Raw genomic sequence first — 57525 nt, forward strand, 5'->3', positions numbered from 1 at the left:
CCTTCGACAGTTTCCTGCGGTGTGTTGGAACGGCTCTTGGGGTCAGATTGATTTCGATATCTGACAGAAGTGTCGACCAAGGTCGACACCTACCAACCGCCATCGGAATCTGTCAGAGGTGGGGCGGTGTCGGAGTGCGGGGTGTCAGCCGCACGGATGCGGCTGCCAAGCTTACAGGGACGTACTTGCCGCGTCCCCGCACTCCGGCACCGGTCCGCCATCCCACGGAAAGCCCGCTTTTGCTGTTGAGGTTGCCGGCCAGCGGCCGGCACTGCCGCGGGTGCAGGGCTGCAAGCCCTGCCGAACAACCCCCTAATCGTGACCGCTGTCGTCCAGGCTGATGATGCCGCGCCTCAGCGCCTGGGTCACCGCATGCGTGCGATCACCCACGCCCAGCTTGTCCATCAGGCTCTTCATGTGGGCCTTCACCGTCTGCTCGGAAATCTGCATGCGCTCGCCGATGCGCTTGTTCGACAGGCCACCGGCCACGTGCCGCAGTACCTCGGTCTCGCGCGGTGACAGGCGGTCTTCGATCACATGCGCGGCGATGCTGGCGGCCACCGCTGGAGGAATCGGCGCACGGCGGCCACCGGCCACCATGCGGATGGTGTCGACCAGTTCGTGGCGCAGCATGTCCTTCAGCAGATAAGCGCTGGCACCCGCCTGCAGGGCCCGCACCGCGCGTACATCGCCGCGGTAGGTGGTCAGCACGATGATGCGCGCACGCGGGTCCATCGCGCGGATCCGTACGATCGCTTCGACGCCATCCAGGCGTGGCATCTGCAGGTCCATCAGCACCACGTCGGGCCGCAGCTGCTGGTAGCGTGCGATGGCTTCCTCGCCATCGGCGGCTTCGCCGAGCAGGCGCAGGTCGGAATGGGCGCCCAGCAGCGCCGCCAGGCCGTCACGCAGCAACGGGTGGTCGTCGACCACCAGCACGCCGATCGGGGCAGGGGACTCAGTCATGGTTTGCTTTACTCCAGGGCCAGCGCCAACGCGATGGGCGGCGGTGATACAGGCGCCGGGCGGGAACCGCCAGCGCGACTTCGGTCCCCAGCCCGGCGCGGGTCCACAGCTGCAGTTCCGCACCGAGGCGCTGTGCACGTTCGCGCATGCCCTGCAGGCCCCAATGACCATGGCCGGCGTTCTCGTCGGCGATGCCGACGCCATCGTCGCGCACGTGCAGCAGGAAGCAACGCGTGCCGTACGACAGCTCCACTTCGATGGCGCTGGCGTTGGCGTGGCGCAACGCGTTGCGGATGGCCTCGCGACCAATCAGGAACACTTCCTCCGCGGCATCGGCCTGTAGTGGTGGCGTCGCGCCCTCAACGGTCAGGCGCAGAGGATTGGTGCCATGCCCCGCGTACTCGGCATGCACATCGGCCAATGCCGAAGCCAGGTCGCGGCCGGCGAAAGGGCCGTCGCGCAATGCGTTGACGCGTTCGCGGCCCTCGGCCAGATTGCGCTCGGCCAGCTGCATCGCCGACTCCAGCTGGCCGCGCACTGCTTCTGGCGTCTGCGCGGACTGGCTGATTGCATGCAGGCGCAGGATCAGGCCCTGGCTACCCTGCAGCAAGGTGTCGTGCAGGTCGCGCGCGATGCGCTCGCGCTCGCCGTTGCGTTCCTGCAGGCGCGCGCGGAACAGCGCGGCGAGCTGGCCACTTCGGATGCGCACGGCCAGTACGAGCAGCGCCAGCACGGCGGCCACGCACAGCAGCTTGAACCACACGGTCTGGATGAAGGTGGGCGCGATGCGGAAGCTGCGGCTGGCCGGGACCGTGCTCCAGATGCCGTCCTCATTGGCGGCTTCCACGTCGAAGCGATAGCTTCCCGGCGCCAGGTTGGTGTAATAGGCGCGGGTGCTGCTGCCTGCGTCCTGCCAGCCGTCATCGACGCCGGAGAGTCGATAGCGATAGCGGTTGCGCTCCGGGCGGGCCAGTGAAAGCGCCACGTAGTCGATCTGCAGCTGGCTGGTGCCGGCCGGCAGGCGCAGGCCGTCCCGCAGTGGTTGCTGTTCGCTGCCATACAGCACGTCGCCGATGCGAACGCTGGGTGCCAGTGTGTTGACGTGCGAACGTTTAGTGTCCAGCCAGGCCAGGCCCTGGTTGGTCGCCAGCCACAGAAGACCGTCGTCGGCCAGGGTGGCGGTGGCGATCGGCCCGCTCTGCAGGGCAATGCCGGGCATGCCATCCACCGCATCGAACAGGCGGGGCGTCACCTGCTGCCCTGCCTGCATTGCTCGGCGCAACAGGCTGCTCTCAAGACGCACCAGGCCTCGGCTGCCATTGAGCCACAGATGCCCGCCCGCATCGGCGACCATGCCGGTGATGCCTTCGAGGACGCCGGCCATGTCGGTGCGCACTGCAACGAAGGGCCCCTCGCCGATGCGTGCGGCGAGTCCGGCTTCGCCGGCTACCAGCAGCAGGTCCTGATGCTGCAGCAGGGCGGTCACCGGCCCTACCGAAAGGCCCTGCGCTGCGCCGAAGGCATCGATGGTCGTGGTGCCCATCCGGCGCACGCGACCATCGGCGTAACCGAGCAGCAGCTGGCCATGGGCGTCCAGCGCCAGGGAGGAGCAGGCCTGCTCGGGCAGGCGACTCGCCCGCTGCCATTGCTCGTCCCGGTAATGCAGCACACCGCGTTCGCCCGTGCATACCCAGGCCTGCGTCTCGTCGGGAAACAGCAGGGCGTGCAGCGGCTGCCCGGTGAACGGCGCGGGCAGCGGAATCAGCGTGGTACGGCCTTCGACAGTGCGCGCCAGATTGACCCAATCGAACTGCCAGATCGGCGCAGGTGCCTGCCGCGCTGCGGCCTGCAGCTGTGCGGCGCTGCCTTCCAGCAGGGACCGCCGCAGGTCGTAGGGCTTGAGGTCTTCACCGTAGCCGTAGACCCGTCCGTCAGTGGTGCGCACCAGCGAGCGGTAGGGATCACTGGGGCCGACCGCCAGGGTGTGCACGCTGCGCGCGCGGAAGCGGTTGAGGCCAAGATTGGTACCTACCCAGAGGTTGCCTTCGCGGTCGGCGATGATCGGCACCGCCGAGGTGGCCGTCAGGCCATGCGGTGAATCGAAGCGCTCCATGCGCACGGCTCGGGTGCCGTCGAACGTGACCCGGGCGACGCCTCCATGCGGGCTCATCGTCGCCCACAGCGCGCCGTCGGTGGTGAACTGCATGCGGGCAGCGACCAGGTCGGGCAGGCGCCTCGCCTCACGTTCGGGCCCGGTCAGCAGACCATGTGCGTTTGCCAGTGGCGAGGCGCCACGGACGCGGTCGGCCAGCCACACCTCACCCTGCGGGTTCTCCACCAGTGTTGCCATCTGCGAGACGGCGATGCCGGTATCAATGAAGGCCGCCTGGTGGGGTCCGCGCATCCATATCTTCAGATCCGCCAGTACCCAGAACGTGCCACGGCTGTCATGCAACACCCATTGCACGCGGTGTTCCGGCAGCCCGGCGGAGGCCGGCGGGGGTTGCCAGCGCCGGCCATCGAACCAGCGCAGCCCACCATTGATCGCTGCCCAGAGGCGGCCCTCGCGGTCCTGGCTGAAGTGCGGCACCACGCCGACCGGTACGCCCTGTTGCCGACCGTAGTTGTGCAGTTGGCCGCGTGCGAGTTGGCTGATGCCGGCCTGGAAGTAGCCGATCCACATTGCGTCATCGCGCCCGACTGCCAGGGTGACCATGTTGGTGGACGGGAAGCTGCTGCCCGGTGGTGGCGCCTGGCGTTCAAAACGGCGGCCGTCGAAGCGGTACAGGCCAGAACCGGTCGCCAGCCACAGCAGTCCATCACGGTCCTGCGCAATGTCCCATATATCGCCAGGCGCACCCTGGCCGACCCGCCATGCGGTGTGCTCGTAGCCGGGCAGTCCGCTGCTCAGGGCGGGGCGCTGCACGGCGAGCGCGGGCAGGGCGGTCATCAACAGCAGGCACGTCAGCAGCGCCGGTAAGCGACGCAGGAACGGGAAGGGGCGGCCACGCATGGTGCGCATTCTGGCAGGTGCGGGGCAGGCCAGGGTGACCCGAACGGGGTAGGCGGCACGCGGTCCGTTCCGATATCACGCCGGCATGCCCCGTGGAGCCCGGTCATGCAGCGCCTGTTCGTGATGTTTCCCGACCGTGGCCCGCGCCTCGGCCTGCTGTGGCTGCGGCTGTGCGTTGCGGCCGCTCTTTGCGGGCCCGATATGCCAGGCGGCTGGTGGTCGGCCTTGTACCTGCTGGCCGTAGCGATGCTCGCACTTGGTGTGCTGACACCACTGGCGGCAGTGATGGCGGCCTTGGGTCTGTCCACGCTGCCCGGGCCTTGGCCACTGGCGCTGCTGCCTCTGGCCCTGCTGGTGCTGGGGCCGGGCGCCTATTCGCTGGACGCACGGCTGTTCGGTCGCCGCGTGATCGGCCGCCGGCCTCCCCCATTCGGGTAGGTGCTGGCCTCGACCGACGGGGGTAGGGCATCGTGCAGGCGCCCCGCACCATGGGCCACCCCCTCGCGGCGACCTCGATGGCCACCGTTACTCCACAGGAATTCCCCGCTGCGTCGCTGGCACCACAGCAGGTCGCAGCATTGCAGCGTGCATTGCGCTATGTCGATGAACACCTGTCGCAGCCGCTGCGGGTGACCGAGCTGGCGGCGGCCGCCTGCGTCAGCCGCTTCCATCTGGTACGCCTGTTCCGCGCCGGTACCGGCGCCAGCCCGCTGCGCTATGTCCGCCGCCGTCGCATCGAGCGCGCGCGCCAGCTGCTGCCGTGCGCGCAGCTGCCGATGGCCTGCCTCGCCCAGCAGCTGGGCTTCTTCGACCAGAGCCATTTCGTCCGCAGCTTCCGCGCGGAGACCGGCTGCAGCCCCGGCCAGTACGTTGCCGGCGATGCCGCCCTGTTGCATCCCCTTGATCGTGTTTCCAACGGAGTCCACCCATGAGCCTTGCCACCGCCACTCCCGCCCCGGCGCTGCTGTCGCCGACCGACCACGCCCTGGTGCTGATCGACTTCCAGTCGCAGATGGCGTTCGCCACCCACACCATCGACATCTCCGCGCTGCGCAACAACGTGTCGCTGATCGGCAAGGGCGCCAAGGGCTTCAATGTACCGGTCGTGCTGACCACAGTCGCCGAAGCATCGTTCTCCGGGCCGATGTTCCCGGAACTGCCGCAGATCTTTCCGGGCCAGACGGTGTTCGATCGCACCTCGATGAACACCTGGGAAGACCAGCCTGTGATCGATGAGATCAACCGCATCGGCAAGCGCCGTCTGGCCATCGCCGGCCTGTGGACCAGCGTCTGCATCGTCGGCCCGGCGCTGTCGGCACTGGCGCAGGGCTTCGAGGTATATGTGATCACCGATGCCTGTGGTGATGTCAGCGAAGAAGCGCACGAGCGTGCGATCACCCGCATGGTGCAGGCCGGCGCGGTGCCGATGACCAGCGTGCAGTACCTGCTTGAGCTGCAGCGCGACTGGGCACGGGGTGAAACCTACGACCTGACCACCGGCATTGCCCGCGACCACGCCGGCGGCTACGGCATCGGCATCCAGTACGCCAAGCGCATGTTCGGCGCGCAGGAAGGCGGGCACTGAGCATGGTGGCTGGCCATGGCCTCGACCTGGCCCTGCTGATGCTGCGCGTGGCGGCAGGAGGCTTCCTGCTGCCGCACGCACTGGGCAAGCTGTTCGGCTGGTTCGGTGGACCGGGGCTGTCCGGCTTTGCTGCCGAGCTGCGCGGTTTCGGGCTGCCGGCAGCGGCACCGTTGCCGTTGCTGCTGGCCCTGCTGCAGGTGCTGTCCGGGCTGGCCGTGCTGCTGGGATGGCAGACCCGCATCGCTGCGCTTGCGGCGGCCGCCTTCATCGGTTTCACCGTCCTGTTGGCCCTGCCCAAGGGCTGGTTCTGGATGCGCGGCGGCAGTGAGTACCCGGTGATGTGGACCACGGTACTGCTGGCCATCGCGCTGGCCGGGCCCGGCACCTGGGCGCTGGACGTCCACCGACTTCCGGGAGACCTCGCATGAGTCACGATCCACTCGATCACGGCCGCCGCAACGTGGTGCTGGCCAGCGGTGCCGCTGTTGCGCTCAGCCTGGCCGGTCGCGCCGGTGCTGCACTCGATTCCACTTCCAAGGAGCGTCGCATGAGCACGCTGGTCATCCGCAATGCCCGCATTACCACGCTCGATCCGCAGCAGCCGCATGCGCAGGCGCTGGCCGTTCAGGACGGGCGTATCGTCGCCGTTGGCAGCGACGAGGACATCATGCGTGGCTGGGGCAATGAAGCGACCCTGATCGACGCGCAGGGCCGGCGCCTGCTACCCGGCCTCAACGACAGCCACACCCACCTGATCCGTGGTGGCCTGAACTACAACCTGGAGCTGCGCTGGGACGGCCTGCGTTCGCTGGGCGACGCCCTGGACATGCTGAAGGCCCAGGTCGACCGCACGCCCGCTCCGCAGTGGGTACGCGTGGTCGGTGGCTTCACTGCCGCGCAGTTCAACGAGAAGCGCCTGCCGACGCTGCAGGAGCTCAATGACATCGCGCCGGATACCCCGGTGTTCCTGCTGCACCTGTACGACCGCGCACTACTCAACCGTGCCGCGCTGCGCGCCTGCGGCTACACCAGGGACACGCCGGATCCGCCGGGCGGGCAGATCGTGCGTGATTCGCTGGGCAACCCGACCGGGCTGCTGCTGGCCAAACCCAATGCGTTGATCCTGTACGCCACGCTGGCCAAGGGCCCGCGCCTGCCGATCGAATACCAGGCGAACTCGACGCGCCACTTCATGCGCGAACTGAACCGGCTCGGCATCACCTCGGTGATCGACGCCGGCGGCGGCTTCCAGAACTACCCCGAGGACTACCAGGTCATCGAGCAGCTGCACCGCGATGACCAGTTGACGGTGCGCATCGCCTACAACCTGTTCACCCAGAACAAGGGCAGGGAAGTGGATGACTTCCGTGGCTGGAGCGAGATCCTGCAGCCGCGCCAGGGCGATGACCTGCTGCGCCACAACGGTGCCGGCGAGATGCTGGTGTTCTCCGCGGCTGATTTCGAGCTGTTCAACGAACCGCGACCGGAGCTGCCACCAGAACTGGAGCCGGAACTGCACGACGTGGTGAAGCTGCTGGTCGAGAAGCGTTGGCCGTTCCGCATCCACGCCACCTACGACGAGAGCATCAGCCGCATTCTCGATGTCTACGAACAGGTGAACCGTGAGGTGCCGTTCGATGGCCTGCACTGGTTCATCGACCACGCCGAGACCATCACCCCGCGCAACATCGAGCGCATCCGCGCGCTGGGTGGCGGCATCGCCGTGCAGCACCGCATGGCCTACCAGGGCGAAGCCTTCGTCGAGCGCTATGGCGTGCAGGCCGCGCGGCATACGCCGCCGGTCAGGCGCATGCTGGCCGAAGGCGTGCCGGTCGGTGCCGGTACCGACGCCACCCGCGTGGCCAGCTACAACCCATGGGTGGCGCTGTCGTGGCTGGTGACCGGGCGTACCGTCGGTGGCCTGGCCCTGTATGGCGACGAGAATCTGCTGGAGCGCGAACAGGCGCTGCGCCTGTGGACCCAGGGCAGCGCCTGGTTCTCCGGCGACGAGGCGGTGAAGGGCACCCTGAAAGCCGGCCAGCTGGCCGACTTCATCCTGCTCTCGGCCGATTTTTTCCGCGTTGACGATGCGCAGATCGCCGACATCACCAGCGTGCTGACCGTGGTCGGTGGGCGCATCGTGCATGCCGACGGCGACTATGCGGGGCTTGCGCCGCAGCTGCCGCCGGCGATGCCGGACTGGTCGCCGGTCAACCGTTTCGGTGGCTACCATGTCGGGGGCGCCGCCACCGGATTGGCCACTGCCCATCGCCACCATCACGGCGCGGCCTGCAGTACCCACGGCGTGCACGGGCATGCCGCGCAGCATGCGGCGCCCACCGATGACCTGACCGCGTTCTGGGGCGCGATGGGATGTTCGTGCTTCGCGTTCTGAGCCTGGCGCTGCTGGCAGTGCCATCGCTGGCGCTGGCCTGCGAGGGTGGCCATTGCACTGGCGCCGGCGACGGCCAATTGCGGTGGGACGCCTCGCTGCGCCTGCGTGGCCTGTACTACGACCCGACCCGGTTCGGCATCGGTGGCAGTGAAGATGGCTACGGCCTGCTGCGCGCGCTGGCCTCGGCCACCTATGCGGAGGACAGCTGGCAGGCGAAGCTGCAGCTGGGCGTGCATGCCGAGAATGGCAAGGCAGGCGGCCCAGGCCGCACCGACCGCAGCGCGCTGGACGTGCAGCAGGCGTACTGGCGCTGGCAGCGTGGCAGCTTCCACCTGCAACTGGGCCGGCAGGAAGCCGGCTATGGCAGCTCGCGGCTGCTGTCGGTGCGCGATGGGCCGAATATCCGCCTGGCCTTCGATGGTGCGCGCCTGGGTTGGAAGGGCCGCCTCGGCACGCTTGACCTGATGGCGCTGCGGCCGGTGCAGAACCGGCCGGGAGCCTTCGATGATCATGGCGAACACGGTGCCCACCTGTGGGGTGCCTATGCCACCACGGCACGCGGGCAGGGCGCAGGACAGTGGGATCTGTACCTGCTGGACTACCGCCGGGAAGGAGCACGCTTCTCGGCGGGTTTCGGCATCGAACGGCGGCAGACCGTGGGTGCGCGCTGGTTCGGCCAGTCCGGTTCACTGGACTGGAACAGTGAACTGGTGGCGCAGGGCGGTGAACTGCGCACCTCGGCAGCTACGCTCGACATCCGCGCCTGGACGCTGGCCACCGACACCGGCTGGCGCTGGACGGCCCTGCCGCTGCAACCGCGGTTGGGACTGAAGGCGGACATCGCCAGTGGCGATGGCAATCTGCATGACGGCCGCCTGGGAACCTTCAATGCACTGTTCCCGAAATCGGCCTACTTCAGCGAGGCCAGCCTGCTGGCCCCGGCCAACCTGATGGACGTCCAGCCGACCCTGACCCTCCGCCTGCACGACGCGGTGACGACGGAGCTGGGCGTACAGATGGCCTGGAAGCATCGTCGTGCCGATGCGGTGTACACCACGCCGGCACCCCTGGTGGCCTTGCCCGGCACGGCCGGAGGTGCACGCCGGATAGGCACCCAATACAAATCCGAAACCCGCTGGCAGGCCAGCGAACACTGGCAATGGCAGCTGCAGCTGGCCTGGGTCGATGCGGGTCCTGCGCTGAAGCAGGCCGGTGGCCAGGACACGCTGTTTGCCTCGATCGTTGGAGCATGGCAATGGTGAACGCAACCGCGTCGCATCCCCCCGCACCGGCCGCAGGTGCCTGGTCCCCGCTGAAGATCAGGATGTTCCGCTCGATCTGGCTGGCGATCCTGGCCAGCAACATCGGCACCTGGGTCAACGACGTGGCCGCCGCCTGGGTGATGGCCGAACGTACCGGCTCACCGTTGATGGTGGCCCTGGTGCAGTCGGCCACCACCGTGCCGATCGTGCTGCTGGCACTGGCCGCCGGAACGCTGGCCGACATCGTCGATCGCCGCAGGTACCTGCTGGCGACCCAGGGCTGGATGCTGCTGGTCGCGGCAGCGATGGCGGCGCTGACTGCGATGGACATGCTGACCCCGCAGCTGCTGGTGCTGCTGACCTTCTGCATGGGGTGCGGTGCAGCGATGGCGATGCCGGCGCAGGCCGCGATCGTGTCCGAACTGGTGCCGCAGCCGATGCTGGCCTCAGCGGTGGCGCTGAACTCGATCGGCATCAACATCGCGCGATCGATCGGCCCCGCCATCGGCGGCGTGATCGTCGCCCAGCTCGGTGCGGTCTGGGCGTTCGGCTTCAACGCCATCACGTTCGCCGCGATGCTGTTCGTGGTGTGGGGTTGGAAGCGCGACCCGAAGCAGTCGAGCCTGCCGCCGGAGGGTTTTGGCGCAGGGTTGAAGGCGGGCCTGCGTTATGCCAGCCGTGCCGGACGCCTGCAGGCCGTGCTGATCAAGTCGGTCGGCTTCTTCTTCTTTGCCGCGGCGATGAACGCGTTGCTGCCGGTGGTGGTGCGTGGGCAGATGCACGGTGGGGCCGGGCAGTACGGCATGCTGCTGGGCTGCATCGGTATCGGTGCAGTGGGCGGTGCCTTGCTGCTGCCGAAGCTGCGCGCGCAGATGGATCGCGACCTGCTGGTGCTGCTGGCCACGCTCTCACTTGCGCTGAGCCTGGTCGGGCTGGCGCTGACCCGCAGCTGGTACGTGCTGCCATTGGTGATGCTGATCAACGGTTTTGCCTGGATCACCGTGCTGTCGTCACTGCAGATTGCCGCCCAGACCGCGGTACCAGCGTGGGTACGCGCGCGTGCACTGGCGCTGTACATCATGGTGTTCTCCGCCGGCATGGCGGCCGGTGGCCTGAGCTGGGGTGCGCTGGCTCAGCGTACCTCGCCGGAGCTGGCGTTGCTGGTGGCTGCCGCAGGTGCGGTGATCGGCGGATTGCTGGTGTGGCGCGTGCGCATCGCCGGTACCGAAGACCTGAACCTGCGTCCGGCCGGGCACTGGCCGGCACCAGAGCTGTCGGTGCCGGTGTCGAACGATCGCGGCCCGGTGCTGGTCACCATCGAGTACCGCATCGACGATGCTGATCGTGCCGCGTTCCAGGCGCAGATGCGCGCGCTGGGCACGATCCGCCGCCGCGATGGGGCCGTGGTCTGGGGCGTGGTCGAGGATGTGGCCAGCCCGGGCATCCACCTGGAGTATTTTGTGACCCCGTCGTGGCTGGAGCACCTGCGCCAGCACGAGCGCATCACCGCCGACGACAAGGCGATCCAGGAAGTGCTGCGGGAACTGCATCGCGGTGAGCGCGCACCGGTGGTACGCCACTTCGTGGGTGGGCATGACCCGCTGCCTGCCGCCGTGCCGCATCACCACACCGACATCTGACCCGCAGGTGGTAGAGCCGGCCGCTGGCCGGCTGCGCGTGATCACGATGGATGATCGGGTTGCCGGCCAGCGGCCGGCACTACCGAAGGAGCGGCGGCGCCCTGGGGCGCCACCGCGGGACATCATTTGCGTGCGAACGCCAGCAGGTCGGCGTTGAACTGGTCGGCGTGGGTAACGGTCAGGCCGTGCGGCGCACCGGGGTACACCTTCAACTCGGCGTCCTTGATGATCTGCGAGGATAGCTTGGCCGAGGCATCGAACGGCACGATCTGGTCGTCATCACCGTGCACGACCAGCGCCGGCACATCGATCTTCTTCAGGTCCTCGGTGTAGTCCACTTCCGAGAACTCGTGCACGCAGTCGTACTGACCCTTGACGCCACCGAGCATGCCCTGCAGCCAGAACGCATCACGCATGCCCTGGGTAACGGTGTTGCCGTCGCGGTTGGCGCCGAAGAACGGCGTGGTCAGGTCCTTGAAGAACTGCGAGCGGTCACCGCCGGTGCCTTTGCGGATGCCGTCGAAGACGTCCAACGGGGTGCCGGCCGGGTTGGCTTCGGTCTTCAGCATCAGCGGCGGCACCGCGCCGACCAGCACCACCTTGGCCACGCGCTTGCTGCCGTGGCGGCCGATGTAGTGGGCCACTTCGCCGCCACCGGTGGAATGGCCGACCAGGATCGCATCCTTCAGGTCCAGTGCTTCGATCACTGCGGCCAGGTCATCGGCGTAGGTGTCCATGTTGTTGCCGTCCCAGGTCTGGCTGGAGCGGCCGTGGCTGCGACGGTCGTGAGCGATCACGCGGAAGCCGTTCTGGCCCATGAACAGCATCTGCGGGTCCCAGGCATCGGACGACAGCGGCCAGCCGTGGGCGAACACGATCGGCTGGCCGGTACCCCAATCCTTGTAGAAGATGCGGGCGCCGTCGGCGACGGTGACGAAGTTGCTCATTGCGGTTTCCTTGGCGGAAGGGAGGGAAGGCACTGGCAGTTGTGCCGGTGCCTCCGGCAGTACAGCGCAGCGCCAGGCCGGCGACTTGCACGGCTGTGCTGGATTACACCGGATGTGACGCATATCGCTCTGGCACGAAGCCGTTCCGGCATTGAGGATGGCGATAGCCCTGCTGAGGAGCCTGCGATGTTGAATGCGTGTTGGAGTCCACTGTTGTGCCTGCTGCTGGCCGCGGGCGCGCACGCTCAGACCAACGTCTACAAATGCGTGGACGGGCCGCATCCGGTCTACCAGCAGACGCCGTGCCAGGGGCATGCGGAATGGCGCTGGGAGGTGCCGGCGGAGCCGGCCTCAACGGGTGCAACCGTGGCCAAGGCGGCGAGCCCAGCCTCAAGCCGTCCGCGTGTGGTACCGCAGGCGCGTGCGCGGGCCGCACTGATATCGATCAGCGCGGATCCTGCCGCCTGTGAGCACGCGCGGCAGCAACGCGCAAAGGTGCTGGCCAATGGCAAGCGCATGGACTTCGTGCAGCGCCGGCAACTGGACGATGCCGTGCATGAGGCGTGCCGCTGAAACGAAATGGTGCCGGAAACGACAACGGCGCCCGCAGGCGCCGTTGGACAGGATGCGAGGTGCTGGACCTCAGCGACCGTCGCTGGCAGCCGCCGGTGCCGGCGAGGGCACGCTGTCCGGCTTGGGCAGGCTCAGCTCCGGGTTGCCCTGTTCCGCCTGCAGGATCTGGATGCGGCGCTGCAGGGAATCCAACTGGCTGTTGGTGCTCTGCACGTCGCTGCTCAGGCTGACCGCCTGCTGCTGGGCCTGCTGAAGGGCGGCGCTGACCTGGGCCGACTGTGCCTGCTGCTGTTCCATTTCCTGCTGCAGGGCGCGCAGGCGTTCCTCGTTGTAGGCCACCAGGCGCTCGGTATAGCGCTTGCCGGCCTCCAGGCGGGTGGTGTCGATGTAGACCTGGGCCAGCTGCTCGGACTGCTGCGCGAAGGTGCGGTAGACACGCTCGGCGTTGTCGACGGCATCGGTCTTGATCACCCGCCAGAAATTCTTCTCCTGGAACAGGGCGACGTAGTAGGTCAGGGTGTTGGCATTGAACAGCAGGCTGGCGCCGTAATTGCCGTTGTAGGTGGTGCGCAGCTCGGTCAGCTGGCGGGCATCCATCAGCTGCTTGAGCTCGTCAACGGTGTTGCGCACCACCGGTGCGGTACGTGCGGCCGGCTCTGCGGCTGCTTCGCGGTCGCTACGGGCAGCCATCGCCGCCGGTGCCACCAGCATCATGGTCACGGCCAGCAGTGCCGCGCCGCGCGCGTGCCGGGCGAAGACCGCGCCCCCTGAAGTTTCTCGCATGTCTAGACCATCCACGGATGAGTGTGGGTTGAGATGAAGGTGGTTCCCCGCCGGGAGTCTAGCATGTGCGCGGGCGCCGCCAAGGGCGCCCGTCACGGGTCAGTAGACCAGTTGTGCGGGCGTGCACTGGATGGACTGGACATGCACATCCGTACGGCCCAGTTCCAGGCCCAGTACCTGGGCCAGCAGCGAGCGCAGCAGCGAGCCGACACTGTTGAGCAGCGGCTTCAGGACGTCCAGGGCGGGCTTCAGCAGGAAGCACAGCAGGCCCGAACAACTGACCGGGCCATTGCCGGGGGCGGTGACGCCGTCGCCGGCGAACTGGTCCAGGAACCCGGCATCGGCGGTCTGCAGGTAGGAAGTCAGGTTGTACTTCATGCAATTGTTGTAGGTGGTGTCATCCAGGGCGCCGATCAGGCTGTTGCACTGCTTGACCAGCAGCCCACCCACAAGCGCTCCCAGGACGCCATCGAGGAGCCCCGAGCCAACCCCGGTCACTGCGTTGCGGAATCCTTGCCAGACCTTGCCGTCGACCATGCAGGTCACCAGCACACAGCTGGTCGGTACCCCCTTGGTGATGTCCCAGTTTCCCAGTGGTTTCAATCCCTGCGTACTGTCTCCGAATTCCAGCAGCTTGATGGTTGCGTCGACATCGTATCGCTTGCGACCAACGTTGGCTGCTTTCAGGTAGCGATCGGCCAACTGCGCTGCGGTCGAGCCCTGGCTCATGCCATCGTCGCGCGGATCGAGCACCCCGGACAGTACGCGCAGCAGTTCGCTGACCAGCTCGGACACGGCGGTGCCCACCTCCAGGGAGTTGACCTGGGTTGAACCGGTCGCGCCGGCGGGGAGGGTGAGGCTTTGCGTGTCGGTCAGCGTATTGACCTTGATGCTGTCATTTATCAACGGGGCGCCGAGCAGTGTCAGCATCTGTTCCTTCTGCAGGGTGTCGCCACAGACATTCTGCTTGGAAAACCGCTCGCTGTCGGCCACCTTGCCGACGCAGGCGCGCAGCACGGAGGACTCGACCTTGATCGTCGCCGTGGGAGGCGTACTGCCACATTGCAGGCTGGTCAGGGTCGCCATTGCATTGGTCACGTCTGCATGGACCGGCAGCTTCAGGCGGATGCCCAGCAGTGAAAGTACGCCGCCTGCAACGGGGATGTTGTTGGTGTCGATGTCGAGGAAGACGCGGATCTGCGCGTTGTAGGCGCGCGAGCCAATGCCTCCGATGGCGATCGACGGCGGCTCCACCACGGCGGCTTTCGCATTGACCAGGCCCAACAGGTTGAGGTCATTGACCGAGACCGCGCGGCCGCCATTGGCTATGCTGATGCTGGTCCCTATGAGGTCCAGCACATTGACATCGGCCTGCAGCGCGCTGGAAATCGTTCCATCCGGCGCGACCACGCGTGCGAACAAGCCGCCGCCGCTGTCATCGGAGCCGAGTTTCACCTCCAGCTGCTTGAGGTCGATGCCCTGCACGACCAGGGCATTCTCCAGCGCACTCAGGTCCACGTGGGCAACGCCCTGCTGGGTGAGCAGGTCAACGGTCGCCTGAAGGATCTTGCCCAGCTTGACCTTGCGGCCCGCCAGCAGATTGTTGAACTCGGCCACGCCCATGTTGACGTCGATCGGAATGCCCAGTGCCTGCAGCAGTCCGTTCGGGGTGATATGCGCCTGTGCAAGGCCGTCGTAGCCGAGCAGGGTGGTCTTGTCGAGGTCGGCACCCACCAGTTTCAGGACATTTCCCAGTGGCGTGTTGCCGTTGATGCGGAGCAGTTGCGAGCCGACACTGAAAACCGCCGTGGGCTCTGCACGGCGCGCCACGGCCTGGGCGGTCACGGTCGGCAGGCTGCTGTTCTGCCCGAAGAAGGGAAGCACCGCGCGGCGGGTGATGACACGAACGGCGTTGCGTTGATTCGCAGCATCGACGGCCGGGCTGAAGTGACCCTCGGTGGCCCGGGTCACGTTCCAGTTTCCGCAACGGATTTCCAGGCTCCCAGCGAACCTGTTCTGGGTGAGTGCGCTCTGCCGCGCAGCACTGTTGTCGCTGTTGTCCGAGGTGCACAGCTCCAGCCGTTGCGCTCCCGCCAGTGCGGCCAGATCAGCGACTTTCTGCGCATCGCGCTTGGCCCAGAACAGGTAACCGATCTCGATCAGGCCCAGCATCGCCAGCAACGCCAGCATGACCAGCATCATGGTGATCGACATGCCGCCCCGTGGGCGGCTGAAACTGAACTGGCGTGGGCGTTTCATGGCCTACCTCAGCGTCCGGATGAGGATGATCCCTTGGACTTGGCGACATCGGTTTCAAAGAAGTCCGGGATCTCGTGTTCGAAGCTCTTCATGTAGCGGGCGTAGCTCAGCGTCGCCTGGTCGCCGAGGATCGGCAGGTGCTGCCCGGCCTGTTGCCCCGATGCCTGCAGGCGGAACAGGTTGCGCGTGGTATCGCCGATCTGGCTGCGGCCGGGTCGCGCGGCTGCAGCATTGCCATCGGTGATGGCCACTGCTGCGGGCGCCGCCTGCGGCACCGGTGCTGGCGGGGCCATCAGGTCCACGGTGGCCAGTGACTCGGACTGCAGCGGCTGCGGCGTCGGCACAGCCGGCGTGCTGCCGCCAAGCATCTGACCGGTCAGCGGCTGTTGCTGCGCCTGCACGGCAGTGGCCGGTAACAGGCAGATCAGAACGGGCAGCAGGCGTCGGGTCAGGGGCGTCGCGGTCATGGTGTGTTCCCGTTCGGGTGGTCGGAGGTGCTGAAGCGTTCCAGCATCGAGGGCGGCAGGCGCTGCGGATCGCGTTCGTCGCGGCTGTCGCGGCGTGGTTCCGCCGCCAGTCGCGTGGCGGCGGGCGGGTTGCCGACGGCATCTCTGGCGAGAGCACGCGCAGTGGCCGGCACGGCTGCGGCAGCGGCCGATGCGGCCTGGCGTTGCTGCAGGCGGGCACGGATCTGCGCCGCCTGCTGCTGGATGCTGAGCCGGGTCTCGTCGTTGAGGTTGGCCTGCTGGGCGAGGCGTTCGGCGGTGGTGGTGTCGCCACGCAGCACCGCCCACAGCGCGAGGTTGGCAGTGGCCTTGGCATTGCCCGGCGACAGCTCCAGCGCCTTGGCCAGGGGTTCGCGCGCGCGCTCGAACTGCCCGGCGCGCAGCCGCGCATAGCCGAGGTCGCCGAGATAGCTTGTATTCAATGGCTGCAGTTCGGTCGCCCGCGCCAGTGCCTGCTCACTGCCGGCGTCGTCGTCGCGGCGCGCGGCAATCAGGCCCAGGCCATGTGCGGCCGCGGCAGCCTGGGGACCACTGGAAAGATCGCGGTACAGGGCGATCGCAGCATCGGCCTGGCCGGTCTCGCGCAGCGCGTCGGCCTGCAGCAGACGCAATGCCGGAGGATCGCCGTAGCGCTGACGGAAGGCGTCGACGTGGGCGAGCGAGGCATACCATGCGCCTTGCTGCTGCATGCGTTCGATCAGCTCCAGGTAGGCATTGCGGCTGTCCTGCGGCGCCGGTTCGGGCGCGGCCAGGCTGGGCGCGCGCAGGTACTTCGGTGTGGTCGATGCACAGCCGCTGGCGCCGGCAACGGCGGCCAGGGCAACAATCAGGCAGGAAGTGCGCAGGGCAGGCATCAGGGGGACCCCATCTTGGACATGGTAGTGGCCAGCGCGACCAGCGCCGGGCCGGCAAGGACCAGCATCAGCGCTGGCAGCAGGGTCAGCATCATCACCACGGTCATCTTCACCGAGAGCTTGCCGACCTTTTCCTTCAGCGTGTTGCGACGCTGTTCGCGCAGGCGGATGCTGAACTGCCGCAGCGGCTCCTGCACCGCGCCACCATGGGCGTGCACCTGCAGGATCAGCTGCATCAGGCTGGTCAGGTCATCGTCTGCATAGACCTCGCTCAGCCGGCGCAGCGACTGTGCGCGCGTGCGGCCATGGGTATAGGCGACGTTGGCCTCCTGCAGCTCGCCGCCGAGGACCGGCAATGCATCGCGCAGCTTGTCGCCGAGCGTCTGCAGGCTCTGGTCCATGCTGAAGCCCACGCCCTGCAGCAGGCGCAGCAGGTCGATCAGCAGCGGCAGCTCGTTGTCGACCGCGCGCCGACGGCGCTTCACCCAGGAGGAGAGAATGAACTTGGGCAGCAGCAGGCCAGCGGCCAAGGCGCCGATGATCACCATGATCCTGGCCAGCCCGGTGACGCTGCTGAATGTCAGCACCAGTGCCAGCACCAGCACGGCCAGCAGCAGGCGCAGGCCGAGGTAGATGGCCGTACCGCGGCGGGTGTTCCACCCGGCCAGATCCAACAGCAGCCGGTCTTCATTGGCCAGCAATGCCGCTTCCAGGCGGCCGCCGCTGAGGGCACGGCCGAAGCGTTCGAGCCAGCCCAGCGAATCGTGCCGTGCAGGTTCGGGGTCACGGGACGCCTCGCGCGGCTGCAGGGCGGTCTTCAACGTGGCCGTTGTACGCTGCTCACGATGGCTGCGTACCCAGCCGCCGATACCCAGCAGGGCGATACCTGCAGCCAGTACGAGCAGGGAGAGGGCGAACCAGGCGCTGGCGCTCATCGGTCGTCTCCGGCGGGGCGGGGGTGGTTCATAGCGATTTGGCCAGGCGATACAGCAGGAAGCCACCGACAAGCTCCATGCCCAGTGCAAGCAGCAGGATCTTGTGGCCAAGCGGATCGTGCAGCACCGGCTGGAAGAAGTCCGGGCTGGCGATCGCCATCAGCACCGCGCAGGCCGGTGGCAGCAGGCCCAGCACCCAGGCTGACATGCGCGTCTCCGAGGTCGTTGCCGCAAGCTCCTGCTGGGCCTGTTCCAGATCGCGCATGAAATCGCCCATGCGCTGCAGGATCTGGTCGGAGCGCCCGCCGATGCGCACGCTGACACCGATCACCACCGACAACACCTTCAACACATCCATGCGATAGGGATGCGAGGCCTGTGCGAGTGCACGGTCCAGCTCCATGCCACTGCGCGCAAAGCGCACCGTAGTGTCCAGCAGCCCGCGCAACGGCGCGCTGGTCTGCATCGAAGCAACCTGGAACGCGGCCTGCAGGCTGTTGCCCAGTGCCGTCAGCCGCACCAGATTGTCGAGGAAGTCCGGCAGCTGATGCAGCAGTTGCGCACGCAGCTTCGTGGTCCGCCGCATCACCCACAGCCAGCAGCCAAGCAGGTACAGCAGCAGGGTCAGCGGAAACATCCATGCGGTGCCCAGCCGCAGCATCGCCACCACCGACAGTACCAGCCCCGGTACCAGCAGCATGATGGGAATTTTCCAGCCGGTCTGCAGCCCTGCGCGCTGCAGCAGGCCATCCAGCGGCAGCACGCGGCGCCCGGTGCTGGCGGGCCGCGCCGGATCGTTGGCAGCGGTGACGGACGGCCCGGCGGGTGCTCCGCCCGTGGCGCTTCCGCGCGAAAGCTGCTGCTCGGCGTGCCGCATTGAAACCTGGCGTTGTTCACGGCTGCTGGCCGTGCCCCACAGCCAGGCTGCCAGCGCCAGCAGCACCGCGATGATGCTCAACATGCCCAGCAGCGCGCCGGTTCCCATGCTCAGAAGTCTCCGTAGAGCGATTCGCGCAGTTGTTGGCGGAACGGCTCCAGCTTGTGTGAGTGCGGATGGAAGCCCAGCCCGACCCAGCGATCGATCTCTTTGCCGTTGCCGTCGATCTGCAGCTCGTGGCGGAACATTTCCTGGGTGGTGATCAGGTTGTCGCTGACACCGGTGATCTCGGTGATCGATACCAGCACGCGGCGCCCGCTGCCCAGGCGCGAGATCTGCACGATGAAGTCGATGGCACTGGCGATCTGCCGGCGCAGGCTGTCCTCGCTGCCCTGGAAGCCGGCAAAGCCGGCCAGCATCTCGATCCGGTACAGGCAGTCGCGCGGTGAGTTGGCGTGGATGGTGGCCATCGAGCCGTCGTGGCCGGTGTTCATTGCCTGCAGCATTTCCAGGACCTCGGCGCCGCGCACCTCGCCCACCACGATGCGGTCGGGGCGCATGCGCAGGCTGTTGCGGACCAGATCGCGGATGCTGACCGCACCGTGGCCTTCGGCGCCACCGATACGGCTTTCCAGGCGGACCACATGCGGGTGGTTGAGCGAGAGCTCGGCGGTGTCCTCGACGGTGATCACGCGCTCGTTCGCGGGGACGTAGCTGGCCAGGGCGTTCAGCAGCGAGGTCTTGCCGGAGCTGGTGCCGCCGGATACCAGGATGTTGCAGCGGCCCAGCACCATCGCCTTCAGCAAGGCCTGCATCGGCGCATCGAAGGTGCCCTTGGCCAGCAGTTCATCGGGGGTGAACGGGTCTTTGCGGAACTTGCGGATGGACACCATCGGTCCATCCACCGCCAGTGGCGAGATGATCGCGTTGAGACGGCCGCCGTTGGGCAGGCGCGCATCGACCATCGGATTGGAGTCATCCAGCCGGCGCCCAAGCGGGGCGAGGATGCGGCGCAGGATGCGCAGCAGATGCGTATCGTCGGTGAAGCGCTGGGTGGCCCGCTTGAGCTGGCCGCCCTGGGACACGTGCACATCCTTGAAACCGTTGATCAGGATGTCTTCGATGGACGCGTCGTGCAGCAGGTCGTCCAGCGGGCCAAAGCCGGTCAGCTCCTTGACCAGGCCGTTGGCCACCACCTGCATTTCCTCTTCGTTGATCGGGATGCGCCACTCCTGGATGAAGCCCACCGTCTGCACCTGCACCCAACGGGCGATGGTGTCGGGGGCCCAGGAATCGATGTCGATGCGCTCGTCCTCGATGCTGTTGAGCAGGTGCTCATGCGCGGCCGAGAGCACCTTCTGGTACTGCTCGGTCTGCGCGAACGGCTGGTGGCCCGGCGAGCTTTCGGGCAGCACCGGCCGGGCAACGGCATGCGGGAACGGGGTTACCTTGTCTTCCATTGCGATCCACCCAGGGCAAGGGAGAGTCTTTCCCGCAGGCCCTGCGCCTGGACCGGGCAAGCAGCCGGATCCAGGCGCGAAACCAGCGGAGCGAGGGCACGCAGGTAGGGGTCGCGCGGTGCATCCTGCAGCAGCAGGTGGCCCTGGCTGGCAGCCAGGCGCACGCGCGGTCGTTCGGGAAGCGTCGCCAGCAGGGGCACCTCGAAGCGGCGCGCGATCTGCTCCGGGCTCATGCCGCTGCTGTCATCGTGGCGGTTGATCACCAGCTGCAGGCGCTTCTCGCGTTCGCGCTGCCCGGCAAGATGCTTCAGTGCCTGGTCGAGCGACACCAGTGTGGCGATGGAGGCATCGGTGACCAGCCAGATCTCGTCGGCCTGGTCCAGCAGCAGCGGCGGCAGCTGACGCAGCGGGCAGCCACCGGCATCACACAGCACGCTGGCGAACACGGTGCGCAGGCGCTGCAGCAACGCACCCGGATCGGACGGCGGTACCGCATCGCTGCCGCTGGCGCGGTCCAGCAGCACCAGCCCGGAATCGTGACGGGCCATGGCCGTGCGGGCGAGGGTGGCATCGATGCGGCTGGCGTTGCGCAGCGCGTCTTCGTAATGGAAGCGGCTGTCCAGGTTGAGGTACAGCGCGAGGTCACCCGAAGGCTGGGCCAGCTCCATCAGCAGGCCGTCCTGCAGCAGTGCCTCGCCCTGTGCCAGCGCACGGGTCTGCTGTGCCAGCACCGAGAGGTGTGCGGCCAGCGTACTGGTGCCGACCCCGGCGCGCACGCCCAGCAGCACGATCAGGCGCGCCTTGTGCGCGTGCTGCGCGGCGGCAGCTGGTCGTGGCGACAGGGCGCGGCGCAGCGCGGCCTCGATGCCGACGTTGTCGCTGTCCAGATCCAGCACATCACGCAGGCCCGCCCGCAATGCGATGACGACGCCTTCCACCTGGCCGGCGCTGGTGGCACCGACGGCAACCAATGCCAGATCCGGCTCTGTCTGTTGCAGTTGCTGCGCCAGCACGCTGGAGGCGGCCGCATGTTCGGGGCGGAAATCGAGCAGCACAAGGCTCTGCGGCCCACGTTGCAGATCCTGGGCGGAGGTCGGCGTACTGCTGTCCTGCCAGTGCAGGGTAGTGGTCGGCGGCAGTTTGGCCGCCAGCCGGGGCAGCAGTTCGCGATCCATTCCATACAGGACCAGGTTCATCGGCGGTCCTTGCGGATGCAGCGGCTGGGCAGTGGCATAGGGCATGGGCGTGGTATCGCAGGCATCATGGAATCAGCGTGAGAAGCCGGGCACCGGGTCCTGGCTGATCGGACCCAGCAGCCAGGCGCCCCATTCGGGCATGTGCGGCTTGGCTTCGCGGTCACCGGGCAGTGGCAGGTCGGTGTTGCGTGCCAGCGGCTTCACCAAGCGTGGCGTGACGATGATCACCAGTTCCTTGTCCTGGCGCTTGTAGTCGAAGTTGCGGAAGAACGAGCCGATGATCGGCAGGTCACCCAGCAGCGGGATCTTGCCGACGCTGGACACCACGTTGGAACTGACCAGGCCACCGATCACGAAGCTCTCGCCATCGCCCAGCTCGACCGTGGTGTCGGCACGGCGGGTGGTGATCGAGGGAATCTGCACGCCGTTGAGCGCGATGGCGTTGCTGTAGTCCAGGTCACTGGCTTCCGGTGCGACTTTCAGGGCGATGCGGTTCGGCGCCAGTACCGTCGGTGTCACGGTCAGGCCGATGCCGAAGGGCTTGTAGGTGATCGTCGTGGTGCCCAGCCCCTGCGGTTCCAGGATCGGCAGCTCGCCGCCGGCCAGGAAACTGGCGCTCTGCCCGGACAGCGCGACCAGTGTCGGCTCGGCCAGCACGCGCGCCATGCCATTGCTCTGCAGCAGGTCGACGTCGGCATTCCACAGGCCCTTGGTCGAGCCGAATACCAGGCGGAAGGCCGAAGAAATGGGTGATTCGGCTTCGTTGCCGGAGTTGCCTTCCTTCATGCCGGGCAGGATGCCGGTGTTGCCCGGCAACTGGCCGCCCGGGCGGGCGAAGCCGTAGGCGAAGTTGCCGTTGCGGTTCTGGAAGCTGATGCCGATCTGCTTCAATGCGGTCTTGTTGAACTCGACCACCTTGACCTCGACCTGGACCACGCCGCCGCTGCTCACCGTGGATGCGTCGGCAAGCAGGCCCTCCTTGCCCAGCGCCATGGCGGCGGTCTTCTGTTCCTGCATGTGCGAGAGCACGCTGTCGGTGCTTCCCTGCAGCAGGCCCTGATTGTCCTGCTGGGTGAATACCAGCCCGTTCGCGCCGGTGTCGGCCGCACCCTGCACCGCGCTTTGTACCCGCACCTGCAGGCGCTGTGGTTCGGCCTGCTTTCGGTGCCAGAGCAGCAGCGTGGTAGTGCCGGGCGCCTTGCCGACCAGCAATGCCTGGCGCTGGCCGCGCAGCATCACGATATCGGCCACGCCCGGATCGGCAATGGCGACCCGCTCCAGATCGCCCGGCAGGGTCCAGGGACGCTGCTCACGCGCCTGCAGCACCAGGTCGTCGGCGGCCACGCTCGTCGCCGGTGCCAGCAGCACCAGCAGCAGGGCCAGCCAGCGCTGGCGGGGGGAAGGGCGTGGACTGCGGCGACGTTCGGTCATGGATGCGCTCGATGCAGGTCAAAGGGAACCACGGGGGGCGGAGCTGTCGCCTCGGATGATTTCGATACCCGATGCGCGCGGGGCACTGCGCCGCGGTGCGGGTGCGCGTGCCGGGGCATCCTGGGCGCTGCGCGCCGGTGTGTTGCTGCGCCCGGCCAACGCATCGCCGTCGATGCCGGCGAAGGCGTGATTCTCTGGCCGTTGCAGCGCAAGCTGCTGCTCCGCATCAAGCCCCCGCAGCGGATCGATCACCCCGCGTGCCTGCGGGAACAGCGCCAGATCGGGCTGGCCGGAATCGGCAGGGTTGCGCAGGGCGAGGAACAGCTTGCCCTGCTGTGCACCCAGCAGCAGCCGGTTGGCGTCGGCCACCGGTACCGCCAGTACCGCGCTGCGTGCGGGCTGGGCAGTCTCGCTGCCCGTGCTCTGGGTGCTGCTGCTTCCGGTGATGTCAGCGGCGCGCGGATCGTTGCGGGCATCGGCTTCAGTGCTGGCAACAGCGTCATGGTTGGACGGGGCGATGTCCTGCTGGCCATAGCTGAGCACGCGCAGGCGTGACAACAGCAGGCGCGTCTGTGCTGCATCGGCCGGGCCGCTGGCGCTGGATTGGGCAGTGCGCAGGTTGAGGAACACGTCGACGAAATCACCCGGCAGGATGCGGTTGCCGGCACCCACCAGCTCGTCCACCGGGACCGCGAGTGCGCGTTCCCCGGGGCGCAGCTGCAGCGAGAATCCCTGCGCGAGTGCATTGCTGCTGATCGCCGTGCCTTCGGCGATGTCCTGCACCGGTACCTTTCCGACCACGGCGGAAATGCTGGTGGCGGCACCGGCAACCGGGGCGCTGCGCTGTGCCAGACGCAATCCGTTGGCAGAGATCGGTTCGCCGGCCGGCAGGCGTGCCACCGCCTCCACCACGGTGATCGCCTGGGCATCGCTCCGCGCGACCGGGGCAACCGTGGCCGGCGCGGCCTGCTTGCGCCCGATCATCAAGGCGATCACCGCCAGCAGCACGGCCAGCCCGATCAGGGCGACGGCAGCAATGCGGGTCAACTTGAGCATGGAACCGTCTCCTGTACCGAACGTCAGTTGCCGCTGCCGAGGTCGAGCTGAGCGACCGCGACGCTGCGGATGGGAGCCCGCATCACCCACTTGTAGAGCGTGGCGGTGCCGGGCAGGAAGGGGTGGCTTGCGTAGTCGTAGCTGACTGTCACGGTCATGCACTGGGCGCTGGCCAGTCCGGCGCAGGGGGCCTGCGCCGAAACCAGAATGGCGTTGCTTCCGCCATTGCTGCAGTCGACCGGCTGACCCGAGAAGTTCAGCAGCCACTGCATCGAACTGCGCGCCGCAACACAGGCTGCAGTACGGCGTTCGTTGGCGCTGCCATAGCGCAGCGATGCGCGCGCACCCTCGGCCGAGGCGGTTGCCAGGGTCTGCTGGGCCGCCATGATCATCACGCCGGAGAACGTGAACAACAGCAGTGGCAGCAGGCCCAGCATCAGCATCAGTGCGAACTCGATGCTGGCCACGCCGCGTTGCCGGCGTGGGTTCTGGATGTTCATGCCACACCTCCGTACGTGCTGATGAGGATCCAGGCGATGGCGGATACCGCCAGGTAGGCGGCGTAGGGAATGCCTTGGCGTCCCTGGCGGGCGCTCTGCATTCCGCGTAGCGCCGGGTGCGAATGCCATTGCGAACTCGCCCGATGCATATGGGCTTGAAGGCCGATGGGCAGTGCTGGACCCAACCGGCGTGATACCAGCACCAGTGCGGCATGTGCGCCCGCTGCCAGGCTGGCCGCGATCCAGATCGGCAGCAGTGCCTGCCAGCCCAGCATCAATCCCAGTACCGAAAAGAATTTGACATCGCCGGCGCCCATCCAGCGCACTGCATGGAAAGGCAGCAATGCGACCAGGCCGAGCGCCGCGCCGGCAATGTGGGAAGCCCACGGCAGGCGCGGCGCGTTGAACTGTCCGGCGATGAGCACGACAACGGTGATCGCGCATGCGGACAGCAGCCAGGCGTTGGGCACCCGACGGGCGTACAGATCGCTGATCGCGATCCGCAGGCACACACCGATGGCCAGCAATCCCAGCAGTGTCATCGCACCCTCCATTGTCCGTCAGTGGACGGTCAGCAGTTGCTGTCCCTGATCAGCCTGGGAGCGGCTCAGGCCGGTGGGTTGCCTGACGCCTTGTCGGCAAGCTTGGTGAGATTCTCAAAGAGCGTTTCGAAGAACTCCTTGATCTGCGTGCTGCCCAGTGCGATCAGGACACCCGCAATCACAGCCGCCAGCAGGCCGTACTCGAGTGCGGTAACGCCATCTTCTTCCTTCAGGAACTTGCGGATCGATGCATTCATGACGTTTGTCTCCCTTTACCTGTCTGCTACAGGACACCTGTTGGGCGGTGGCCCGGCTCCGCCGGGATCGTCCGTGGACCTCCGCACGTCCTGGCGGAGGAGGCACGGCGGGATGGACCCGCCATGCTCAAGCAGGGTGATCGATTCCAGGCGGGACGCCGTTCGCGCAACCGCGACCGCACGGCGCGGAGCCGTTGGTCGAAGTGTCGAGCGATACGTGCATGGTCATGCTGTCCCCCTGGGTGTGGTCATTATCAAAGACCGGATCACCGTGTCATCGACTTTGCCTGAATGGCGGCCGGCTGCAACCGGAACCTATATGCAAATTCGGCAGAATCCCTTCGGTCCTTAATTTTTCACGCGGGTTCTGTGACGGAAATCCGTTCGTTCGCAAAACGATTCATCGACGTGCAGATAATGTGAGGCGGGTTTTTCAGTTGCATGCGAAAACTGTGCCAAACACCACGACTTTGTTTTCACGTCTGTATCCATCTTATTCAATGCGGTGCAGATGTTTACCCCGTTGAATTATCGGGCATACTCGTATTCAAGTACTCGCGTTTCTTTTGGGGTGCGCACTTTGCTGGCGCGCATCCCGGCGATGGAAGAGATTCCATGAGAGGTGCGCGCCCTGTCAGGCAGTGGGGGCCGTATCGCACGACGGATAATCGGGGGACGACACTGTCATGGTCGATGGTGGGGTAGGAGACAGCGACGACAGCGGCCTGCGGTCGATCGACCTGGCGACGCTGAGCGGCGTGCTTCGTGTATGTGATGTCGAACTGCTACTGCTCGATGGCAATGGGCCGCGGGCGGCCTTCGCTTCACGCGTGCACGAGGAGGCGTTGTTCTGCAGCATCAGCTGTGGATTCCATTGCCGTGGACGATTCATGCTGCCGCCGGACTGGGCGATGCTGGGGTATCTGCACGCGACCGATGAAACCCTGAGCTGGTGCCACGGTGTACCGCTCGTACCTGGAATGGCGTTGACCGTGATGCCGGAGGGTATCAGCGAGTTCACCCTGAGCCCGGGCACGCACATGACCCTGATGCTGGTGCCGGTGGCGCGGGTGCAGCGCAAGCTGACCGAACTGAGCCTGCGCAGTACACCGCCGGCCGGACAGGCACTTTCGCTGTTCAATCTCGCCAGCGAGGCCGCCCCGCTGGCACAGCACTACCAGCAGCTGCACCTGCAGCTGGGCCAGGGCACGGGGCTGCAGCCTGAAGAAACCGAGCGGCTGTTGCACGAACATGTGCAGGCACTGCTGGGCGCGGGTTCCGCCGATCGCCCGGGTTGCAGCCGTGCGCGGCGCACGCATTATCTGATCGCACAGCGGGCGGAAAACTTCATGCGCCTCAACCTGCGCCGCAATATCTACATGAACGAGATCTGCGATGCTGCCGGTGTCAGCGAGCGTGGCCTGCGCTACGCGTTCGAGGACCTGTTCGGCACGTCGCCCAATCGTTATCTGTCGATGCTGCGCCTGTGCGCGGCCTGCCGCAGCCTGTCGATGGCTGATTCCAGCCGCCGTTCGGTCAAGGCCATCGCCCTCAGCTGTGGCCTGTGGGACCTGTCGCGCTTCGCCGACAACTACCGCAAGGTCTTCGGTGAACTGCCGCGTGACACGCTGATGCGCGCTCCCGCGCAGATCGGCCAGCCAGCTTGATTCAAGCCCCGTAAGGGTTTCCCGGCAGTTCCTGCCGGAATTGCATATCCGCTTGCCGATATGGTTGCCGCTTCTGCATAACCGGCTGCCGATTCCGACCGTGGATTTGCCGGAATGCGCGATTGCCGTGCCGGAATGAAGTGCGCAGCCGCCGTTGCAAACGCTGAAATGTCAGTCACCTGCCTAACGGCAAGTCCACTGACATTCCAGTTGTTCGCCTACGGGGGAAATGCTCATGAACCGCATCTACCGGCGTGTATGGAACCGCCAGCTCAATGCTCTGGTTGTGGCCTCGGAACTGGCCACCGGCGACAGCGGCGGCAGCGCCGCCCGCGATCCGCGCAGTGCAATGCTGATGCCGACCGCACTGGCCCTGGCCCTGCTGTGCGCGCTGGCCAGCGGGCATGCAGACGCGTCCGAATCCAATCAGTCTCTACGTGACCTGCAGGCACTGGCCGCGAAGTACGCGCAGCCGATGCCGGCCAAGGTCGACGCGGAAGTGGCGCTGGCCGCCGCATCGCGCCAGGCGCAGAGCAGTCCGGCGATCAGCGCTGACGCGCGTGTCGGCCTGCAGCTGAGTACGAACTCGCTGCCGATCGTACGCGACGTGCTGCCGGCCACCGTGCAGGTGAAGCTGGCGGCGAACGCCGCGCCGAAGCAGGTCGCGGTTCCTGCGCTGGCTGCCGATGTCCGCGCCAATGTCGGGCTGGGTCATGCAGCGTCCCATGTGGCGAAGATTGATGCATCGCTGGCGGCCAACGTTGCGCCGTCCGCGCATGCGCCGCTCGGTGTGGCTGCGGATGCCCAGGCGAAGGCCGGCGTTGGCATCGCCGGTACCCAGGTGGCCTCGATCGATACCGGTGCCAAGGCGGCCGCCGCTGTTGCTGGCGCACCGGCTGGCTCGCTGTCCGGCCTCAAGGCGTCCGTTGACGGCAAGGTGGATTCGCAGCTGAAGCTGGCGGGCCACCAGATCGACGGCCAGGGGCAGGTCAAGGCGACGGCGGCGGTCACGCTGCCGGCCAAGGAGGAGCTGCCGGGCGAGACTCATGATCGTGCGATCACCGCGGCCTTCGATACCGGTGTTGCCGGCAAAGTGCGCGTGCAGGCGCCGGATGGCCAGGAGGTCGTGGCCGACCGCAATCTGAAGCTGGCCGGCCAAGCCACCGTGGCAGCGCAGAACAGCGCGCTGGGCGTCGGTGGCCTGGTGGGCGGCGTTGTCGGCGCAGCAGGTGGCGCCGTGGGCGGCGTGCTTGATGGCACCGTAGGCAACACGGTTGATGCGGTCGGCGGCGCCTTGCACGGCACGGTTGGAACGGTAGGCGGCGCAGTGGGCAGCACGCTCAATGGTGCCGTTGGCACGGTTGGCGGAGCCGTAGGCGGTGCGCTCAACGGCACCGTTGGAACTGTCGGTAGCGCGGTGGGTGGTGCGCTCAACGGTGCGGTTGGCACGGTCGGTGCAGTTGGCGGCACCGTGGGTGGTGCACTCAACGGGACGGTCGGTTCGGTCGGCAGCACCGTCGGTGGTGCGCTCAACGGTGCGGTTGGCACGGTCGGTGCAGTTGGCGGCACCGTGGGTAGTGCACTCAACGGGACGGTCGCTTCGGTCGGCAGCACCGTCGGCGGCGCGCTCAACGGTGCGGTTGGCACGGTTGGCGCAGTCGGCGGCACCGTGGGTGGTGCACTCAACGGCACGGTCGGTTCGGTTGGCGGTGCCGTGGGCGGCACGCTCAACAATACGGTGGGTGCAGTAGGCAGCACCGTCAGCGGTGTACTCAACGGCGCAACAGGTGGCAGCACCGGCGGCCTGGGTGGCCTGCTGGGCGATACACTCGGCAATGTCGGCGGCGCCGTCGGTAACCTGCTCAATGGCAACCTCAACGGCACCATCGGCAATCTCGGCAGTGCCGTAGGCGGCCTGGTCGGTGGCACGCTCGGCGGCCTCGGCCTGACCAAGCCCTCGGCGATCCCGCCGACCAGCCCGAAGGCGCCGGCTCCGGCCGACCCGAACGCTGGCCTGATCATCGGCACCGGCGGCCTGGTCGGTAATGTCGGGCAGCTGATCGGCCCGACCACCACCAGCCTGTTCGGCGGCAACGGCTACCTGAGCAACGGCAACCTCAAGCTCAGCAACGCCAACGTGATGCAGACCTACTCGACGGTCAATGTGCTGGGACTGCCGGTGGTCAACCTGTCGCCGGTCGGCAGCACCCTCAATGGCCTCGGCGGCGCTGTCACCGGCGGCAGCTCGCACCTGACCCTGATCGGTGGCGTCACCTCCGACAGCTACATCTACAACATCAACAACGGCAATCCGGGCGGCCTGCTGGGCCTGTTGCTGCCGAAGGATTCGCCGGCCTGGGCCGCCAAGTGCCTGGACATCGCCCTGGCCGACATCTCCTGCTGGGCCGTCAACGCCGCGCAGGACTACCAGGTGCTGATGGGCGACGGCGCCTTCGCCAACGGCTCGAAGGAAGTGGTGATCGGTGCCAATGCGCGGCACGAACTGCCGAAGGTTGATGCCAACGTGGCCTTCCCGGGTGCAGGCACCAATGACCCGAGCAACCCGACCGGCGTGCCGACCGCGGACTACGCCGCACGCATGGGCCACTCGGTGATCGTCGGTGACAGCGCGGTGGGTACTGCCAACGGGCAGACCCTGCTCGGTGCCGAGGCCACCTCGAACCAGGCCAATTCGGTCGCACTGGGCTACCGCTCGGCCGCGCTGCGCGGTGCCCAGGCCAGCTACAGCGCCTATGGCCTCACTGCGCCGCAGGTCTCTGCCGGTGAAGTGTCGGTGGGTACCGCCGGTGGCGGTGAGCGCCAGATCACCAACGTCGCGGCGGGTAGTGTCAATACCGATGCGGTCAACGTGGCCCAGCTGAAGGGGGCCATCAGCCTGATCGATGATGTGGCGGCCGCTGCGGTGACCTATGACCTGGACGGTGCCGGCAACCCGAACTATCGCCGTGTCACGCTCGGCGCGGGCACCGGCACCACCACCATCGGTAACCTGGCTGGCGGTGCGGTCACGGCCGGCAGCCTGGAAGCGGTCAATGGTGGCCAGCTGGCGGCGACCAATGCTGCCATCGCCAGCTTCTTCGGCGGCCGCGCAGCCTTCGATCCTGCCAGTGGCGCGTTCACTGCGCCCCTGTTCGAGATCAGCACCATCTCCACCGGCGGCGCCATCGCCAAGGGCCTGTATGAGAACGCTACCGATGCCTTCGCCGCGGTCGATGGCTCGCTGGTCAACCTCAACACGCAGATCACCGACATCCGTAACGGTGGCACCAAGTACCTGCGGGTGAACTCGACCGGTACCGAGGCCCTGGCCAGCGGTGCCGACTCGATCGCAGTCGGCACCAATGCTCGCGCAACCGCCGCCAACAGCATCGCGGTCGGTGCCGGCAGCCTGGCCGATCGTGCCAACAGCGTGTCCATCGGTGCCGCCGGTGCCGAGCGTCAGGTCACCAACATGGCGGCCGGTACCGCAGCGACCGATGCAGTCAACCTGGGCCAGCTGCAGGCCTCGGAGCAGGGCGCCCTGCGCTATGACCTCAACGGCGACGGCAGCGTCAACTATGCCAGCGCCACGCTGGGCCAGGCTGGCACCGCCACCACGCTGCGCAACCTCGGCCCGGGCCAGGTCAGTGCCACCAGCAGCGAGGCCATCAACGGTGCCCAGCTGTTTGCCGCCAACCAGGCCGTTGCCACCCACCTCGGAGGTGGTGCAGCGGTCAATGCCAGCGGTGTGCTGACCGCACCGACCTACGCGATCAACAACGTCGCCGCCAACGGCACCGTCACCAAGGGCAGCTACAACGACGTCGGTACCGCCTTCGATGCCGTCAGCAACTCGCTGGCCAACGTCGCCGACCAGACCGGCGAGATCGACAAGCTGGCCGTGAAGTACGACGTCGACGGCAGCGGCAACGTGCTCAACAGCGTGACGCTGACGGGCACCGGCACCGGCGCGGTGAAGATCACCAACGTCGCCGCCGGCAGCATCCTGGCCGGCAGCAGCGATGCCATCACCGGCGACCAGCTGTTCAACACCAACAGCACCATCGCCAACTACTTCGGTGGCACCACCGCGTACAACGGCACCACCAATGTGTGGACCGCGCCGAAGTTCAGCATCTCCAGCATCGCCACCGACGGCACGTTTACCAGCGGCGACTACAACAACGTCACCGCCGCCTTCACTGCGGTGGACGGCTCGCTGAAGGTCCTCAACCAGCGCATCACCAACGGCGGCGGTGGCAGCGCCTACCTGGCGGTGAACTCGACCGCAGCGGCTGCAACGGCTGCCGGCGCGGAAGCGGTGGCTGTCGGCCCGCAGGCCAGTGCGGCCGGTGCCAACAGCGTGGCGGTCGGCAACGGTGCCAGCGCCAGTGCAGGCAACAGCGTCGCCCTGGGTGCCGGTTCGGTGGCCAGCGTTGGTGCGCAGAGCGGCTACACCGGTGCCTACGGCCAGACCGGCGCCAGCAACTCGGCCGGTGAGGTCTCGGTCGGCAGCACCGGCAGCGAGCGCAAGATCACCCACGTTGCCGATGGCTCCGACACCTACGACGCAACCAATGTCGGCCAGCTGAAGAATGGTGTGAACTACGCCATCGATGAGTCGAAGAAGTACACCGACCAGAAGATCCAGAACATCACCAACGTGGCCGGCAGCTTCCGCGCCAACAACACCAACAACCTGGCCGATCCGTCCGCCAGCGGTGCCAACTCGGCCGCCGGTGGTGCAGGCTCCACCGCCGCCGGTGCCAACTCGACCGCGCTGGGCAATGGTTCGCAGGCGCAGGCCGACAACTCGGTGGCGCTGGGGGCGGGTTCGGTGGCGAACCGGGCCAACACGGTCTCGGTCGGTGCCAGCGGCGCCGAACGCCAGGTCGTCAACGTGGCTGACGGTTCGCAGGCCACCGATGCGGTCAACGTGCGCCAGCTGCAGGCCTCGCAGCAGGGCACGATCCGCTACGACACCACGGTGAACGGTGCGACCAACTACAACAGTGTCACGCTGGGCAGCACCAACAGCGGCCCGACCACGGTGCGCAACGTCGCCGCCGGCACCGCCGGTACCGACGCAGTCAACGTGGACCAGCTGAAGTCGGGCATGGCGCAGACCCTGGACTGGTCGAAGGCCTACACCGACGAGCGCATGGGGGGCTTCGAGCGCGACCTGCGCAAGACCGACAACCGCGCCTCGGCCGGTATCGCTTCGGCGATGGCCACCGCAGCCCTGCCGCAGCCCAGCGAAGCGGGCCGCAGCATGGCCTCGGTCGCTGCCGGCAGCTACAACGGCGAGTCGGGCGTGGCGGTCGGTATCTCCGGTGTCTCCGAGGGAGGGCGCTGGATCTACAAGTTCAGCGGCTCCACCAACAGCCGTGGCGAGGCCGGTGTGGCCGTCGGTGCCGGCATCCAGTGGTGATCCCCGCCGCCGGGCCGCACGCGCGGCCCGGCATCGCGGAAACGTCCATAGGGGGAATGACATGAAACAGCATCGCATCGCCCGCACCGGCCAGATGGCCGCAGTGCTGGGCCTGGTCCTGGGAATGGGCCTGCTGGCCGCCTGTCGCAGCCATGCGCCGGCCGCCGAGGGTCCTGCCGAAACCACCGCCGTGCAGTTCCCGGAGGCTTCGAAGGCCTCGTTGAAGGAAGGCATCTATCCCGACGTCGCCGACCTGCGCCGTTTCGCGCCGGGCATGAGCAAGCGCCAGCTGTATACCTTGCTGGGCACGCCGCACTTCAACGAAGGCATGTGGGGCGTGCGCGAGTGGAACTACCTGTTCAACTTCCGCACCGCGCAGGGCGCGGAGTATTTCACCTGCCAGTTCCAGGTGCGCTTCGACAGCAAGGGCATCGCCCAAGGGGGCTACTGGAAGCCGGAATCGTGCGCGGCGGTGCTGGAACCGCCGCGGCCGCCAGCGCCGCCAGCACCGGCACCGCTGCCGGAGCAGCCGCTGCGGTTGTCGGCGGATGCGCTGTTCGGGTTCGACAGCGCGGTGCTCAGTGCCGAAGGCCAGCAGGCCGTACAGGGCGTGCTGGCGCAGGTGCGCGAGGCCAGTCAGGTGCAGTCGATCCGGGTGACCGGGTACACCGACCGTATCGGCAGTGCCAGCTACAACCAGACCCTGTCGCAGCGACGTGCCGAGGCAGTGCGCAGCGCGCTGGTGCAGGGTGGGGTGCCTGCGGCCAGCATCAGCGCCGAAGGGCGGGGCGCAGCCGAGCCGATCGTGCAGTGCGAGCAGCGCAACCGTCGCGAGCTGATCGCCTGCCTGGCGCCGAACCGGCGCGTGCAGATTGCTGGAATGGCCCAGCCGCGCTGAGAGTCCCACACCGGGGTCATGCCCCGGTATCCCGAGTCCCCCCTGACCGTCGGCAGGACGTGGTTACGTCTCCCCCGTTGACCATGCCTGCCGGCGGCTCAGGTTTTCCATGGTGCACGCGATGAACGCCCAATTCCTGCCTCTTTCCATGAAGACGGAAGCCACATTGAGTGTGTACGGCCAGCTCGGCAACCATGCGGTGGTGCGCATTCCCGGGCGGCGCCTGCCGGGCTTGATCCTGCAGGCAGACACCGTGGCCGGCTTCCTTGCCCAGCTGCAGGAAGCGCAGGCCTGCCTGCGCAGTGGTCGCGCACAGCGCACCGACGCCGAACTGGACATGCTCATCGACGTGTTGCAGCAGTGGTATGCGCTGATCGAATCGCGCCTGGCCGACGCCGGCGAGGCACTGTAGAAGAAAAAGGGGACGGAGGGGATTAAGTCGTTCCCGGCACGGCAGGGACATGGACGACTTAATCCCCTCCGTCCCCTTTTCTGTGTCATGCGCGTGCGCGGATCAACCAGCAGGCAGCATCCACGCGGATCCGATCGCCGTCGATGAATGGTGTGAATGCTGCCAGCGCCTGGTCGCGCAGCCCGGCGGCCTCCACTTCGGGCAGCGCCCGCAGCGCCTGGCCCACCGGGCCCAGCTGGCCGACGTAGGTCGGCAGCTCATCGCGTGCGATCGAACACGGAAGGTCCACCGCAACCACCTCCACATCCTTCCAGCCGGCAGCCTGCAACAGGCGCTGCACGCGTTGGCCATCTGCGAAGGCGAACTGTCCCGGGGCACCGGGTGCGCGCGGCGGAAGCTCAAGCGCATCGCCGATCGCGCGCTCGGCCGTGGTCATGAATGGATTCTCGTCAGCGCTGCGCCAGGCAATGAAACGCAGGCCGGCACCGGGCCGCGTGGCGCGGTGCAGGTTGGCGAAGGCCGCACCGGTATCCTCGAAGAACATCACCCCCAACCGCGACTGGATCCAGTCGAAGTGCGCGGAAGGCAGAGGGTGCCGTTGCGCGTCGGCAAGGATGAAGTCAGCGTCCAGCCCCGCCGTTTCTGCCCGTTCGCGCGCCGTTGCCAGCATCGGTGCGGAGATGTCCAGGCCGGTGCAGTGGGCGGCCGGGCGTGCCGCACCGGCGGCAAGCAGGCTTGCGCCCGTGCCGCATCCGATGTCGAGCAGTTGCGTGACGGTTTCTGGCAACTCGGCGACCAGCAGGTCGGCCATCGGCTGGAACAGGCCATCGAGGATGGCCTGCTGGGCGACCCAGATCTGGCCGCCGGGACCGTTCCAGAGGGTGTTCTGATCAACGGGGGATGTGCTGGCCATGGTCTTGCCTTGTCTGGAAGTGGCCCATAGGTTGCTGCTTGAAGACGACTTGAGGTCAAGCCCATGCGTGAACTGGATATCGGCGAGGTGGTCAAGCGCAGTGGCGTGCCGGCCTCGACCCTGCGTTACTACGAACAATTGGGCTTGTTGCAGGCCCTTGGGCGTCGCGGCCTGCGCCGGCAGTATGACGAGCAGGTGCTGGAACGGCTGGCGCTGATCGGTCTCGGCCAGGCGGCCGGGATGTCACTGCAGCAGATCGGGGCATCGCTGCCACCGCAGCGTGGATGTATCTCCCTGGATCGTGAGGCGCTGCTGGCGCAGGCTGATGTGCTGCAGAGGCAGATCACCCAGCTGCAGCGGGTGCGCCGGCACCTGCAGCGCGCGGCGGCCTGCCCGGAAGCGCAGGATGCGCGGCAGTGCGGTTCATTCCGCAAGCTGCTGCGGGCACAGCAGCGCATGGCGGGTGGGTGAGTTGCCGGAACCGGCTCAATCGCGGGTACTGACTTCCCAGGTGGCATGCAGGACGCCCGGCACGTGCTCCATCCGCGCCAGCACCACGTCCAGCTCATCGGCACTCACGGCGGTACTGACCAGCACCGCGATCACATCGGTGGGTGCATCGGCATGCTCGACCACCTGCACATCACCGACCGGATACTGCGCTGCTTCCAGCGCGTCGACCAACCGCTCGCGCACGCGCGGCACGGCTTCGGCATCCACGCTCAGGCGCACTTCGTAGGTCGCCTCGGTGGCGGCCTCATTGATCGGAATGCGGTTGATCGCATTCACCAGCGGCCGCAGCAGGGTGTTTCCGGCGATGATCAGCACGGTCAGCAGCACGCCTTCGGCCAGCATGTCCGCGCCGGTGCAGCTGCCCACCGCCGCAGAGCACCACAGGGTGGCGGCGGTGTTCAGGCCGCGCACGTTCATGCCTTCCTTCATGATCACGCCGGCGCCGAGGAAGCCGACGCCGGAGACCACGTAGGAGATCACCCGCACCGCCTCGGCGCTGCCGGCGATGCGCATGCCCAGGTCGACGAAGGCAGCGGCGCCGACGGCCACCAGCACGTTGGTGCGCAGGCCGGCGGTGCGCTGCCGGTACTGGCGTTCGGCGCCGATCAGCGTGCCCAGTACGAAAGCGGCCAGCAGGCTGACCACGGTGTCGGCGAAGGGACCGGCCTGGAAGGTCTCAATAAAGCGCATGGCCGGAGTCTACCCCGGTCATGTGACGGTAGATCCATGCCATGCGTGGATACCCGGATGGGCCACAAATGAATTAATCCCCTCCGTCCCCTTTTTCGGGCTCAGTCGGTGTCGTCGACGCGCTCGCCCATCAGCTCGCGCTGGCGCTTGTCCAGTTCTTCGGCGTAGCGCTTGCGCACGAAGGCTTCGGAGACGACGCCCAATACCTGGCCGTCGGCAGCCACCACCGCCAGCTCGTCGGCCTGGGTCTGGTCGAAGCGCTGCATCACGCTGACCACGTCGGAGGACGGTGCCAGCGAGACGTCACGGTTCTCGGCCAGTTCGCCGATCAGGGTTTCCGGCTTCACGCCATCGCCGTAGACCCGTGGAATCTGCACGATGCCGGCATAGTGGCCCTCGCTGTCGATCAGGATCACCCGGGTGCCCGAGCCCAGCGGGAAGCGCTGGCGGAACGCGGCGGCATCGAGATCGGCCGGGGCGGTCGCCACGCCCTTGCGCATCAGCCGGCCGGCGTTGAGGTTCTGCACCCAGCCCACGTCGCGGGCGCTCTTGATGGTCTCGCCGCGCAGGTGCATGCGCCAGGTCGAGAACGAGTAGCCGAACCACTGCCGCACCAGCGTGCTGGACACCAGTACCGCGCTCATCACCACGCTGGTCAGCAGGAAATCGTGCGTGCCTTCCAGCACCAGCATGGCCATGGTCATCGGCGCGCCAACGACGGCGGCGGCCAGTGCGGCCATGCCGGCCAGCGCGGCCGAGGTGGCGTCGATCACCGGAACGCCGGTGGCCATGCCCAGCAGTCCAGCGAACAGCGCGCCGACCAGGGTGCCCATGAACAGCGAGGCGAAGAACAGTCCGCCACGGAAGCCGAAGCCGAGCGAGATGCCCGAGGCCAGGCACTTCAGGGTCAACAGGCCGCCGATCCAGATCAGCGGCAGGTGCGTGGTCAGGTCCAGATGCAGGGCGCCGTGGCCGGACGACAGTACCTGCGGGCTGGCCAGTGCCAGTGGAATCAGCAGCAGTCCACCCACCACCGGCCGTCCCCACGCGGGCAGGGGGCTGCGCTTGACCGTGCCTTCGATCGAGGCGATCAGCCGCATGATGGCGATGCCGACCATCGCGCAGCAGCAGCCGAGCAGGCCGTAGATCGCGTAGTCGGCGGCGCGCACGTCGATGGTCGAGGCCGCTGGCAGTAGATAGGCTTCGATGCCGGCCTGGTCGGCCACGAACGCGCCGGCCAGCGCTGCGACGGCCACCGGTGCCAGCGCAGCGGGGGTGTAGGCGCCGATGACGATCTCGAAGGCGTAGAACGCACCGGCCAGCGGCGCACCAAACGCAGCGGCGATGGCACCGGCGGCACCGGCACCGACCAGGATGCGCACGTCGTTGCGACGCAGGCGCATCACCCTGCCCAGTTGCGAGCCGCTGCCCGCGCCCATCTGCGTATACGAAGCCTCAAGGCCGACCGACGCGCCGCAGCCATTGGACAGCAGGGTCTGGGTCAGCACGATCAGGTTGTCGCGCATCGACATGCGGCCGCCGTGCAGCGCATTGGCTTCCACCGCATCGAGCAGTGGCCGTTTCAGTCGCGTCGCCGCCAGGCTGACCAGGCCGACCAGCAGCCCGCCCAGTGGCAGCACCAGTAGCGCGGTCCAGGTCAGCGAGGGCAGGGAGCTCAGCCGCATGCCGTCGTCCAGCCCATACAACGTGCCCTGCAGCCAGCGCGCGATGCCCGACTGCAGCAGGGTCAGGTAGCCGGCGATCAGGCCAACCAGCAGCGCCAGCGCGATGAACCACAGGTCGCTGCCGCGCAGCCGCAGGCGCAGGCCCTGGAAGGCCAGATGCAGGCGCGATGGCGAAACAGGCAGTGACATGGTGGCGGCATGATACGCCGCCACCGTGAGCGCCACCGTCACCGCATCGGGCGGCTACCGGCTCAGAAGCGGTAGCGGCCCTGCACGTAGAAGGTGCGCGGCGCGGCCACCATGCGGCCTGCGTTGCCATCGACGTTGCGGGTGTACCAGCGCTTGTCGGCCAGGTTGTTCACGCCCAGTGCGATCTCGCTGTCACCCAGCCCCGGCACCTGCCAGGCCACCTGGGCATTCCACAGGCGTACGCCCGGCACGCGTCCCACGCGCGCGTCAGCGCTCTCGGCCCAGGTGTTGGCGGCGTCGGAGAACTGGCCGCTCTGGTGGGTGCTGGAGACGTTGAAGGTCCAGCCGGCCAGCGCGTAGCGGGCGCCGATGCTGTCGGTGTCGCGCGAGTAGAACGGCACGTCCAGGCCACGGTTGTCGCCGGACTGCTGGATCGCCTTGGTCCAGCTGTAGTTGGCGTACAGCTCCAGCCCGGCCAGCGCGCCGTCCTCGGCGAAGTGGTACTCCAGTGCGCTCTCCACACCCTTGTGGTCGGTGGCACCAATGTTCTGGAAGGTGGGCGGGGTGATGCCCGGCACCTGCAGGATCTGGTTGTCGAAGCGCATCTTGAACACGGTCACTTCCGCGCGCAGTGCCCCATCCTGCCAGCGTGCGCCCAGCTCGGTGGTCCTGGCCACTTCCGGGTTCAGCGGATTGCTGGCGGTCTGCGAATTGAGCTGGATGTTCTGTACCGGTCCGAACGAGGTGGTGTAGTTGCCGAACACGGTCAGCTGCGGAGTCAGCAGGTAGGCGATGTTGATCGAGGGCAGGGCCTTGTCGTTGCGGCTGCTGAAGGTCGCCGTGCCTCCGGCCTGGCGGCGGTCCATGTCGATCCATTCCATGCGCACGCCGGGCGTGATCCGCCACTGGCCGATCGCAATGCGGTCGTCGATGTAGAAGGCGTGCGCGTCGGTGGCGTTGTCGAAGCGGGTGGTGGCACTGGCCGCGCCGGTGCGGCGGGCGACGGTGTAGCTGCGGTCGTTGCCGCGCTCGCGCAGGAAGCGGTAGCCGGCGGTGATGTCATGCACCGCGCTGCCCCAGTGCAGGCGCTGGGTATAGCGCGGCTCGATGCCGAGCACGCGGTAGTCGCGCGGCTGCACGGTCAGCTGGGTGTTGGCGGCGTTGATCAGCGAGCTGGCACGGGTGCTCTCGTTGTAATAGGCCAGCACCTCGAACTCGCTGTTGGCCGACAGCGCGTTGGTGTAGCCCAGGTCGATGCCGGTGCGGTGGCCCTTCCAGAAATCGGTCGGCCGGGTGTTCTGGAACGGATCGGCCTCGTACTGCGCACGGGTCAGGCCGCCCGGCGTCAGCGAGCGTACGTCGTAGTAGGACAGCTTGGCACGCAGCTCCTGCTGTTCGTCGATGGCGTAGGCGAACTTCAGCGCGAGATCGTTGAAGCGGTCATCGCTGCCCTGGCGCCAGCCGCGACCATCCTGGCCGGAGTACAGCAGGGCGGCGCCCAGATCGTTGTCGCCGGTACCGCCAAGGAAGGCGTTGTACTGGGTGCTGTCACCGCCGCCATGGTCGTAGGCGGTGTAGCGGACGCCGGCTTCGCCGTGCAGGCCGGCCTCGGTGGGAATGGCGCGGGTGCTGAAGTTGATGATGCCACCGACGTTCTGCGGCCCGTAGCGCACCGCGCCGCCGCCGCGCACCACGTCGATCGACTCGATGTTGGACAGGCTGGTCGGCGCGAACGACAGCTGTGGCTGGCCATACGGCGCCACCGCCAGCGGCACGCCGTCCAACAGTACGGTCGAGCGCGGCGAGTAGCGCCCGGTGAGGCCGCGCACGCCGATGTTCAGCGACACCGAACTGCCAGCGGTGCCGGAGTTGTCGGTGACCTGCACACCCGGAATACGGCGCATGGCATCGCCGAGGCTGGCCGCGCCGCTGGCCTCGATGCGCTGGCGGTCGACCACGGTGCGCGCGCCGGCAAAGCGCTTGACGCTGTCATGCAGGCCGGTACCCAGCCAGCTGCCGGAGACCTGGATGCTGTCCAGCGTGGTGGCGCCGTCCTGGGCGAAGGCACGGGTGGTCGGGAGCAGGCACAGGGCGAGGGCGGCAGCCAGGAGCAGGCGGGCCGGTTGCAGGGCGAGGATGGGCATCGGTGCAGGCTGTGGAAGGTCGTAAATGAGAATTATTGCTGATTCCATTCGCTATTGGAATGCGCCTTCGGTTCATGCCGATGCCCCGGTGATACAGTGAGCGATTGCTTCCTGACTCGCTGAGATCTGCCATGTCCCAAGCCGCTTTCTACCCCGTCGGAACCCCTGGCCAGCCGTGGGGAGCGGCGGAACGGGAGGCGTGGCGTGGCCGCCAGCAGCGCCTGCGTCGCTATGACGAGGAGGTGCTGCCCCGCATCGAGGCGCTGGCTTCGCGCTTCGACAAGGTGGCCTATGGCCAGCTCGACTACGCTGGCGAGACCTACACTCTGTTCGCCCTGCGCAGCCGCGATTGGAACCCGGCGCTGCCGGCTGCCCTGGTTACCGGTGGCGTGCACGGTTATGAGACCAGCGGCGTGATGGGCGCGCTGGAATTCCTCGAAAGGCACGCCGCCGACTACGCCGGCAAGGCCAATCTGCTGGTGGCACCGTGCGTGAATCCGTGGGGCTTCGAGCGCATCAACCGCTGGAACTTCGATGCGATCGACCCGAACCGCAATTTCCGCGCCGATGGCCCGGCCCGCGAGTCGACCGCGCTGATCGAGCTGATCGCACCGATCAAGGACCAGTTCGTGCTGCACATCGACCTGCACGAGACTACCGACAGCGACGAGAGTGAGTTCCGCCCGGCGTTGGCCGCGCGTGACGGCAAGCCGTTCGAGCCGGGCCTGATTCCGGATGGCTTCTATCTGGTGGACGACAGCGAGAACCCACAACCGGCCTTCCAGCAGGCGGTGATTGCCGAGGTGGAGAAGGTCACCCACATCGCGCCGGCCGACGACAAGGGCGAGATCATCGGTTCGCCGGTGGTCGCTCACGGCGTGATCGAGTACCCGCTGGTGAAGCTGGGCCTGTGTGCCGGCATCACCGGTGCGACCTACACCACCACCACCGAGGTCTACCCGGACAGCCCGCGGGCGACCCCGCAGCAGTGCAACGACGCCCAGGTGGCAGCGGTGTGCGCGTCGCTGGATTACGCGCTCGCCCATCGTTGATGGAAAAGGGGACGGAGGGGATCAAGTCGTTTGCGGCACAAACGACTTGATCCCCTCCGTCCCCTTTTTCGGTTCACCCCAACGCGTCGGCCCACCACAGCGCCGCCGGCCCCGGCGGCGTGTCGCGGCGCCACAGCAGGTCGCTGTGGATGCGTCGTGGCCAGCCGGGCAGAGTCAGTTCCACCAGCTGCCCGCGGTCGTAGCGCTGTACCAGCGCGCGTGGCAGCTCGGCCCAGCCGATGCCGTCCTCGGCCATCTCCATCACCATCAGGTAGTCGGTGGCGGTCCACGCCAGCCCGGTAACCGCCCGCGCATGGTCGACCTCCGCGCTCAACCGCACCTGCCGGTGCCGTGCCAACTGGGAAGCCGCATGGCGGCCGGCGTCGGCCAGCGCATGGTCGCGCGCCACATACACCGACAGTTCGCTGTGATGGGCCAACGGCCGTGCCACCAGACCATCCGGGTAGCTTTCCTGGCGCGGCAGCAGGCCCAGCGCGGCGCGACCACTGCCGACCAGTTCCAGCACGTCTTCGCCTTCGGCATCCAGCCATTCCAGTTCGATCTCGGGGAACGCTTCGGCAAAGCGCTGCAACACGCGCTGCTCCGGATCGAGCTGATACACGTCGGAGAACACCACGGTCAGCCGCGCTTCGACCGGGGCGGCCAGCCGCACGCTCAACTGCTGCAGGCGGGTATCGGCGGCGAGGATTTCCTGGGCATGGCCGAGCACCTGGCGCCCGGCTTCGGTCAGCTGCGGGTAGCGTCCACTGCGGTCGAACAGGCTGACGCCCAGGTCTGCCTCCAGGTGGGCGATGGCGGTGCTGACCGTCGATTGGGTCTTGCGCAGGCGACGCGCCGCCGCCGAGAACGATCCGAGCGCGGTCGCTTCGACGAACGCCTGCAGGGATTCAGGGGAATAGGGCATTGATCCATCGCTCCTGTCGATGGTATCCATTTTGAATCGACCGTAAAAGGCGATGATACTGTCCGCCGTCGCCCCTGTCTGCGGGGCATCCACGCATGGCGTGGATCTACTGAGGGCGGGGCGCTGTCCGCGTCCCGCAAGGAGTTTCACATGTCCCGTATTGTTCCCGCCCGTGGCGCGCTGGTCGCCTGGGCCTGCCTGACCGTGGCGATCGTTGCCGAAGTGGTCGGCACCTCGTTCATGGCCCATGCCGCCCGCGATGGTGGCTGGACCGGCTACCTGATCATGGCCGGCGCGTTGGCGCTGTCCTATTACTTCCTGGCCCTGTCGGTCCGCCGCATCGCGGTCGGTGTCGCCTATGCGGTGTGGGAAGGCCTGGGCCTGACCCTGCTGACCGTGGTCGGCCTCACCGTGTTTGGCGAGAGCCTGTCGCTGCAGCAGCTGGCCGGCCTCGTGCTGGCGGTGGTCGGCATCGTCTGTGTCACCCTCGGGGAGGCGCACTGATGAATACCCTGGCTCTGTTTTTCGTGATCTGTTCTGCGCTGATCGACGTTGCCGCCAACATGATGGTCGCCAGGTCGGAGGGCTTCCGCCGCTGGCGCTGGGGCGTCGGCGCGGTCGTCATGGTCTGGATCGCCTTCGCCCTGCTGGGCCAGGCGGTGCGCTACATGGACCTGGCCACCGCCTATGCGATGTGGGGTGCAATCGGCGTGATCGGTACCGCCACTTGCGGCCGCCTGCTGTTCGGCAACCGCCTGCGCCCGATCGGCTGGATCGGCATCGCGCTGGTCACTGTTGCGGTGCTGCTGCTCAGCACCGCGAAGTAACGCGTTGTTGTGCCAACCAAGGTTGGCACCTACGCGTGCTGAGTTGCTGTGCCAACCCGGGTTGGTACCTGTCAGAGCGTGAGCCGCCGCATGCAGACGCCCCGGGGATGATCTCCCCGGGGCGCTGCGGTTTCTGCAGCGGTCAGAAGCGTGCGGTGAAGTTCAATCGCGTGGTACGGCCCGGGCCGGGCATCAGGCTCATCGCCAGCGTGTCCATGTAGTAGGTGTTGCGCAGGTTGCTGACCACCAGTTCCACTTCGGCCTTCGGGGTGAACTGCCAGCGCGCATAGAAGTCGTAGATCGCGGTGGGCAGGTAGATGTTCTGCAACCCGGTCGAGCCGGTGGTATTCCAGGGCTTGTCCAGTTCGTGGGTGGGGCCGCTGTTGTAGGTGCGGCGGATGCCGGTATCCAGCCGCTTGCCGAACAGGCGGAAGCCCAGCGTGCTGTGGATCGAGTACTTCGGCGGATTCTGTGCGTTGACAAACGAGGTACCGAAGCCGCCATCCACGCAATCCGGCGTGCTGTCCAGCTTGCTCCACTTCGCATAGGGGTCTTCACGCAGGCGCTTGGCGGTGGCCGCGTCGCAGGTGCGCGCGCGCTGGTAGTAGCTGGCCGACAGGTCCAGGTAGGCGATGCCGGCGTCATAGCCGGACTGCAGCTCGTAGCCGGATACCGTGTAGTTGTCCACGTTGTCGACATAGAACGCCCAGTTGCTGGAGTCGAAGCGACGGGTGATCGCGTTGTCGATATCGTTCTTGAACCAGGCCACCTTGAACGCCAGGCGGTCGCCATCGCGCCACAGGTCCTGCTTGAGCAGGCTGAAGCCGATGTCCCAGGAACGGTTCTTCTCCGGCTTCAGGTCGGCCACCGGTGCCGAGGTGCTGTTGCCCAGCGTCGATGCGAACAGACTGGGCATCTTCCAGCCCTGCGCGTACTTCACGTAGAAGAACATGTCCTGATCGAGGCTGAAGCGGGCCTCTGCGTACGGCGCGAAGCCGTGGCCGGAACGGCGGATCGCCGGCTTGTAGCCCCATGCGGTGGGAATCTGCTTGGTGTAGAAACCGTTGGCGCCGCGCGGGTCGGGAATGAAGCCATCGAAGTCGTAGCTCTGGCCCAGCGTGCTGCCGCCGTAGGGCGTAGCGCGCAGCGAGTCATACGTGTAGTTGCCCTGTGCATCCGGGTACCACTCCTTGTACCAGCCCGGCAGCAGCTGGCCCCCCTTGCTCAGGCGCGCGAAGGTATAGCGCAGGTCGCGCGATTCGCTGACGAAGGCCACGCGATTGCGGTCGCGGGTGCGGTAGTCGATGAAGCGGCCGCCTGCGGTCAGCGACAGCCAGTCCCACGGCTGCCATTGCAGCGAGGCGACAACGCTGGCTTCGCGCCGCGTGCCGGAGCGCAGGTAGCGGTTGTTGTTGTAGTCCACCGGCAGCACGGGCGAGTTCGGTGCGGTGTCCTCATGCTGGAACGCAGCGCCGTAGCGCAGCGTCCAGTCGCCCAGGCTGTTGCTGAAGCGGGTGGTGTTGCTGCTGTCCACGCCCCAGCGCCGGGTCTTCACGTCCGACTGCAGGCCCGGGCCATAGGTTTCCCCCAGCGTATCCGGCATCTGGTCGTTGGGCACGTCCTTGAACAGCGGCGTGTTGGCGATGTTGCTGTTGAACATGCGGCTGGTGGCGGTGGTGAACCACAGCGTGCTGCTCAGGTCCAGCCACGGGTGTGCCTCGGGCCGGTAGCGGTGGCGCAGCGAGGTGGCGTTGAGCCGCATTTTCCCTGGCTCGAACTGGAACATGGTGTTGGCCTTGTCCACGTAGGTCACCCATTCGTTGGACTCACCGACACGGCCGATCGCCGAGGGCATGATCTCGCCGAAGCTGGAGTTGAAGTAGCGGTGGCTCAGCTCAAGCCGCTGGTCGGGGTTGGGCGTCCAGGTGAATTTCAGCAGCGCCGATTCGTTGTCGGTGTGCGTGTTCAGCACTTCATCACCCGAGTGGTACATGTCCGAGACCGCCTGGCTGGACATGCCGGTACCGCCGCTGGACAGGTGCTGGTCGTCGTAGCGGTGCGCGCCGTTGCTGCCGGCGAAGTAGTTGCCCTGGCGGCGACGCGCGTAAGCGGCCACCAGCTGCCAGTCCTCGCCGCGCTGGGCGAAGGCCACGCTGCCGTTCCAGTCGCGCGGGTCACGCAGGCTGTTGCGGTTGTCGCTGCCGCGCGCGATCTGCTTGAAGGTACGGGTGCGGTCGATGCTGTTGTCGGCCACGCCACCGCGCACGCGCAGTCCCCAGGCCTCGCCCTCGTCGAGGATGTCATCGATGTTCAGCGTCTCCATGTAGACCACGCCGCCGATCGCGCTGGCGGCGTTGGCGGCCAGGCTCGGCCCCTTCTCGATGCTGATCGCGCTGATCAGGTCCGGGTCGAGGTAGCTGCGCTGCTGCACACCGGCATAGCCGCGGTACACGTCGATGGCCTGCTGGCCGCCGTCGATGATCACCGGCACCCGGTTCTGGCCCTGCAGGCCGCGGATGTTCACGTCCAGCGCACCACCATTGCGTACGTCTCCGGTGTGCACGCCGACTGCGCCGGCCAGCACATCGCCGATCGACTGGCCGCGGAAGCGTTCCAGCTGCTGGTGGTCCAGATGCACGCGCGAGCCGCTGTCGCGGTATACGGCATCGGCATCGACCAAGCCCCACGGCGAAGCACCTTCGCTGGCCTGGCCGGCTACGCGCAGGGTGCCGATCTGGCGCACACCAGCATCGGTTGCGGGGGCGGCCTGCAGCACCACGCCGCTGGCATCACGCTGGAACGACAGGCCGGTGCCGGCCAGCAGCTGCGCCAGCGCGGCCTCGGTGTTGAGCGAGGCCTGCACGCCGCTGCTGTGGCGGCCGCGGGTCAGGCGCGCATCGGTGGCGATGGACAGGCCGGACTGCTGGCCGAACGTGGTCAAGGCCTGGTCGAGCGGTCCGGCCGGGATCTGCCAGCGAACGGCAGCGGCGGCATCCTGTGCGTGGGCGGCCGCCGGCAACAGGCACGGCGTGAGCAGGGCCAGGCACAGCGCGATGGCAAGCGGGCGAGGGGAAGGGCAGGGTCGTTTCATGGGGGCGGCAACATCCGCAAGGGGTTCCCTTGTAGTGCCCGCCGAGCGCGCAGAAAGGGAACCGCGATTTCAACGCGGACGCACAACGGTCCACCACGGCCAACGCTGCTCGATGCGGATCGGCAGGGCGCGCGCCAGCAGTTTCAGGGCCTGCAGGCTGTCCAGGCGCGGCAATACCGCGGTGACATTCAATGCGGACAGTGCCGGATCACAGCCCAGATAGCCCTGATGGTGACGGGCCAGTTCGTCGATCACCCGGATCAACGGCGTGTCCTGCACCTGCAGGCGTCCGTCCTGCCAGTCGCCGCGCAGAGGATCGGCAGCGATCGTTGTGAGTCCCCCCATCGGTCCGATCTGCAGCGCACTTCCCGCAGGAACATCCAGCGCCGCACCGAACATCGGCAGGCACCGCACCACACCCTCGAACACGTCCACCCGGCCGTCCTGCGCTTCGCGGCCGACCGCGAAGCGGGTGCCGATCGGCCGCAGGCGCGCCCCGGGCACATGCACGGTCAGGGGCAGGCCGACGAATGCAGGGTGGTGGCCGGTCTGCAGCAGCAGTTCGCCGCGCAGCAGATGCAGGGCGCGGTGGCCGTTGCCGATGTCGACGGTCACTTCGCTGCCGGCGTTGAGCCACAACTGGCTGCCATCGGCCAACGTCCAGTGACCGGTACGCCCGGCAGCGGTGCGGTGCGTCTGCAGGCGGCGCTGCGCCTGAAGCCCATGCAGGCCGAGCAGGGAGACCGCGCCGATGCCGAGGGCGCCACCGATGCCGCGCAGCGCCCGCCGCCGGCGAAGGCGCGCAGCATCAAGTGCCGTTGCGGCTGCCGGAGCCGACAGCGGGGCGAACGATTGCCAGACCGCCTCGACCCGTCGCCAGGCGTCGGCGTGACCCGCATCGGCCTGCAGCCAGGCGTGCCAGCGTTGCTGGTCGCCGTCGCTCCAGCCCTGTTGGCGCAGCGCGAACCATTCGGCAGCCTGTTCCAACGCAGGGCCGGCCAATGCCGCGCTCATGCCGCCGCGTCGCCGGACAGGCGCAGGCAATGCAGCATCGCCTGCGCCATGTACTTCTTGACCATGCGCTCGGACACGCCCAGCTGCACGCCGATCTCTGCATAGCCCAGGCCGGACAGCCGCGCCAGCAGGAACGCGCGCCGTGGCCGCTCGGCGAGGCCGGACAGCATGTCGGCGATGGCATGCAGCAACTGCAATGCCTGGGTGCGCTCCTCTGCCGAGGGATGCACCGGCTCCGGTTGGGCGGCCAGCGCGGTCAGGTAGGCGCGTTCCAGGTCCGCGCGCTGCCAGTGGTTGACCAGCAGGGCGTGCGCGATGGTGCTGAGATAGGCGCGCGGCAAGCGCAGTTCTGATGGATCGACACGACGGCTGAGCAGGCGCAGGAAGGTGTCCTGGGTCAGGTCGGCGGCGCAGTCGGCGTTGTGCGTGCGGCGGCGCAACCAGCCGAGCAGCCAGCCATGGTGTTCGCGGTAGAACCCCGCCAGCGCAGTGCTGGAGGCGGCGGGCACGGCCATCGGCATTGATCATTAATGAGAATGATTCCCATTATAGAATGATCGAGCGGCGCGCGACAAACGTTGCGCGGGGCGCAGCGGGGGAGGTCGCCGGATTTGCGATGCCCGACGTGCTCGCCGACACTGCGGTTTTCCACAGGGAGTGCCCGCATGTTCAGCCACATCACCGTTGGAACGAACGACATGGACGCCGCGCATCGCTTCTACGATGCACTGTTCGGTGCGTTGGGCGCACGTCCGGGCGTCTTCGATGACAAGGGCCGTCTGGTGTATTTCAAGGATGGCCGTATGTTCATCGTCACCGCGCCGATCGACGGTCAGCCGGCATGCCACGCCAACGGCGGCACCATCGGCTTCACCCTCGACAGTGCTGAGGCCGTGCGTGGCTGGCAGGACGCCGGCGTGGCCCATGGCGGCACCGCCATCGAAGACCCGGCCGGCATCCGCAGCATGGCCGGGCGCCAGCTGTTCCTGGCCTATCTGCGCGACCCGGATGGCAACAAGCTGTGCGCGGTGCATGTGATGTCGTAATTGGACAGTACGCGCGTGGCCGCGTCGCAGGCAGTGCGCGCGGCTGTGCTCGCAGGCGTCTGCCAGCGCGCGCGTGATAACACGTAATGGTGGATCGGGCCTGTGACCGCTGGCCACAACTTCATGCTCTGTCCACTGCGGTTCAGCCACAATCGGTCGGCTAACCCTTTGATCTACCGGAGAACGCCGCCCCATGGATGTACTGGAGCCGCAACAATCCCCGGTGCGCACCCTTCGGCCTGTGTTCGCCTTCGCGGCGATCGTTGTCGTGGCGTTCGCGCTGTTCGTCAGCCTGTTCCCGCTGGGCGCAGGCCGCCTGCTGCTGAAGGCGCAGGACTGGGCCGCACTCAACGTCGGCTGGTACTACCTGCTGGCCATGACCCTGTACCTGGTGTTCGTGGTCGGCGTTGCGCTGTCCAAGTACGGTGGCATCAAGCTCGGTGCCGACCATGACGAACCGGAGTTCAGTTACCTCTCCTGGGCCGGCATGCTGTTCGCTGCAGGCATCAGCATCACCCTGTTCTTCTTCTGCGTTTCCGAGCCGCTGACCCACTACCTGCAGCCGCCGCAGGGCGATCCGGCGGCGGGCGAGGCCGGCGCGCGCCAGGCCATGCAGCTGCTGTTCCTGCATTGGGGACTGCATGGCTGGGGTGTGTTCGCGCTGGCGGCGATGGCGATGGCCTACTTCGCCTACCGCCACAACCTGCCGCTGGCACTGCGCTCGGCGCTGTACCCGCTGATCGGCAAGCGCATCAACGGCCCGATCGGTTACACCGTGGACGCGCTGGGCATCGTCGCCACCGTGTTCGGCATCGGCGCCGACATGGGCTTCGGCGTGCTGCACCTCAATGCCGGGCTGGCGCACCTGTTCAACATCCCGCATTCCAACCTGGTGCAGATCATGCTGGTGGTGGCGATGATGGGTGCGGCAGTGGCCGTGGCCGTCTCCGGCGTGGAGAAGGGCGTGCGCTGGATGGCCAACATCAACATGCTGCTGGCGATCGCGCTGGTGCTGTTCATGCTGTTTGCCGGGCCGACGCAGTACCTGTTCAGCACCTTGATGCAGAACCTGGGCGACTACCTCGGCAGCGTGGTCGGCAAGAGTTTCGATGTGTATGCCTACGGCGGCCGACCGGAATGGCTGGGCGGCTGGACGGTGTTCTACTGGGCCTGGTGGATCGGCTGGGCACCCTTTGTCGGGCTGTTCATCGCGCGCATCTCGCGCGGCCGCACCATCCGCGAATTCGTGTTCGGCGTGCTGCTGATTCCGCTGGGCTTCACCCTGGCCTGGCTGTCGATCTTCGGCAACAGCGCGCTGGACCAGGTGCTGCACCACGGCCAGCAACAGTTGGCGCAGCTGGCGGTGGATGATCCACCGACCGTGCTGTATGCGCTGCTGGACGGCTACCCCTGGAGCCGCGCGGTGATCACGGTGACAGTGCTGGTCAGCTTCATCTTCTTCGTGACCTCGGCCGACTCGGGGGCGGTGGTGTTGTCCACGCTGTCCTCGCATGGCGGCGCACCCGAGGATGATGGTCCGCGTTGGCTGCGGGTGTTCTGGGGCACGGTGATCGCGGTGCTGACCGCGGGCCTGTTGCTGGCCGGCAGTATCGACGCACTGAAATCGGCGGTGGTGCTGGCGTCGTTGCCGTTCTCGGCGATCCTGTTGTTGATGATGTGGGGGCTGACCCGCGCCTTCAGTGACGAATCGCACCGCAAGCGCGCGCTGCAGTACCGGCCATCGCCGCTGATCGGCGACGATCGCCACCACCAGGGCTGGCGCCAGCGCCTGAGCCAGGCGATGCATTTCCCGGTGCGCGACCAGGTCTACCGCTTCATGGATGACACGGTGAAGCCGGCGATGGAAGCGGTGGCCGAGCAGCTGCGCGGGCAGGGCTGGGACGTGGCCACGCGCTTCGAGGCGGGCGACATGGAGTTGACGGTCAACCATGGCGAGCAGCAGGACTTCCTGTACCGGGTGATCCTGAGCGGTTACCTGACCCCGTCGTTCGCCGCACAGCAGCTGCGCAACCAGCGCTACTACCGCGCCGAGGTGCACCTGTTCGAAGGCAGCCAGGACTACGACCTGGTGGGCTACAGCCGCAAGCAGATCATCAACGACATCATCAGCCAGTACGAACGGCACCTGCAGTTCCTGCACCTGAGCCGGTGATGCGGTGGGTGCGGACCGTTGGTCCGCACCCCCCTGTAGAGCCGAGCCCGCGCTCGGCTCCTCGGTGTCGGAAGAGCAGCCGAGCATGGCTCGGCTCTACAGTGGCAATCAGAACCTGTAACGAGCGCCCAGCGAGACGAACTGTCCGCGCAGGTTGTACTGGCTGATGTCGAAACCGTTGGAGCCACCGGCGGGGTCGAACGGCGGGTCCTTGTCGGTCAGGTTCAGCACCGACAGCGACAGCGTGGTGTTGGGAATACCTTCGTACGCTACGTACAGGTCCAACTGGTGATACGGCTTGATGCGGTCGCGCAGGCCCGGGTTGCTGGTTGCCGTCGCCACACGCTGGTCGTAGCCACTCACGTACTGGAGGCTCAGCGTACTGCTCCAGTCGCCCACCGCCCAGTTCAACGAGGTGGTGCCGCGGGTACGCGGCAGCGCGCCGTGGCGGTTGTTGCCGGCGCCGTCATACGGTGCCTGCCCAGCCACCAGCGGCTGCTTGAAGCTGAGCAGGTGGGTCCAGCTGCCGGCCACGGTGAAGGTGCCCCAGCCCACGGTGCGGAAGGTGCGGTTGGCGTCCAGGTCCAGGCCCGAGGTGGTCAGTTCGCCCTGGTTGGCGTACTGGTTGGTGATGAACTGGATGCGTCCCTGCGCATCACGTTGCACGCGACCGGGGAACAGCGTCGGGTTGTCGACGATGAACTGCGCGCTGTCCGGCTTGACCAGGTTGTCCTGCTCGATGCGGTACCAGTCCAGGCCGATGCTGGTATCACCATCCGGCGACCACACTGCACCCACGTTGAAGTTGCGCGAGCGCTCCGCCTTCAGATCCGGGTTGCCGGTGCGGATGTTGGTCACGCCACGGCTGCCGCCCGGTTGCAGCGGATCCAGCGGATCGATCACCGAGCCGTAGCTGACGGTCTGGCCCGGCGCGATCTCCGGCAGCGAGGGTGCCCGGAAGCCGCGCGAGAACGAGCCGCGCAGCAGCAGGCTGTCCAGCGGCTGCCAGCGCAGCGCCACCTTCGGCGAGAACGCCTTGCCGAAGTCATCGTAGTGATCGCCGCGGCCGGCCACCTGCAGCTCCAACGTGCGGTGCAGCGGCACGCTCAGTTCGGCATAGGCGGCGCTGACCTGGCGCTCGCCATTGACCACGTTGATGGCCGGGCGCAGTTCGGTGCCCGACAGCACCTGCGCACTGGTGCGCGCGTCCAGCGATTCCTTGCGGAACTCCGCACCCCAGGCAAAGCCGACCGTACCGGCGGGCATCTCCCACAGCGAGGTGGAGGCCTTCACGTTCAACGCGTGCAGCTTGTACCAGCCCGGACGCTTGGTCTGCAGGCGCAGTGCATCCAGCGCGCCCGGCGTGCTGGACGGGTTGAGGAAGTTGTAGCTGCCCTCGCGCAGGATCTGCTCGAACGCATAGCGATCGACGAAGTTGTCGACGTACTCGCGCTGTGCACTCTGCGAGGTCAGTGCCGCCACTTCCCAGTCCCAGCGTTCGCCGCTGCCGCGCACGCCCGCCAGGGCACGGTAGAACACCTGCGTGTTGTCCTTCAGGCGCGGGCCGAGATCGAAGAAGGTGTACTCGAACGGCAGTGGCGTGCTGCCCGGGTTGTTGGGATGGCCGACCGGCAGCACCGCCGGCACGTCGATGAGCGTGCCGGTAGCCGGGTTGTAGGCACGCAGGCCGGGGCCAACGGTCAGCGGCGCACTGAAGATCTGGTCGGCCTTGTTGTGGCTGTACAGCACGTCGGCGAACGCTTCGACACTGTCATTGAAGCGGTAGGTCGCACTCAACGACGCCTGCAGGCGCTCGGCGCCGGGCTGCAGGGTCTTGAACGGCTGCGCGTTGAAGGCGCAGGCCTGGCCGGGCAGGGTGCTGCCGAAATCGCTGTAGGGACGCAGCTGACTGCCATCCGGGCAGTTGGCGAACGGTTGCGGCGCGCGCGGGTTGGACAGCCAATTGCCACCGGCGGTGGACCAGCCGGCCAGGCGTCCGCCGGGCTTGTCGCGGAAATCGCCGCTGCGGGTATAGGCGCGCTGGTCGGCGTCGAGGCGATCACGCTTGAGCAGGTCCAGCCCGAACAGCACGTTCCAGCCCTGCTGCTCCAGGTCGCCGAAGCCGGCCAGCAGGTTGGCCTTGCGTTCGTCCAGGCCGCCCTGGGTGGCGGTACCGAAGCCGCCGCCCACTTCCACGCCCTGGAAGTTCTTGCGCAGGATGATGTTGATGACACCGGCGATGGCGTCGGAGCCATACACCGCCGAGGCGCCGTCCTTCAGCACTTCGATGCGTTCCACCGCGCTGATCGGCAGCGCGTTGAGGTCGACGAAGGTGTCCTGGGTATTGAGCGCGAAGCCGAAGTTGGACACGCGGTAGCCGTTGACCAGCACCAGTGTGTTCTTCGGCGACAGGCCACGCAGGCCGATCGAGGCCGAGCCGGCGGCGAAGCTGCCGGTGTACTGCTCGTCGAAGCTGTTGCCGGCATTGGCCGACAGGTTGCGCAGCACGTCGGTGAGGGTGGAGCGGCCGGTCTGCTCGATCTGTTCGCGGCTGACGATCTGCACCGGGTTGGGCCCGGCGGTATCGCTGCGCTTGATGTTGGAACCGGTCACCAGCACGGTGCCGAGGGTGGTGCTGTCCTTGCCGGTGTCGGCGGATTCAGCGGCGCCGGCAGCGCCGGCGGTGAGGCCCAGCGCAATGGCGCCAGCAAGCAGGTTCAGGGTGGTGCGGTACATGGAAGCGACAACGCCGAACGGGGGAGGAGCCGTCAGTACCGCATGCAGGTACATGCACCTTCCAATGACGAAAGCGCATTCAGTTATACATCACAGGTTCTTAACGAACCGGCTCGGTGGGTGCGGACCGTTGGTCCGCACGCCCCTGTAGAGCCGAGCCTACGCTCGGCTCCACACACTGGCCGGAAAGCAGCCGAGCATGGCTCGGCTCTACAGAACGCAATGTCAGACGATCACGGCCGCAGCAGCACCTTGCCGTTACGACCCGAACCCACACCGGCCTTCGCTGCCTGGGCGATATCGTCCAGTGCGAAGATCTGCTCCACCGGCAGCGTCAGCTCGCCGCCAGCCGCACGCTTCAGCAGTTCGCCAACCAGCCGGCGCTTGTCCTCCACCGCCATCGCCTGGCTGACCTTGCTGCCCCAGAAGCCCTTCACCGTCGCTTCCTTGTAGATCAGGCCGCCGGCCGGGATGCGCATCGGTTCGCCGCTCATCACGCCGAACGACACCAGCGTGCCGTGGTGGCCGAGCAGGTCGACCAGATCGCCACTGGCGTCGCCGCCGATGGAATCCACGGCGGCCGCCGCCTGTGCTTCGCCGGTCGCTTCACGAACGCGATCCTTCCAGCCGTCCACCGAGGTGTCGAACACATGATCGATACCCAGCGCCTGCAACTGTGCGACGGCATCCGCATTGCGCACCAGGTTGGCTACATGCACGCCACGCGCCCGCGCCAGCATCGCCAGCGACTTGCCCACCGCGCCGTTGGCGGTGTTCTGCACGATCCACTGGCCCGCCTCGACGTGCAGGAACTCCAGCAGCATCAGCGCGCTCAGCGGCATGGCGATCAGCTGCGCGGCCATTTCGTCGGGGATCGCCTCCGGCATCGGAATCACCATGCGTGCCGGCGCGATGAAGGCCTCGGCCCAGGTGCCGTGTACCGAGGCCGCGGCGACGCGCTGGCCGATCTGCAGGCCGTCGACACCATCGCCGAGTGCATCGACCACGCCCAGCGCTTCACTGCCACCGATCGCCGGCAGGGTCGGCTTGTAGCCGTAGAGGCCGCGCACGGTCAGCAGATCGTGGTTGTGGATCGAGGCCAGCACGGTGCGGATGCGCACCTCGCCGGGGCCGGGCTCGGGCAGCGGCGCATCGGCAATGGCAAGGACGTCGGCCGGGTTGCCGAAGGAGGGGTACTGGGCAGCGCGCATGGGTGGTGTTCCGGGGAAAGTGGATGTTGTACCGAACTGGGGCCGCAGGGGCTGTCGACAAGGCGCCGCAGCTGCAACACGGCATCCTGCGACTGATCGTCGCGACATGTGCTGATTACCGCATCTTGTGTTGACGGTTCGGGATATCCCCACTATGTTGTGGCCGTCACTCCCGGTCAGCCGCCGCCGCCGGACATGCAGCAAACGTCCCGCGGCCCGCCCCTGAAGGCTTGCCGTGTCGACGCGGCCGCCATCGTGCGGACGCAGGTCGCCCCCACGGCCCGGATACCGGCCGCAGGCGCAGGCAGATGCCGACGACCTACGTTCCCGTGCCCTGGCAATCCACCCGTTCGCCCCGTGCGCCGGTATCGCGTTCAGGGCCGCCATGGCATCGACCGCCAAAGCGCGTGCGAGCCTGGAGTTTCACCACCATGACCGACAGTACCTTCCGCGTGGCCGATCTGGCCGGCGCTGGCGACGCCTTGCGCGCCGGTGGCGAGCGCGTGTCGACCTGGATCACCAAGGAGGCCGGCAACCGCCGCCTGCCGTTCGAGGCCGAGCGCCTGCAGCGCAGCATCGACGCCGTGCATGCCGAGTTCCCGCAGCTGGACGTGAGCGACTATCGCCGCGTGGTGCAGGCGATGGTCGAGCGCAAACCGAGCATCAGCGCCGACGACCTGGTCGATCTGCTGATCCGTGAGGCCGAATCGCGGGTGGACCTGGTTGCACCCGAGTGGGAACAGTTTGCCGCGCGCATCTACCTGCGCCGCCTGTACAAGCGTGCCAGCCGCAACCGCTTCTACGATGTCGGCCTGAAGTACGGCTCCTACGTTGGCCTGCAGGAAAGCCTGGCTGACCGCGGCATATACAGCAACGACATCCTGCGCTGCTATTCGAAGGAAGAGCTGCAGCAGGCCGGCGAGATGATCGACCCGGAGCGCGACCGCCTGTTCGCCTACAACGGCCTGTACCTGCTGGCCACGCGCTATCTGGCCAGCGACCGCAGCCGCGAGGTCTACGAACTGCCGCAGGAGCGCTGGCTGACCATCGCGCTGTACCTCATGCAGGAAGAAAAGCCGCGCGAGCGGCGCATGCAGCTGGTCGGCGAGGCGTACTGGGCGCTGTCCAACCTGTACATGACCGTCGCCACACCGACCCTGGCCAATGCCGGCAAGGTGGGTGGGCAGCTGTCCAGCTGCTTCATCGACACGGTGGACGACAGCCTGCAGGGCATCTATGACTCCAACACCGATATCGCCCGCGTGTCCAAGCACGGTGGCGGCGTCGGCGCCTACCTGGGCTATGTGCGCAGCAGCGGCGCGCCGATCCGGGGCGTGGCCAATTCCTCCGGCGGCGTGGTGCCGTGGATCAAGCAGCTCAACAACACCGCGGTGTCGGTTGACCAGCTTGGCCAGCGCAAGGGCGCGGTGGCGGTGTACCTGGACATCTGGCACCGCGACATCGAAGCGTTCATGGACCTGCGCCTCAACAACGGCGACCAGCGCCTGCGCGCGCACGATGTGTTCACTTCGGTGTGCGTGCCCGACCTGTTCATGGAAGCGGTCGAGCGCCGCGCCGACTGGTACCTGTTCGACCCGCACGAGGTGAAGCAGGCCAAGGGCTGGTACCTGCAGGACTTCTACGATGAAACGCGCGGTGCGGGCAGCTTCCGCGACCGCTATGCCGAACTGGTGGCCGACGAGCGCATCAGCCGCCGCACGGTGAAGGCGATCGATCTGTTCAAGCGGATCATGCTCAGCCAGTTGGAGACCGGAAATCCGTTCCTGTTCTACCGCGACGAGGTCAACCGCCGGAACCCGAACAAGCACGCGGGCATGATCTATTCCAGCAACCTGTGCACCGAGATCCTGCAGAACATGAGCCCGACGCGGATGATCCAGGAGATCGTCAGCGGCGACCAGATCGTCACCACACGCCGCGCCGGTGACTTCGTGGTCTGCAACCTGTCCTCGATCAATCTCGGCCGGGCAATCAGTGCGCCGGATGACCTGCTGGCCACCGACGTGCTGGAGCGCCTGATCCCGATCCAGGTGCGCATGCTCGACAACGTGATTGACCTCAACGCGCTGCCGGTGCCGCAGGCCACCATCACCAACCGCAAGTACCGCGCCATCGGCCTGGGCACGTTCGGTTGGCACCACCTGCTGGCGCAGCAGGCGATCCAGTGGGAATCACCGGATGCCGAAGAATTGGCCGACCGTCTCTACGAACGCATCAACTTCCTGACCATCCAGGCCAGCGCGCAGCTGGCGAAGGAGAAGGGCAGCTACCCGATGTTCGCTGGCAGCGACTGGCACAACGGGCGTTACTTCCTTGACCGCGACTACAGCGGCGCCGCATGGGACAGCCTGGCCCGCGAGGTCGCCACGCACGGCCTGCGCAACGGCTGGCTGCTGGCCGTGGCGCCGAACATGAGTACCGCGCAGATTGCCGGTTCCACCGCATCGATCGACCCGATCTACAGCGCGTTCTACTACGAGGAAAAGAAGGACTTCCGGCGGCCGGTGGCGGCGCCGGGCCTGTCGCTGGAAACCTGGCCGTACTACGAGAAGGGGGCGTACAAGGTCGACCAGTTCGCCAGCGTGCGCCAGAACGCGCGCCGCCAGCGCCATGTCGACCAGTCGATCAGCTTCAACCTGTATGTGCCGAGCACGATCCGCGCGAGCACCCTGCTGGAGCTGCACCTGAGCGCCTGGCGCGAAGGCCTGAAGACCACCTACTACGTGCGCTCCAACGACATCGACATCAGCGAATGCGAATGGTGCTCCAGCTGATCATCCACGGTAGCGCCGGGCCACGCCCGGCGAGCGCATCGCACGGCCGTCGCACATTCCGCCGGGCATGGCCCGGCGCTACTCCCTGCAGGTAACACCATGGCAACCCCCCTCGACCGCATCAAGATCCTCGAACCGCGCCATCCCAACCGCAGCACCGGCATCATCAACGGCCGTACCAGCGGCATCCTCAACTGGAACGATATCCCGTATCCGTCCTTCTATCGGGCCTACAAGGAGCTGTCGACCAACTTCTGGATTCCCGACGAGGTCGACATGAAGCTCGATGCCCGCCAGTACGGCGAGCTCAACGCACGCGAAAAGAACGCCTACGATTCGATCATCGGCCTGCTGGCCACGCTCGACTCACCGCAGACCCGTTTCATCTACAACGTCGCCGAGTACATCACCGACCCGGCCGCGCATGCCAATGCGGCGATCATCGGCCAGCAGGAAGTGATCCATAACGAGAGCTACAGCTACGTACTGGCCTCGATCACCGACCTGCCGAACCAGAACCGCATCTTCGAGATCGCCCGCACCCACCCGACCATCATCAAGCGCAATGCCCCGATCATGAGCGCGTATGACGACTTCATGCGCGAGAAGACCGCCGAGACCCTGCTCAAGTCGCTGATCCAGTCCTCGATCCTGGAAGGCATCAACTTCTATTCCGGTTTCGCCTACTTCTACAACATGGTGCGGCAGAACCGCATGAACGGCACCGGCAAGATCATCAGCTTCATCAATCGCGACGAGCTGGCCCATACCAAGTTCATCAGCGAGCTGATCCGCGCCATCATCGGTGAAAACCCCGAGCTGCAGACCAATGAGTTGACCGCCTATGTGCACCAGTCATTCGAACATGCCATCGAGCTTGAGACGCAGTGGTCGTCGGAGGTGCTGGATGGCATCGATGGCATCGACGTGGACGAGATGGTGCGCTACGTGAAGTACCGCGCCAACAAGATGGCCGGCATGCTCGGCATCGAGCGCCTGTACAGCGACACCACCGACAACGTGATGCCGTGGATCAAGGCCTACGCCGACAACTTCACCGAGACCAAGACCGACTT

General features: G+C 67.0%; 46 protein-coding genes (1 of these 46 only partly in view). 20 read left to right on the plus strand and 26 right to left on the minus strand.

Annotation, left to right across the window (positions count from 1 at the left end):
* Positions 1-312: 312 nt before the first annotated feature.
* A complete protein-coding gene (locus tag ARC63_RS15830) occupies positions 313-966 on the minus strand; it encodes a response regulator (protein WP_057503783.1) in 654 nt (217 codons plus the stop codon).
* The gene (locus ARC63_RS15835) at positions 959-3988 is read right to left on the minus strand and encodes a sensor histidine kinase (protein ID WP_054171955.1); all 3030 of its coding nucleotides are present in this window, start codon (positions 3986-3988) and stop codon (positions 959-961) included. Before ARC63_RS15835 ends, ARC63_RS15830 begins: the two co-directional genes overlap by 8 nt.
* 96 nt (positions 3989-4084) lie before the next feature.
* Here ARC63_RS15835 and ARC63_RS15840 point away from each other — a divergent pair, with 96 nt between their 5' ends.
* From ARC63_RS15840 to ARC63_RS15870, 7 genes are all read left to right on the plus strand, one after another.
* Positions 4085-4417 carry a hypothetical protein gene (locus tag ARC63_RS15840; protein WP_057503784.1) on the plus strand — a complete coding sequence of 111 codons (333 nt, stop codon included), beginning with the start codon at positions 4085-4087 and terminating at the stop codon, positions 4415-4417.
* 50 nt (positions 4418-4467) lie between these two features.
* Positions 4468-4911: a helix-turn-helix transcriptional regulator gene (locus ARC63_RS15845; RefSeq protein WP_057503785.1), complete on the plus strand. Its 444-nt coding sequence runs from the start codon at positions 4468-4470 to the stop codon at positions 4909-4911.
* Positions 4908-5564: a hydrolase gene (locus ARC63_RS15850; RefSeq protein WP_057503786.1), complete on the plus strand. Its 657-nt coding sequence runs from the start codon at positions 4908-4910 to the stop codon at positions 5562-5564. Before ARC63_RS15845 ends, ARC63_RS15850 begins: the two co-directional genes overlap by 4 nt.
* Positions 5565-5566: 2 nt before the next feature.
* Positions 5567-5992, plus strand: coding sequence for a DoxX family protein (locus tag ARC63_RS15855; protein ID WP_057503787.1), 426 nt, complete (start codon positions 5567-5569; stop codon positions 5990-5992).
* A 119-nt stretch (positions 5993-6111) separates the two neighbouring features.
* On the plus strand, positions 6112-7959 hold the full coding sequence (locus tag ARC63_RS15860; protein ID WP_197657190.1) for an amidohydrolase: 1848 nt from the start codon (positions 6112-6114) through the stop codon (positions 7957-7959).
* Entirely contained in the window at positions 7938-9221 is a 1284-nt protein-coding gene (locus ARC63_RS15865; RefSeq protein WP_057503789.1) for an alginate export family protein, read from the plus strand. The genes ARC63_RS15860 and ARC63_RS15865 overlap by 22 nt, the downstream gene beginning before the upstream one ends.
* Complete coding sequence (locus ARC63_RS15870; protein WP_057503790.1) at positions 9215-10861, plus strand: MFS transporter; 1647 nt, start codon at positions 9215-9217, stop codon at positions 10859-10861. The genes ARC63_RS15865 and ARC63_RS15870 overlap by 7 nt, the downstream gene beginning before the upstream one ends.
* Before the next feature lie 122 nt (positions 10862-10983).
* Here the strand turns inward: ARC63_RS15870 and ARC63_RS15875 are convergent, their stop codons facing one another.
* Positions 10984-11808 carry an alpha/beta fold hydrolase gene (locus ARC63_RS15875; protein WP_049455073.1) on the minus strand — a complete coding sequence of 275 codons (825 nt, stop codon included), beginning with the start codon at positions 11806-11808 and terminating at the stop codon, positions 10984-10986.
* A gap of 186 nt (positions 11809-11994) precedes the next feature.
* On the opposite strand from ARC63_RS15875, the gene ARC63_RS15880 reads away from it, so the two are divergent.
* Positions 11995-12381 (plus strand): hypothetical protein, encoded by a 387-nt coding sequence (locus tag ARC63_RS15880; RefSeq protein WP_057503791.1) that lies wholly within the window; start codon positions 11995-11997, stop codon positions 12379-12381.
* Positions 12382-12450: 69 nt separating this feature from the next.
* Here the strand turns inward: ARC63_RS15880 and ARC63_RS15885 are convergent, their stop codons facing one another.
* The 13 genes from ARC63_RS15885 to ARC63_RS15945 form a co-directional block, all read right to left on the minus strand.
* Complete coding sequence (locus ARC63_RS15885; protein ID WP_053443198.1) at positions 12451-13164, minus strand: DUF2968 domain-containing protein; 714 nt, start codon at positions 13162-13164, stop codon at positions 12451-12453.
* A gap of 99 nt (positions 13165-13263) precedes the next feature.
* Complete coding sequence (locus ARC63_RS15890) at positions 13264-15423, minus strand: TadG family pilus assembly protein (protein WP_010485121.1); 2160 nt, start codon at positions 15421-15423, stop codon at positions 13264-13266.
* Between the two features lie 8 nt (positions 15424-15431).
* Positions 15432-15890 carry a DUF3613 domain-containing protein gene (locus ARC63_RS15895; protein WP_053443197.1) on the minus strand — a complete coding sequence of 153 codons (459 nt, stop codon included), beginning with the start codon at positions 15888-15890 and terminating at the stop codon, positions 15432-15434.
* Positions 15887-16783: a tetratricopeptide repeat protein gene (locus ARC63_RS15900; protein ID WP_010485125.1), complete on the minus strand. Its 897-nt coding sequence runs from the start codon at positions 16781-16783 to the stop codon at positions 15887-15889. Before ARC63_RS15900 ends, ARC63_RS15895 begins: the two co-directional genes overlap by 4 nt.
* Positions 16783-17718, minus strand: a complete 936-nt coding sequence (locus ARC63_RS15905) for a type II secretion system F family protein (protein WP_010485128.1) — start codon at positions 17716-17718, stop codon at positions 16783-16785. The genes ARC63_RS15900 and ARC63_RS15905 overlap by 1 nt, the downstream gene beginning before the upstream one ends.
* A 28-nt stretch (positions 17719-17746) precedes the next feature.
* Positions 17747-18703 carry a type II secretion system F family protein gene (locus ARC63_RS15910; protein WP_049410331.1) on the minus strand — a complete coding sequence of 319 codons (957 nt, stop codon included), beginning with the start codon at positions 18701-18703 and terminating at the stop codon, positions 17747-17749.
* Between the two features lie 2 nt (positions 18704-18705).
* Positions 18706-20055 carry a TadA family conjugal transfer-associated ATPase gene (locus tag ARC63_RS15915; RefSeq protein ID WP_010485132.1) on the minus strand — a complete coding sequence of 450 codons (1350 nt, stop codon included), beginning with the start codon at positions 20053-20055 and terminating at the stop codon, positions 18706-18708.
* Entirely contained in the window at positions 20040-21296 is a 1257-nt protein-coding gene (locus tag ARC63_RS15920) for a CpaE/TadZ family protein (protein ID WP_010485134.1), read from the minus strand. The genes ARC63_RS15915 and ARC63_RS15920 overlap by 16 nt, the downstream gene beginning before the upstream one ends.
* A 27-nt stretch (positions 21297-21323) precedes the next feature.
* Entirely contained in the window at positions 21324-22682 is a 1359-nt protein-coding gene (locus ARC63_RS15925; protein ID WP_010485136.1) for a type II and III secretion system protein family protein, read from the minus strand.
* Positions 22683-22700: 18 nt separating this feature from the next.
* On the minus strand, positions 22701-23738 hold the full coding sequence (gene cpaB / locus ARC63_RS15930) for a Flp pilus assembly protein CpaB (protein ID WP_057503792.1): 1038 nt from the start codon (positions 23736-23738) through the stop codon (positions 22701-22703).
* Between the two features lie 23 nt (positions 23739-23761).
* Positions 23762-24238: a TadE/TadG family type IV pilus assembly protein gene (locus tag ARC63_RS15935; protein WP_010485140.1), complete on the minus strand. Its 477-nt coding sequence runs from the start codon at positions 24236-24238 to the stop codon at positions 23762-23764.
* Positions 24235-24780: an A24 family peptidase gene (locus tag ARC63_RS15940; protein WP_019337869.1), complete on the minus strand. Its 546-nt coding sequence runs from the start codon at positions 24778-24780 to the stop codon at positions 24235-24237. Before ARC63_RS15940 ends, ARC63_RS15935 begins: the two co-directional genes overlap by 4 nt.
* A gap of 65 nt (positions 24781-24845) precedes the next feature.
* On the minus strand, positions 24846-25037 hold the full coding sequence (locus ARC63_RS15945; RefSeq protein ID WP_057503793.1) for a Flp family type IVb pilin: 192 nt from the start codon (positions 25035-25037) through the stop codon (positions 24846-24848).
* A gap of 686 nt (positions 25038-25723) precedes the next feature.
* Here ARC63_RS15945 and ARC63_RS15950 point away from each other — a divergent pair.
* The 4 genes from ARC63_RS15950 (at position 25724) to ARC63_RS15965 (ending at position 33445) form a co-directional block, all read left to right on the plus strand.
* On the plus strand, positions 25724-26704 hold the full coding sequence (locus tag ARC63_RS15950; RefSeq protein WP_010485148.1) for an AraC family transcriptional regulator: 981 nt from the start codon (positions 25724-25726) through the stop codon (positions 26702-26704).
* 235 nt (positions 26705-26939) lie between these two features.
* Entirely contained in the window at positions 26940-32135 is a 5196-nt protein-coding gene (locus ARC63_RS15955; RefSeq protein WP_057503794.1) for an ESPR-type extended signal peptide-containing protein, read from the plus strand.
* A 61-nt stretch (positions 32136-32196) separates the two neighbouring features.
* Positions 32197-33033 (plus strand): OmpA family protein, encoded by an 837-nt coding sequence (locus ARC63_RS15960; protein WP_010485152.1) that lies wholly within the window; start codon positions 32197-32199, stop codon positions 33031-33033.
* Between the two features lie 121 nt (positions 33034-33154).
* Positions 33155-33445 (plus strand): DUF6959 family protein, encoded by a 291-nt coding sequence (locus ARC63_RS15965; protein WP_014037513.1) that lies wholly within the window; start codon positions 33155-33157, stop codon positions 33443-33445.
* A gap of 85 nt (positions 33446-33530) precedes the next feature.
* On the opposite strand, the gene ARC63_RS15970 is transcribed toward ARC63_RS15965, so the two are convergent.
* Positions 33531-34358: a class I SAM-dependent methyltransferase gene (locus tag ARC63_RS15970; protein ID WP_057503795.1), complete on the minus strand. Its 828-nt coding sequence runs from the start codon at positions 34356-34358 to the stop codon at positions 33531-33533.
* Positions 34359-34421: 63 nt separating this feature from the next.
* Here ARC63_RS15970 and ARC63_RS15975 point away from each other — a divergent pair, with 63 nt between their 5' ends.
* Entirely contained in the window at positions 34422-34829 is a 408-nt protein-coding gene (locus tag ARC63_RS15975; protein WP_019337863.1) for a MerR family transcriptional regulator, read from the plus strand.
* Positions 34830-34844: 15 nt separating this feature from the next.
* Here ARC63_RS15975 and ARC63_RS15980 read toward each other — a convergent pair whose 3' ends face one another.
* The 3 genes from ARC63_RS15980 to ARC63_RS15990 all read right to left on the minus strand — a co-directional run bounded on the left by ARC63_RS15980 (position 34845) and on the right by ARC63_RS15990 (position 39579).
* A complete protein-coding gene (locus ARC63_RS15980) occupies positions 34845-35561 on the minus strand; it encodes an MgtC/SapB family protein (protein WP_005409984.1) in 717 nt (238 codons plus the stop codon).
* A gap of 101 nt (positions 35562-35662) precedes the next feature.
* A complete protein-coding gene (locus ARC63_RS15985) occupies positions 35663-37435 on the minus strand; it encodes a chloride channel protein (RefSeq protein ID WP_057503807.1) in 1773 nt (590 codons plus the stop codon).
* 62 nt (positions 37436-37497) lie between these two features.
* On the minus strand, positions 37498-39579 hold the full coding sequence (locus tag ARC63_RS15990) for a TonB-dependent receptor family protein (RefSeq protein WP_057503796.1): 2082 nt from the start codon (positions 39577-39579) through the stop codon (positions 37498-37500).
* Between the two features lie 131 nt (positions 39580-39710).
* Here ARC63_RS15990 and ARC63_RS15995 point away from each other — a divergent pair, with 131 nt between their 5' ends.
* Positions 39711-40631: a M14 family metallopeptidase gene (locus ARC63_RS15995; RefSeq protein WP_057503797.1), complete on the plus strand. Its 921-nt coding sequence runs from the start codon at positions 39711-39713 to the stop codon at positions 40629-40631.
* 73 nt (positions 40632-40704) lie between these two features.
* Here ARC63_RS15995 and ARC63_RS16000 read toward each other — a convergent pair whose 3' ends face one another.
* On the minus strand, positions 40705-41556 hold the full coding sequence (locus ARC63_RS16000) for a LysR family transcriptional regulator (RefSeq protein WP_057503798.1): 852 nt from the start codon (positions 41554-41556) through the stop codon (positions 40705-40707).
* 150 nt (positions 41557-41706) lie between these two features.
* On the opposite strand from ARC63_RS16000, the gene ARC63_RS16005 reads away from it, so the two are divergent.
* The gene (locus ARC63_RS16005) at positions 41707-42060 is read left to right on the plus strand and encodes an SMR family transporter (RefSeq protein ID WP_057503799.1); all 354 of its coding nucleotides are present in this window, start codon (positions 41707-41709) and stop codon (positions 42058-42060) included.
* On the plus strand, positions 42060-42383 hold the full coding sequence (locus tag ARC63_RS16010) for a DMT family transporter (protein ID WP_057503800.1): 324 nt from the start codon (positions 42060-42062) through the stop codon (positions 42381-42383). Before ARC63_RS16005 ends, ARC63_RS16010 begins: the two co-directional genes overlap by 1 nt.
* A gap of 142 nt (positions 42384-42525) precedes the next feature.
* Here the strand turns inward: ARC63_RS16010 and ARC63_RS16015 are convergent, their stop codons facing one another.
* The 3 genes from ARC63_RS16015 to ARC63_RS16025 all read right to left on the minus strand — a co-directional run bounded on the left by ARC63_RS16015 (position 42526) and on the right by ARC63_RS16025 (position 47003).
* Positions 42526-45474, minus strand: coding sequence for a TonB-dependent receptor (locus ARC63_RS16015; protein ID WP_057503801.1), 2949 nt, complete (start codon positions 45472-45474; stop codon positions 42526-42528).
* 69 nt (positions 45475-45543) lie between these two features.
* Positions 45544-46488 carry a FecR family protein gene (locus ARC63_RS16020; protein ID WP_057503802.1) on the minus strand — a complete coding sequence of 315 codons (945 nt, stop codon included), beginning with the start codon at positions 46486-46488 and terminating at the stop codon, positions 45544-45546.
* Positions 46485-47003 carry a sigma-70 family RNA polymerase sigma factor gene (locus tag ARC63_RS16025; RefSeq protein ID WP_010485178.1) on the minus strand — a complete coding sequence of 173 codons (519 nt, stop codon included), beginning with the start codon at positions 47001-47003 and terminating at the stop codon, positions 46485-46487. Before ARC63_RS16025 ends, ARC63_RS16020 begins: the two co-directional genes overlap by 4 nt.
* A gap of 150 nt (positions 47004-47153) precedes the next feature.
* On the opposite strand from ARC63_RS16025, the gene ARC63_RS16030 reads away from it, so the two are divergent.
* Both ARC63_RS16030 and betT read left to right on the plus strand, forming a co-directional pair.
* Positions 47154-47534, plus strand: a complete 381-nt coding sequence (locus ARC63_RS16030) for a VOC family protein (RefSeq protein WP_010485179.1) — start codon at positions 47154-47156, stop codon at positions 47532-47534.
* Positions 47535-47727: 193 nt separating this feature from the next.
* A complete protein-coding gene (gene betT, locus ARC63_RS16035; protein ID WP_010485181.1) occupies positions 47728-49707 on the plus strand; it encodes a choline BCCT transporter BetT in 1980 nt (659 codons plus the stop codon).
* A gap of 108 nt (positions 49708-49815) precedes the next feature.
* Here the strand turns inward: betT and ARC63_RS16040 are convergent, their stop codons facing one another.
* Together ARC63_RS16040 and ARC63_RS16045 are read right to left on the minus strand one after the other, a co-directional pair.
* Entirely contained in the window at positions 49816-52497 is a 2682-nt protein-coding gene (locus tag ARC63_RS16040; protein WP_231298648.1) for a TonB-dependent receptor, read from the minus strand.
* A gap of 179 nt (positions 52498-52676) precedes the next feature.
* The gene (locus ARC63_RS16045; RefSeq protein ID WP_057503803.1) at positions 52677-53654 is read right to left on the minus strand and encodes a zinc-binding dehydrogenase; all 978 of its coding nucleotides are present in this window, start codon (positions 53652-53654) and stop codon (positions 52677-52679) included.
* Positions 53655-54085: 431 nt separating this feature from the next.
* On the opposite strand from ARC63_RS16045, the gene ARC63_RS16050 reads away from it, so the two are divergent.
* Together ARC63_RS16050 and ARC63_RS16055 are read left to right on the plus strand one after the other, a co-directional pair.
* Positions 54086-56449: a ribonucleoside-diphosphate reductase subunit alpha gene (locus ARC63_RS16050; protein ID WP_057503804.1), complete on the plus strand. Its 2364-nt coding sequence runs from the start codon at positions 54086-54088 to the stop codon at positions 56447-56449.
* A gap of 99 nt (positions 56450-56548) precedes the next feature.
* Positions 56549-57525: the 5' portion of a ribonucleotide-diphosphate reductase subunit beta gene (locus tag ARC63_RS16055; RefSeq protein ID WP_010485189.1), read on the plus strand. It continues 64 nt past the right edge of the window; only the first 977 of its 1041 coding nucleotides appear in the window; its start codon is at positions 56549-56551; its stop codon lies beyond the right edge, outside the window.

The sequence above is a fragment of the Stenotrophomonas geniculata ATCC 19374 = JCM 13324 genome (assembly GCF_001431625.1).
Lineage (GTDB): Bacteria > Pseudomonadota > Gammaproteobacteria > Xanthomonadales > Xanthomonadaceae > Stenotrophomonas > Stenotrophomonas geniculata.

What these genes read in the sequence shown, in the direction of transcription:
- ARC63_RS15830 (WP_057503783.1), bottom strand. Translation starts at nt 966, where the DNA reads ATGACTGAGTCCCCTGCCCCGATCGGCGTGCTGGTGGTCGACGACCAC.
- ARC63_RS15835 (WP_054171955.1), bottom strand. Translation starts at nt 3,988, where the DNA reads ATGCGCACCATGCGTGGCCGCCCCTTCCCGTTCCTGCGTCGCTTACCG.
- ARC63_RS15840 (WP_057503784.1), top strand. Translation starts at nt 4,085, where the DNA reads ATGCAGCGCCTGTTCGTGATGTTTCCCGACCGTGGCCCGCGCCTCGGC.
- ARC63_RS15845 (WP_057503785.1), top strand. Translation starts at nt 4,468, where the DNA reads ATGGGCCACCCCCTCGCGGCGACCTCGATGGCCACCGTTACTCCACAG.
- ARC63_RS15850 (WP_057503786.1), top strand. Translation starts at nt 4,908, where the DNA reads ATGAGCCTTGCCACCGCCACTCCCGCCCCGGCGCTGCTGTCGCCGACC.
- ARC63_RS15855 (WP_057503787.1), top strand. Translation starts at nt 5,567, where the DNA reads ATGGTGGCTGGCCATGGCCTCGACCTGGCCCTGCTGATGCTGCGCGTG.
- ARC63_RS15860 (WP_197657190.1), top strand. Translation starts at nt 6,112, where the DNA reads ATGAGCACGCTGGTCATCCGCAATGCCCGCATTACCACGCTCGATCCG.
- ARC63_RS15865 (WP_057503789.1), top strand. Translation starts at nt 7,938, where the DNA reads ATGTTCGTGCTTCGCGTTCTGAGCCTGGCGCTGCTGGCAGTGCCATCG.
- ARC63_RS15870 (WP_057503790.1), top strand. Translation starts at nt 9,215, where the DNA reads ATGGTGAACGCAACCGCGTCGCATCCCCCCGCACCGGCCGCAGGTGCC.
- ARC63_RS15875 (WP_049455073.1), bottom strand. Translation starts at nt 11,808, where the DNA reads ATGAGCAACTTCGTCACCGTCGCCGACGGCGCCCGCATCTTCTACAAG.
- ARC63_RS15880 (WP_057503791.1), top strand. Translation starts at nt 11,995, where the DNA reads ATGTTGAATGCGTGTTGGAGTCCACTGTTGTGCCTGCTGCTGGCCGCG.
- ARC63_RS15885 (WP_053443198.1), bottom strand. Translation starts at nt 13,164, where the DNA reads ATGCGAGAAACTTCAGGGGGCGCGGTCTTCGCCCGGCACGCGCGCGGC.
- ARC63_RS15890 (WP_010485121.1), bottom strand. Translation starts at nt 15,423, where the DNA reads ATGAAACGCCCACGCCAGTTCAGTTTCAGCCGCCCACGGGGCGGCATG.
- ARC63_RS15895 (WP_053443197.1), bottom strand. Translation starts at nt 15,890, where the DNA reads ATGACCGCGACGCCCCTGACCCGACGCCTGCTGCCCGTTCTGATCTGC.
- ARC63_RS15900 (WP_010485125.1), bottom strand. Translation starts at nt 16,783, where the DNA reads ATGCCTGCCCTGCGCACTTCCTGCCTGATTGTTGCCCTGGCCGCCGTT.
- ARC63_RS15905 (WP_010485128.1), bottom strand. Translation starts at nt 17,718, where the DNA reads ATGAGCGCCAGCGCCTGGTTCGCCCTCTCCCTGCTCGTACTGGCTGCA.
- ARC63_RS15910 (WP_049410331.1), bottom strand. Translation starts at nt 18,703, where the DNA reads ATGGGAACCGGCGCGCTGCTGGGCATGTTGAGCATCATCGCGGTGCTG.
- ARC63_RS15915 (WP_010485132.1), bottom strand. Translation starts at nt 20,055, where the DNA reads ATGGAAGACAAGGTAACCCCGTTCCCGCATGCCGTTGCCCGGCCGGTG.
- ARC63_RS15920 (WP_010485134.1), bottom strand. Translation starts at nt 21,296, where the DNA reads ATGCCCTATGCCACTGCCCAGCCGCTGCATCCGCAAGGACCGCCGATG.
- ARC63_RS15925 (WP_010485136.1), bottom strand. Translation starts at nt 22,682, where the DNA reads ATGACCGAACGTCGCCGCAGTCCACGCCCTTCCCCCCGCCAGCGCTGG.
- cpaB (WP_057503792.1), bottom strand. Translation starts at nt 23,738, where the DNA reads ATGCTCAAGTTGACCCGCATTGCTGCCGTCGCCCTGATCGGGCTGGCC.
- ARC63_RS15935 (WP_010485140.1), bottom strand. Translation starts at nt 24,238, where the DNA reads ATGAACATCCAGAACCCACGCCGGCAACGCGGCGTGGCCAGCATCGAG.
- ARC63_RS15940 (WP_019337869.1), bottom strand. Translation starts at nt 24,780, where the DNA reads ATGACACTGCTGGGATTGCTGGCCATCGGTGTGTGCCTGCGGATCGCG.
- ARC63_RS15945 (WP_057503793.1), bottom strand. Translation starts at nt 25,037, where the DNA reads ATGAATGCATCGATCCGCAAGTTCCTGAAGGAAGAAGATGGCGTTACC.
- ARC63_RS15950 (WP_010485148.1), top strand. Translation starts at nt 25,724, where the DNA reads ATGGTCGATGGTGGGGTAGGAGACAGCGACGACAGCGGCCTGCGGTCG.
- ARC63_RS15955 (WP_057503794.1), top strand. Translation starts at nt 26,940, where the DNA reads ATGAACCGCATCTACCGGCGTGTATGGAACCGCCAGCTCAATGCTCTG.
- ARC63_RS15960 (WP_010485152.1), top strand. Translation starts at nt 32,197, where the DNA reads ATGAAACAGCATCGCATCGCCCGCACCGGCCAGATGGCCGCAGTGCTG.
- ARC63_RS15965 (WP_014037513.1), top strand. Translation starts at nt 33,155, where the DNA reads ATGAACGCCCAATTCCTGCCTCTTTCCATGAAGACGGAAGCCACATTG.
- ARC63_RS15970 (WP_057503795.1), bottom strand. Translation starts at nt 34,358, where the DNA reads ATGGCCAGCACATCCCCCGTTGATCAGAACACCCTCTGGAACGGTCCC.
- ARC63_RS15975 (WP_019337863.1), top strand. Translation starts at nt 34,422, where the DNA reads ATGCGTGAACTGGATATCGGCGAGGTGGTCAAGCGCAGTGGCGTGCCG.
- ARC63_RS15980 (WP_005409984.1), bottom strand. Translation starts at nt 35,561, where the DNA reads ATGCGCTTTATTGAGACCTTCCAGGCCGGTCCCTTCGCCGACACCGTG.
- ARC63_RS15985 (WP_057503807.1), bottom strand. Translation starts at nt 37,435, where the DNA reads ATGTCACTGCCTGTTTCGCCATCGCGCCTGCATCTGGCCTTCCAGGGC.
- ARC63_RS15990 (WP_057503796.1), bottom strand. Translation starts at nt 39,579, where the DNA reads ATGCCCATCCTCGCCCTGCAACCGGCCCGCCTGCTCCTGGCTGCCGCC.
- ARC63_RS15995 (WP_057503797.1), top strand. Translation starts at nt 39,711, where the DNA reads ATGTCCCAAGCCGCTTTCTACCCCGTCGGAACCCCTGGCCAGCCGTGG.
- ARC63_RS16000 (WP_057503798.1), bottom strand. Translation starts at nt 41,556, where the DNA reads ATGCCCTATTCCCCTGAATCCCTGCAGGCGTTCGTCGAAGCGACCGCG.
- ARC63_RS16005 (WP_057503799.1), top strand. Translation starts at nt 41,707, where the DNA reads ATGTCCCGTATTGTTCCCGCCCGTGGCGCGCTGGTCGCCTGGGCCTGC.
- ARC63_RS16010 (WP_057503800.1), top strand. Translation starts at nt 42,060, where the DNA reads ATGAATACCCTGGCTCTGTTTTTCGTGATCTGTTCTGCGCTGATCGAC.
- ARC63_RS16015 (WP_057503801.1), bottom strand. Translation starts at nt 45,474, where the DNA reads ATGAAACGACCCTGCCCTTCCCCTCGCCCGCTTGCCATCGCGCTGTGC.
- ARC63_RS16020 (WP_057503802.1), bottom strand. Translation starts at nt 46,488, where the DNA reads ATGAGCGCGGCATTGGCCGGCCCTGCGTTGGAACAGGCTGCCGAATGG.
- ARC63_RS16025 (WP_010485178.1), bottom strand. Translation starts at nt 47,003, where the DNA reads ATGGCCGTGCCCGCCGCCTCCAGCACTGCGCTGGCGGGGTTCTACCGC.
- ARC63_RS16030 (WP_010485179.1), top strand. Translation starts at nt 47,154, where the DNA reads ATGTTCAGCCACATCACCGTTGGAACGAACGACATGGACGCCGCGCAT.
- betT (WP_010485181.1), top strand. Translation starts at nt 47,728, where the DNA reads ATGGATGTACTGGAGCCGCAACAATCCCCGGTGCGCACCCTTCGGCCT.
- ARC63_RS16040 (WP_231298648.1), bottom strand. Translation starts at nt 52,497, where the DNA reads ATGTACCTGCATGCGGTACTGACGGCTCCTCCCCCGTTCGGCGTTGTC.
- ARC63_RS16045 (WP_057503803.1), bottom strand. Translation starts at nt 53,654, where the DNA reads ATGCGCGCTGCCCAGTACCCCTCCTTCGGCAACCCGGCCGACGTCCTT.
- ARC63_RS16050 (WP_057503804.1), top strand. Translation starts at nt 54,086, where the DNA reads ATGACCGACAGTACCTTCCGCGTGGCCGATCTGGCCGGCGCTGGCGAC.